Below are 56,498 nucleotides of genomic sequence, written 5' to 3'. Positions count from 1 at the left end.
CGACTGGCCAATTCCCTCGGTGATCGATGTCCCGCTCGGCGTGAGATCGCCCGATTTCACCCATCCGTGCAGCCCGCTGCCCTCCGGGTCTGCCAGCACGATCCGCACCTCCTTGCGTCGCGCCTTCAGTGCCATGCCAATGCCGGCCAGCGTTCCGCCGGTGCCGCAGGCGCAGGTAAACGCGTCGACGCGGCCGCCGGTTTGCGCCCAGATTTCGGCGCCGGTGGTCAGACGATGGCCTTCCCGGTTCGCGATGTTGTCAAACTGGTTGGCCCAAAATCCGCCGATTTCCTCGGCGATCCGCCGCGAGACATGCACGTAATTGCCCGAATCGCGGTAGGGTTTCGCTGGCACCAGCCTGAGATCGGCACCGATCATCCGCAGGAAGTCGATCTTTTCCTGGCTCTGGGTCTCCGGCATCACGACGATCGACCGGTAGCCGCGCGCATTGGCGACGAGAGTCAGTCCGATTCCGGTGTTGCCGGCGGTCCCCTCGACGATGGTGCCGCCCGGCTGCAGCGCGCCCGTCCGCTCCGCGTCCTCGATGATGGCGATGGCTGCACGGTCCTTTACCGAGCCGCCGGGATTCATGAATTCCGCCTTGCCGAGAATGTCGCAGCCGGTCGCGGCGGAGGCCCGCTTCAGCCGGATCAGCGGCGTGTTGCCGATCGCGCCGACCAGCCCGTCGGCGATCATGGTCTCGTTCATTGTGTGCACTGCGTTCCTCTTGTTTGGTTGGCGCATTTTGTATCGCCGGATTTGCCAGTTCTAATCTGCGGGACGCTCGTGGACGATACAGGAATATGACATGTTCGAGGATGCGGCACCGAAACAAGTGTGAGAAGCGCTGATGACCACCCAGACGCGGTGCTCTGCGATTGGACAGACCCGTCAACCTTCTCATGGCTGAGCAGTCACCGGCTCCACTTCGTATCCTTTCTCGACGATGGCCGCCACGAACTTGTTCAGCGGGATACGATCCCGGTTTGAAATAGTCACTGTGTCGGTTTTCAGATTTGCAGTGACTGCGGTGCCCGGAACCGCATTTTGCACCGCATTCGTAACAGAACGAACGCAGTGGTTGCATGTCGTTCCAGAACCTTCAATTGCAGCATGATGCTCTCCGTACCGAGTTCAGGGGGGAACCGACGTTTCAAATGCCGACCACGTCTGAACGTGTGGGGCTTCCAACGGAGGAAGGGTCAAGACCTGTTCTTTCCGCCCGATAAACCCGAGATTTCACATAGAGCCCAGAGGATGAGTTTTTAGGCTTGACCTTCCTATTGTGGGAATCTGTAACCATGGATTTGATGCCGGTGACCAGATCCGGTGTCGGATTCAGTTGAAAGATTCTCGCGATGCTTGAAACGGCTCTGTCTAGCCGCCATCCCAGCCTTCCCCAAACGGATGTCCTTGATCTCGGCATCGAGGGCATGACCTGCGCCTCCTGCGTGGGGCGAGTCGAAAAGGCGATCCGCAGACTGCCGGGCGTTGCCGACGTGGCGGTCAATCTCGGCACCGAACGGGCTCGGATAACGGGTGCGGACATCGACGTGTCGATATTGATCGCTGCGATCGAAAAGGCGGGCTATGATGCACACGCGATCCCGGAAGGTGGCGAAGCGGACGCCGAAGCCGCGAAGCGGCAAGAGATACAGCGCGATCTGATGCATGTCGGCATTGCCGCCGCGTTGACGGCGCCGCTGCTCGTTGCAATGATCTTCCACGTTGCAGGGATAAGAATGGCACTTCCAGGCTGGGCCGAGCTTGCACTTGCTACTCCGGTGCAGTTCTGGCTCGGCGCACGGTTCTACCGCGCAGGCTGGACGGCAGTGCGGGCTCATACCGGCAACATGGACCTGCTGGTCGCGCTTGGCACTTCGGCGGCTTATCTTCTCAGCCTCTACACGCTCCTGAAATCCTGGAGTTATGGCGGCACGCCGACGCTCTATTTCGATTCGTCCGCGATCGTCATAACGCTTATCCTCTTCGGCAAGTGGTTGGAGGCGCGCGCGAAGCGGCAGACTGGAGCAGCTCTGCGGGCCTTGTCGGCCCTACGGCCAGAGCGCGCGCGACTGCGTGCCACCGACGGTTCAGAGCGGGAGGTGCCGATTGACAGGGTCGCCGTGGGAAATCTTGTAGTGGTATGGCCCGGTGAGCGGATTCCCGTCGATGGCCTAATTCGTGAGGGTGAGAGTTCGGCCGACGAATCGATGCTGACGGGAGAGAGCCTGCCGGTGACCAAGAGTGTGGGTCACAAGGTCACTGGCGGCGCAATCAACGGCGACGGGCTCTTACTCATCGAAACCACGGCGGTAGGCGCCGAATCAATGCTCGCGCGCATCGTCCGATTGGTGGAGAATGCGCAGGCGGCCAAGGCGCCGATCCAAAAGCAGGTCGATCGGGTTGCGGCGGTTTTCGTACCGGTCGTGCTCGTTATCGCCTGGATCGCTTTTGTGGGGTGGTGGCTCGTCACCGGCGATATCGAGCAGGCTATCTTGAGCGCAGTTGCTGTCCTCGTAATTGCTTGTCCGTGTTCACTTGGCCTCGCTACACCGACCGCGGTCATGGCGGGAACCGGGGTTGCGGCCCGATACGGAATCTTGATCAGGGACGCCGAGACGCTGGAAGAGGCACACGGCATTGACACCGTGGCCTTCGATAAGACCGGCACCTTGACCGAAGGCAACCCTTCTATAGTCGCCATCGAACCCGCAGAGGGTATTGACTGTCCCGAATTGCTGCGTCTCGCCGCGGCCGTACAGCATGGCAGCGAACATCCTCTCGCCAAGGCTGTGCGTATAAGGGCCGAAGCCGAAGGTGTACGGGCGCCTGCGGCCACCGCTGTTAAAGCGCTGCCGGGACGCGGCATTACCGCCATGGTCGAGAGCCGCAACCTCGTGCTCGGAAGCGGGCGGTTGCTGTCCGAGCACGGCATAGATGCCGACGTACTTACCGGGCGTGCCGACGCCCTCCAACGTGAAGGCCGCACCGTGTCCTGGTTGCTTGATGTCGGCGGGGCCCCCGCGCGTCCTCGGCCTGATCGGCTTCGGCGACGCGCTGAAACCGACGGCGCATGACGCCGTCGCCTCTCTGCGTGCCATGGGCTTGCGTGTCATAATGCTGACCGGGGACAACCAGGGCAGCGCCGACGCCGCGGCCCAAATTCTCGGTATCGACGAGGCGATTGCCGAGATCCTGCCCGAGCATAAAGCGGATGTCGTGAATGAGTTCCGGCGTGGTGGCCGCAAGGTTGCGATGGTCGGAGATGGCGTCAACGATGCACCGGCGCTTGCCTCCGCCCACGTCGGTATCGCCATGTCAACCGGCTCCGACGTTGCTATCCACACGGCTGGGATCACGCTGATGCGCGGCGATCCGGCCTTGGTCGCGGCAGCGCTTGATATATCCCGCGCGACCTTCAACAAGATTCGCCAGGGACTGTTCTGGGCGTTCATCTACAATGTCGTTGGCATTCCGCTTGCGGCGCTCGGTTATCTCAGCCCGGTTGTTGCTGGCGCGGCCATGGCGTTTTCCAGCGTCAGCGTCGTATCAAATGCGCTCCTGCTGCGCCGCTGGCGCCCAAAAGGCAGCACGGTTTCGCGAATCACCGGTGCCTCGGCACTAGCGCGAGGCCGTATGATCGAGAGGGCAGCTGAATGACCTCTATGACGATCGGCGACGCCGCGAAGGCCTCCGGCGTTCCTGCCAAAATGATCCGTTACTACGAAAGCATCGGTCTCATCCCGAAAGCCGTTCGAAACGACAGTGGCTATCGCTACTACGCAATTACCGATATCCACACGCTCCGCTTCATTCGCCGTGGCCGCGATCTCGGATTTTCGATCGACGCTATCATGCGGCTACTGGCCCTTTGGCGGGACCACCACCGTGCGAGTGCCGACGTCAAGCGGATTGCTCTCGATCACGCCGCCGCGCTGCGAAGCAAAATCGCGGATCTCCAGGCCATGCTCGGTCCGATCGAATACCTTGCCGATCATTGCCAGGGCGATCAACGGCCAGATTGTCCGATCATGGATGACCTCGCGGATCATGCCGCGCGCTCCGAGCAGGATGCACGAGAAACGCGTCCCCGCCACACCAAAACCACCCAACGGCGCGGCGTTTCCACATGACGCTTCAAGGATCAGCGTGGCTCTCCTCTTTTCCCGCCGCTTATCGGAGCGGGTGCTCGATAGGGTGCGTCAATAGAACTTTAATGACAAAGCACAACTTTCACGAATCGGTGGTGACTGGCGCGACGATGGGAGCCTGCCCAATGAAGAACCTGAAACGTTTAATCATCCTTGGGAGATTACCATGATCAACCCGTTATCCCATCGGACCCTGCCGACCGGTTCGGCAACGATCTGAGGCGGTTTCATGGCGACATCGCAAATCTCCCGCCGATTGATGCTCGGTATTCCACTCGCCACCGTGGCGGTGGGCGGGATCGGGTTCTACGCGCTCTTGGAGCGGATGCGCACCGGCACCTACAACCCGCAGGCGTTCAACAATCCGCTGGTTGGCCACAAGGTGCCAGATTTCACCCTGCCGGGGGTCGATGGCAACCAGGGCTTCGACCAGGCGGCACTGATCGCCCAGAAGCGCCCGGTCCTGGTCAATTTCTTTGCCTCCTGGTGTGTCGCCTGCAAGGCAGAGGCGCCGTATCTCGACGGCATCGCGAAATCGGGGCTGGATGTCTGGGGCATCGCCTACCAGGACAAACCGAAACCGCTCGCGCTGTATCTCGCCGAATATGGCAATCCATATCGGCGGATTGCGTCCGATCTGAACGGGCGGGTCGCGATCAACTGGGGGGTCTATGGCGTGCCGGAAAGTTTTCTGGTCGCCCCTGGCGGCATGGTGCGCTGGCATACGGCCGGGCCGCTGTTCCCCGAGATCATTGAAAATCAGCTTAAACCCGCTTTGCGCTTCCTGTCGTGAGTGCGGACCGATGAAGCGCATGTTCATTCTTTGTATGCTTGGCCTCACCGTCGCATTTGGCGTCGCGATGGCAAAGACGCCAACCACGATCACCTATGATGGAGTAATGCCGTGAAACAACCTGCTCATCCATGAAGCCGGTCTCGCGACGATCGCTATTCGGTTGGGTAGGTATGCCGGCTGTAGGCTGGTTGACGCCGAGTACGCGGGCCGCTCAGCCATTGCGCGCAAGCCGAAAGGGCATGATTTCGTGATCGACCGTGAGCATAATCGGCCGGCCCTGGCGCGGCATATGAGCGTGATGGGTGGGTAATCGAGGCATAACCAATGGACCCCCAACGAACAATGTCGATGAATCGAGTGCATAGAATGGGCCTGGCGGCAGGTCTTGGCGTTCTAGTGCTGATTGTCGCTTGTCATGGTGCCGACGCCGCGAGTTTTCCGAAGAACAGCGCCGGCTTCGCGATCCATGGGCCGCGCCCTTGGGAATGGTGGTTCCAGCCGCCTTCCAGTCCGAACGCGAAGGCGATCGACTGGATGATGCAGTTCGTGCTGTGGATCATGTTCGGCGTGGTCGCGCTGGTCGGCGTGCTGCTCGGCATCGTGATGGTGCGGTTCCACGCCTCCCGGCACCCGGTGCCGACCACCACCACGCACAATACGGTGATCGAGGTGCTGTGGACGGTGGTGCCGGCGCTGCTGCTGATCGTGATTTTCGTACCCTCGCTCAACCTGATCTATCAGCAGTCCAACAACAAGAACGCCTACATGACCATCCGAGTGATCGGCCATCAATGGTACTGGGAATATGACTATCTCGGCGCCAAGGGAGTCGATTTCACCTCCTACGTGATTCCGCCGAACCAGTTGAAGCCGGGCGAGATCCGCCAGCTTTCCGTCAATCATCCGCTGGTGCTGCCGGCCGGCAAGAAAGTGGTGTTCCAGATCACCAGCAAGGACGTGATACACAGCTTCTTCGTCCCCTCGCTTGGCGTGCAGCGCTACGCGATCCCCGGCCAGTACTGGCGTCAATGGACCAGCATCGATGCGCCGGGTGTTTATTACGGCGAGTGCAACCAGATTTGCGGCTTGAACCACGACAATATGCCGATCGAGATCGTCGCGCTGCCGATGGCGCAGTTCCAGGCCTGGCTCGCCGAGGCCAAGAAGGATGCGGCGCAAGGCAACGTGCCGAAGGTGCACAAATATGAAGTGCTGGCGGAGCAGGCGGCAAAGGCGAAGGCCGCCGCGCTGCCGGGGGTGACGCTCGCGAGCGCTGCCGCGCCGCCGGCCACCGCTCATTGATCGCCGTGCCGATCATCAGGAGATCATGACCATGTCCACGACTGCCCTGCACGATCACGACCCCCACGCCGCCCATGCCCATGGCGCGCATCATCCGGGGTTCGTCCGCCGCTGGCTGATGAGCACGAACCACAAGGATATCGGCACGCTCTATATCACGTGGGCGGTCATCGCCGGGATCGAGGGCGGTGTGCTGTCGATGATCATGCGGATGCAGCTGATGCATCCGAACAACACGCTGATCACCTCGGGCCAGACCTGGAACGCGATCGTCACCGCGCACGGGCTGCTGATGATCTTTTTCATGGTGATGCCGGCGCTGATCGGCGGATTCGGCAACTGGATGGTGCCGATGATGATCGGTGCGCCGGACATGGCGTTTCCGCGCCTGAACAACATGAGCTTCTGGTTCCTGTTCATGGGGTTCATTTTCGTCAATCTCGGCCTGATGGTGGGCGCGGGATCGGGGGTGGGCTGGACGCTGTATCCGCCGCTGAGCGACATCACCTATCAGCCGGGGCCGGCGGTGGATTTCACTCTGTTCTCGCTGCATCTGGCCGGTATTTCCTCGCTGCTCGGCGCGATCAACTTCATCGCGACGATTCTGAACATGCGCGCGCCGGGCATGACGATGCACAAGATGCCGCTGTTCGTCTGGTCGATTTTGGTCACCGCGTTTTTGCTCCTGCTGGCGATTCCGGTACTGGCGGGCGCCATCACCATGCTCATCATGGACCGTAATTTCGGCACCTCGTTTTTCGAGCCTGGTGGCGGCGGCGATCCGGTGCTGTTTCAGCATCTGTTCTGGTTCTTCGGCCATCCCGAGGTCTACATCATGATTTTGCCGGCCTTCGGCATTATCAGCCACGTGGTGTCGACCTTCTCGAAGAAGCCGATTTTTGGCTATCTCGGCATGGTCTATGCGATGGTGGCGATCGGCTTCGTCGGCTTCGTCGTGTGGGCGCACCACATGTTCGTGTCCGGGATTTCGGTGGATTCGAAAGTGTATTTCGAGGCGGCGACACTGGTGATCGCGGTGCCGACCGGGGTAAAAGTGTTTTCGTGGATCGCGACGATGTGGGGCGGGTCGATCGAGTTGAAGACGCCGATGCTCTGGGCGATCGGGTTCATTTTCATGTTCGTGGTGGGCGGGGCGACCGGTGTGGTGCTGGCCAATGCCGGGCTCGATACCGAGCTGCACAACACGTATTTCGTGATCGCGCATTTCCACTATGTGCTGTCGATGGGGTCGGTGTTCGCGATCTTTGCCGGGTTCTACTACTGGATCGGCAAGATGTATGGTCAGCAATACCCCGAATGGGCGGGCAAGCTGCATTTCTGGCTGTTCTTCATCGGCGTGAACCTCACCTTTTTCCCGCAGCATTTTCTTGGCCTGGCCGGAATGCCGCGCCGTTATCCCGATTATCCGGCGGCGTTCGCCGGGTGGAACTATGTCTCGTCGGTGGGCGCGCTGATTTCCGGTATCAGCACTGTGGTGTTTTTCTACGTGCTGTTCCGCATTTTCACCGGCAAGCAGGCTCTGGCCGACAATTACTGGGGCGAGGGGGCGACGACGCTGGAATGGACCGTGCCGTCTCCCGCGCCGCACCACACCTTCGAGGATGTGCCGGTGATCCGTTGATCGGCCGATGAGCGCACCCACATGAGCGATATCGCCACGAAAATCGTGCCCCCGCCGGCAAGGATCGAACCGAGACTGCCCGAGGCGGTGCTGCTGCTGGCGCCGGGCGGGATCAATCCGGTGCTCGGCTTCGCAGTCGCATTTGGCGTTGCGGTGGCCGACACGCCAACCACGATCACCTATGATGGAGTAATGCCGTGAAACAACCTGCTCATCCATGAAGCCGGTCTCGCGACGATCGCTATTCGGTTGGGTAGGTATGCCGGCTGTAGGCTGGATGACCCAGAATGCGCAGGCTGCTCAGAGGCGACCACCTCCAGCGTTCTACAGCTATGATGGTCAGTACACTCAAATTGTCCCAGAACGGCAGGTGCCGACCAAGCCAATAGTGACCGCTGGCGGCAGTACCATCGACTTTCAGCGCCTGCGCGGCAGGGTCGTTCTCATTAATTTCTGGGCAACCTGGTGTGTGCCCTGCGTCTACGAGATGCCGTTGCTGGATCGGCTGCAAGCGAAACTGAAGGGGACGAAGGCCACTATACTGCCGATTGCGGTCGATGATGGTGGCAAGTCCAATGTGGAAGCCTTCTATAAGCAGCACGATCTGACCCATTTGGCGGTGATCGTGGATCCTGACCAACAGGTTGGCTACTTCGATGCCAATAATCCGGGAGGCGGGATTTTTCCGCTCTATGCTCTGCCCATCACTTATGCAATCGATCCAAACGGTTTGATTGTCGGATATATACCGGGTGCGGCGCCGTGGGATTCCCCAAGCGCAATGACTCTGATTTCTTACCTGAAGTCGCACTAACAAGCTTCGGCAGAATGCCGAATTTGGCTTGAATTTGAAGCATTGTGTTGCCGGTATCGCGTGACTTGTCCGGTTCGACGCTGCTTTGGTCTGCCTGGTTGGGTCGGTGCAGGGATTTTGCGCGGGTTCGTGACGGAGTCATCCTGTCGCCAGCAGTTCGGGCCGCCGGACAAAGCTGTAGACCCAAGGATTTATTTGCCGTGTTCGGGCCCAAGGAGAAGCCACAGCCCCGCCAGGAAGCCCACAACGTAAGCGCTCACGCCCGCAATGCCCAAATTCCACCGGGGCGCCAAAATCACTATATCCATCGAGATGGCCATCAGAACCAAACCAGATCCGGCGCGACGGCCACGCGCAAGTGGGATGATACCGATTAGTCCCCCGAGGCCAAGCGCAAGGACGAGTAAGTGGGTCAGAAGACCGGCCAGTTGGAATGAGTTCAACATCTATTGACAAGCTCGTTTGATGGCAACTCGCCTCGACTGGAGGAGTAATAGAGCCGAAAACCAGCCCCTGCTGGATACGGCGGTTGGCTTGCCGTCGCCGAGTGAACCCGCAGCTGGCGTTGGCAATAGGCGATCAATGGCCGAGATCACGGTCTATCAAACTGCGGTGACTTGGAAGCCGATCTGACCTCGTGAGCGCGCGGCCCATCGAGCTTCCTTGCTCTCACCTGAATAAAAGCCGCGGTATCGACTTGGGGGTTTGTCATGTGATCATAAACCACAGCAGCGATCATTGTGCCGATCAACATGAAACCGACAAATCCGACCAGTCCGAGCGCGAGGTTGAGATTATCCCGCCGTTTCCCAACGTGGTATTGGCTGTTGCGCACTGGCGGGGCGCCGACAAGAGCGATCCGGCGACCGGCGACACGGTCTTCGTGGCTGGCAATACGATAGAGCGCGATCAGGGCGCCGAGTGCGATCATCATCGAACCGGGGATCCACATGGTGAGTCCGCCGAAGCGCTCGTCGTTCAGCGCGGAAATATGCCAGAAAGGTGCCATACGCCCATAGGCATCGTAGAGAACAACAGATTTGAAGCTCAGATAAAAGCCAAACAGGATCGTGTTCATCTCGGCTAACCAGCACATGAGTACGCGGGCGAGCAGCGGCGCGCCGAGGGGGGCCGGGCGCGGATCGAGAAGACGGAAGAAGAAGATCAGGCCGCTTGCGAAGAGCGTGATGTGCCAGAGATCATGGATCAACGGGATGCGCAGCGACGCATCGTGGATCCGCGGGATCATCCAGAAGTCGCTGGTCCCGATGAACAAAAGGCTTGCAGGAATCGGCTGGCTGATTGTGGCGAAGGTGCGATGGAGCGCGCCGTTACCCATGATGCTCGGCACGAGTCTATGGCGCAGCCACCCCGGCATACCGCGCAACAAGGGCGCCTGCGGGGCTGCCAGCATCAGAAGCAGGGGGGCGATCATATCGAGCGTCATGTGCTCGATTTGATGGACCGTAAGGAATTGGTCGGAAAAACCCTCGATCGGCGATTGCAGAACCAGGAACAGCAACAGTATCGCCGCTGCGAAGAATGCGTCCCGCGCCCCGGCTGCCTGCCCGCCCCGGCGCCGACCGCGCACGTACCAGACCACGACATAGATCATCGGAATGATAATGATCGGGGTGAACTGCCAGACGAGCCATGGCGCCGCAGCAAGCGCTGCCGCTCCATCCGGCAGGTGGGCGTCGAGGACGTCCAATGTCGCCCAGCCGAGGAGGGTGACGGCTAGCCAGATGAAGGTTACCGATCGTGGGCGATTCAATGTCACGGCTAACCCGTCATATTCATTTCGCCATGTCCATCGCCGGTGGAAGTTCCATCAGAATGCCCGCGAGCACAACCACGGCAAGGCCGATCGCTGTTTCGATCGCGATGGATTTGTATAGAACGTGCTTCGCGTGCTGACCACGCGGCGTCATGAGGCGGGACGTCTGCCATCGGTTTGTCGCGGCGATGGCGAGCAGGACCACAAACAGCGCGAGCTTTCCGAGCGCGACCAACCCATAGGCCGTGCCGGTCAGTGCGGCGATGCTGCCGATCAGATACCAGGCCTGAATCGCGGCCGTCACGGCGATGGTGATGACGCAGGCGACGCCCAGGCGGGAAAACCGCGTCGCCGCCCGAAAAGCAGCCTCCGGCGTTACGGCTTTGATGATGATGAAAAGAGAAACCAGGCCGCCGAGCCATAGTCCGGCGGCAAGCAGGTGCAGGATCAGGGTTGCAAACAGCAGATGCCCTTCGGCCCCGCCCATCGCGGCACCGTGCCCCAGCCCGGCCTGCAACGCAACGGCGATTGCCGCGAGACCAGCGGCGGGCAGCACGCGTCGGTTACTCTGTCCGCGGCCGAACAGCACCACGGCGCCGGCCATCAGGATCATCCGGATGATGAGAAGATGGCCGAAATTCGTGTCGCGCAGCACCGGCAGAATGGCATCGAAACCAGAAGTGATCCGGTGCGATCCTGTGGCATAGATGGCTTCGCAGAGGAGCCAGATCAAACCCGCGATAACAGCCACGACTAAACTTGCACGTAGAAACTTGACAATTGCGTTCTGGGCGTTGCGTGCGGCCAATGACTCGTCATGCTGCAAGCCGGCTAGAGCGAAGAGGCGATAACCTGCCGTGGTGCCGAGAATGGCGAGCGAAGCCGCGACATGAATGCCGCGGGCGACGCCTCGGACGAGCAGATCGGTGGAGACGCTCACGGCGTAACTTGAAAACTGTAGCGTCCATGCGTTCGATGCCCGTCGGATGCGAGCGCATGCCAAACAACGGTGTAGCGCCCGGCTCGATTTGATCGACGCAGATGGATGATCAGTGTCTTGGGGTTGTTGCGTGCCAACCTATTTATGCCATGGCTGACGGTCTTTCCGTTCGGCCCTTGGACCACGATGCCGCTGAAATGCCGGTTGATGGTTTCGGTGAAGGTGATTGAAACCTCGCCGGGAAGCTGTTTCAGCACAGCACCCGACGGTGGCGTTTCGTGAGCGGGATAGGCATGGGCCATTGCCGATACCGGTACCGCAAGAAGAGCCGCGATGACGGAAGCTGACTTCAGGGATTTTCTCATCTTGTCTCGCTTTGCGTGATGCCTGGACTTCCTGGCACCGCATCTTCGATGGATTATGTGGAGAAGTATGCGACCCCGCGGCAAGCTTTGTTCGCGCGGGGCCGGTTTGGCGTCATGTCGACGCGATCACTGCCGATGTGGCAGTTGGGGTTGTGCAACCATGCGAAGATAGGGCCGCAGGGTTCTCCAGCCCTCCGGGAAGCGTGTCTTTGCGTCATCGTCGGAGAGGCTTGGGAGGATGATGACCTCTTCGCCATCGTTCCAGTTCACCGGCGTTGCAACCTTGTGCGCGTCGGTGAGTTGCAGACTGTCGATGACCCGGATGATTTCGTCGAAGTTTCGGCCGGTGCTCGGCGGATAGGTGATGATGAGCCGAACCTTCTTGTTTGGATCGATGATGAACACGCTCCGAACCGTGACCGTGGGGTCAGCTTCCGGGTGGATCATTCCGTAGAGATGGGAGACCTTACGATCCGCATCGGCCAGAAGCGGAAAATTGAGCAACTGGCCTTGGGTTTCCCTGATGTCGTCTTCCCAGCCCTTATGGCTGTCGGCAGGGTCGACCGACAGACCGATCGGCTTGGCGTTCCGTTTGTCCCATTCGGGCTTCAGCCGTGCCACTTCGGCGAGTTCGGTGGTGCAGACCGGGGTATAATCCTTCGGGTGGCTGAACAGCACGCCCCAGGAATTGCCGAGCCATTCGTGGAATTTGATCGTGCCTTGCGTGCTGACCTGTTCGAAGTCGGGCGCGATCTGTCCGAGTTGGATACTCATGCGTGGATTCCTTTCGTTTTGATTCGGGTGAGCAAAGCTGATTTCAGGTGACATTCTGACTTTGACGGTGAGCGATCGACGGGACAGCGGACGACGGCATCGAGTCCCCCCGGCGGACTGTGCCGTCACCATTCTGGATCGCCGCGTCGATGGCTGGTGCGGCGTTCGATTTCGATTTGTTCATGCCCATCATGCAGAGCCCAAGCCCGCACATGACGAGACAGGGAAGCAGCGACAGGATGATCGGCGCCAACCCGGCAGCGACCAGCCAGCCCCAGCCGCCAACGGCAAGACCGCCGCCGGCGATGACCACAAGGCCGACGACGATTGCAATCCGTCCGGTCAAGAAGCGCCGCCAGCCGGATCGGCGCGTGGTGCCGGTGTTATCGCAACATGTATTCATGGTTGAAAACTCCTTGGTTCAGGTGGGTGATTTCGACGACATCACATGGGTCAGGAACCTGACCATGCGCGGGCTGTCCCAGACGGTGGCGCCGGACTTGAGCCCGATCGCCTTGCCATCCGGGTTGATCAGAAATGTCACGGGAATTGTCTGGAGATTGAGGATCCGCATCGCACTTCCGTCAGGATCGAGGTAGATGCCAAGATGCCGGATCTTGAATCGGTCGTAGAATTCGCGGACGGGGGTCAAGCCTCCAGAATCGATCGACACCGCAACGATCTGGAAGTGCGGACCGCCGAGTCTGGCCTGCAGCCGATCCAGCGTGGCCATCTCCCTTTGGCAGGGGATGTACCAGGTCGCCCAGATGGTGAGCAGCACGAACTTGCCATGAAAGGACGCGAGCGAGATGTGCCGGCCGGCTTCATTCAGAAATCGGAGTGCCGGAAATGTCTTTGGCGCAAAAATCTGGAGCGGCGGGTGGGTGGGGATCGCCGCGGATGCCGAGCTTGACGCCATGATCGCGTTGCCGGCTGCGAACAGGGATAGTCCGAGCAATTCACGTCGCGAGGCGGGTGATCGAGACCTGATTTCCCCGTCTTGCCGATATGCCGCCATCAAACGCCACCTTTGGTTAGTCATCGGCACGCCCTGATATCTGGCGCGTCAGGAACCTGATCACCGAAGGACTGTCCCAGACGACGGCGCCAGTCTCCCGCCCGATCTGTCTGCCGTTCGGGTCGATCAAAAAACTTGTCGGAATTCCCTCAAGGTTGAGCACCTGCATCGCGTTGCCGCTTGGATCGAGAAAGATACCGAGATGCTCGATCTTGATCTCGGCATAGAATTTCCTGACCGCTTCCAGTCCACCGGAATCGATCGAGACCGGCACCACTTCGAAATGCGGGCCGCCAAGTCGGGCTTGGAGCCGATCCAAAGTCGGCATTTCCTTGCGGCAAGGGATGCACCAGGTCGCCCAGATGTTCAGGAGCACAAATTTGCCGTGGAAATCGGCGAGCGTGAGGGGATGACCGGATGCGTCGGAGAAGTTGAAGGCCGGCAACGGCTTTGGTGTGGTGATATAAAGCGGCGAGGCGTTCGGGATGGCGGCTGCCCCGGATCGCGGCAGGCCAAGCGCCGCGCCGGAAGCTGCGAGGGTAAGAAAACCACGCCGTGAGGATGGCGACAGGGTCATTGCGCAATCGCCTTTTTCATGACGTGGACGAGTTGCGGCACCGTGATGGACACCGGGAACAGATTCTCGAACTTTCCGTTCGGTGTCATCAAATAAATGAAGGTTGAATGACTGATCAGGCTCCGGCCGGAGGCTTCGTGGTCGGTCGTGTTGAAATAGGCGTCGTATTCGCGGGCGACCTTGGCGATCTCCGGCACCGGACCGGTCAGGCCGATGATCCTGTCGCTGAACTTGGGCAGATATGTCTTCAGCACTGCCGGTGTGTCGTGGGTTGGATCGACGGTGATGAAGACAGGGTCGACATGTTTGGCGAGCTTCCCGAGCGCGTTCATCATGATCGCCATTTTTTCCAACGTCAGCGGGCACTCGTCCGGGCAGCGCGTGTAACCGAAATAGACCAGCATCCAGCGCCCGCGAAAACTTGCCGGTGTCATCGTCTGGCCGAACTGGTTGGTCAGGGCGAACGGACCGCCGATCGGCGCACCGGGAGGGATCGCAGAGTCGGTGGTCGTCGCCAGTTGGCCATGCGGCTTACTCCAGCCGAGCAGGTGCGCCAGAGTATCGAGCGTATTGTGTTCCGTCACCCCGATAATGCCGGGATCGATCGCGACGACCGTTATCGCCGCCCCGAGGCCGACGGCCCCGCCGATCGCGACGCGCCGCCCGATCCGGTGACCACGCCGGGGCTGATAACCTGAATGTTCGCTCCGGTCGGTCATGCGGGATGGGCCTTGCCTTCATAGAGATAATTATGCGTGCGCGGACCCGGCATCCGGTCATGCGCCAGATGCTCGATGCGAAACCCGGCCTCCATGATCAGCGCGTCGATCTGCCGGTTGATATGGCATCCGCCGGCGATCATCCCCCATGGGCGATCGAGCCGGTCCTGCCAGCGCGCGACGCTGGGTTCCGGCGCGCGGCCATGCTCGATGAACAGCAGCGTTCCGTCCGGTTTCAGGACCCGGCGTGCCTCGCGCAGCGCCCGCACCGCATCGGGAATGGTGCACAGCGTCCAGGTGGAGACGATCGTGTCGATGCTCGCGGATTCGACCGGCAACATCTCCGCCGAAGCCTCGATCAGTTCGACCGGCACAATGGCACTGGCGGCACGATCCCGCGCCATGCGCAAAAGGGCGGGCGAAGGCTCGATGCCGATCACCGAGGTGACGGAAGTGCCGTAGAATGGCAGGTTGAGGCCGGAGCCGACACCGAATTCCAGCGCGCGCCCCTGTGCCGCGCCGATGACGCGCGTGCGAAACGGCACCAGCGCCTCCTGCCGCATCACGAAATTCAACACATGGGGAAGAATCTTGCGGTCATAGAAGTTCATCGTGCCGCCTCCGTGCCTTGGAGTGGTCCGGCCGCGCGCCGGAATGCCTGCATGACGACGCCCGGCGTCAGCAGAGAGGGCAGCATGATCCCGGCGGGCGCGCCGGGGCCATAGACCACGTCGAGCGGCACGCCGTAGCGGCCGAAACTGCGCAGATAGGCGGTGACCGGCGCGCTCGGGCGGGTCCAGTCGGCGCGCATCGCGACCACGCCAGGTGCGCGCAACTGCCGCGCCACCGGATTACGATCGAGCACGGTGAGCGCGTTGACCTTGCAGATCAGGCACCACGCGGCGGTGACATCGACGAAGACAAGCTTCTTTCTGCTGACCAGCTTGACGATACGCGCGGGGCCAAAAGGCTGCCAGATCGTGTTGTCGGCACGTTGTTTGGTGGGTGCCAGACTGGCCGGGATAACCGCTGGTTCGATAATGGCAAGGGCGACGGCAGCAATCACCGCGAAGGCTCCGATGCGGCGCAATCGGCCCTGGCTATTCCCGAGACGATGACGCCAGAACAGCAGCGCAAGTATGACGAGAATTGTAGCGCCGATGACCAGTGCTGCTGTGGGGGAGACGACGGCCGCGATGATCCAGACCAGCCAGATCGCCGTGCCCACCAGGGCAAAACCGAGAAGGACGCGGAGCACAACCATCCAGCGTCCGGGCTTTGGCATCCAGCGCACCAGGCCAGGGACAGCCGCGACCAGCAGGTAGGGCAGCGCCATGCCGATCCCGAGGGCTGCAAAAATGCCCAAAATGACCAGTGGTGCGCGAGCGAGCGCGAATCCGACCGCCACGCCGATAAAAGGTGCGGTGCAGGAGGTAGCGAGAAGCGTCGCAAAGACGCCGGTCAGAAACGCTGCGGTTCTGGCACTGGCTTCGGTGCCCACCGTCGCGGTCCGCGCCGCAAGCCCAGGGAGCGGGATCGGCAGCCACTCCCACAGGCTGGCGGCGAACAGCGTGGTGATCGCCGCCATCGCGCCGAGAAACCAGGGTTGTTGGAACTGAATGCCCCAGCCGATTGTGGCGCCCACCGCCTTCAACATGATGACAACGAGGGCGAGCGCCCCATAAGAAACAATGATTCCGAGCGCGGTTGCCAAAAGCGTGATCCGTAGATCGCGCCGAGCGCCACCCGATGCCCCGGCGAAGCTCATGAGCTTGAGTGACAGGACCGGGAGCGTGCAAGGCATCACGTTCAGGATCAGACCGCCGAGCAGCGCGATCGCGAGGATCAGCATGATGCTCACACCGGCGCCGTGCGGCGGGACCGGGCCGAACACCGGAGTTGCCGAAAACGCCGCCGCAGCCAATCCGTTTTCCAGCGTGAATCGCAGTTTTCTTCCGGCGATGGCGGCTGTTTTTTCACCCTTGAGGGTAACGCTCAGCACGACGCGCCGATGCCCGGTATCGAGCCAGATTTTTGGCGCGCCCGGTGTCGCGGTCGAGAAATGGTTCTGGATGAACAGATCGGGATGCGCCAGGCGCGCACCGTGCGCATCGACGACGAGGGACAGTATCGCCGTATTCTTGTGTCCGGGCGATTTGGACACCACGACCCGCGACAGGCTCAGACCTGCTTGGGCCAGCGTGCCCGGCACACGCGTCCATGCCTGGGCGATCAGGGGCGCTTGCCGGCCGGGGCTCGCCAGGCCGGCAGGGAGGCGAAGCACAAGCTTGGCGGTGTAAGGGATGCAGATCGTCTTGCACGCCGAATAATGCACGAGCGCATGCAAAACCACCGGCGCGCCGGGATGTTTCGGCGCGATCGATAGAGGAAAGACGACACCGTGCTCGTAGCCCTGGGTCACCAGACCGTAGAGCAGATAGCGATGCGGCGCCGGCCAGTACATTCCGGCCGATTTGACGTTGGTCGATCCCGTCCAGTCGATCGAGGGCGGAATGCCCGCCGCACCCGGATTACGCCAGTAGGCATGCCAGCCGCGCTCAAGCCGTATCTGTAAACCGGCGTCGATCTGCGGTGCGTTGCCAGTTGCCTCCGTCGCCGTGATCAGCCGCGCCGCCGCGTGCCGGTTGCCGACCCATGGCGTGCTCGCGGCCAATGCCGGCATCAGTGAACCGAGCCATAACGCGAGTGCGAGTGCCAGGGTGAGTATGAATAGCGCCGCAATGCGTGGCTGCAACCGGACCATCACCAGCGCCTCAGCGGTCGAGATTTGTGGGCGATACGCGAACAACAGCGCCACCCCTGGCACGATGAACCATTGCAGCAAGGGTGACAGCCCGGTGCCGAGGATCGGGAGAACCGGCATCGTGGACCGATAGACCCAGGCGCCGCGCACCACGACGTTGAGCCACTCGCTGAACATCGTGTAGGCAACACCGCTCGCCAGCGTGACGAGAACAGCGCGCCGGACATTTGCAAATGGCCATTGCCGTCCTGCCGCAATGATCCCGAACAGCATCGTGACAGAGCCGATCAGCAGATCGCCGATCCAGCAATGCAGTACGGCAAAAACAAGGTAGGCGGGGCGTGCGGTTCGCCAGATCGTATAAAGCGGCAGTTGCAGCACTTCCCAGACCAGATTGCCGATCGCCATCCCGACGAAATAGTGGCGCAGCACGCCGCCTCCGGCCGCGGTTATCAACCGTACTGGCAACCATGAGGGCGCGTGTTGGCGATCGGTCAGCATGATTTGATCCCGCTCCCGGCATACCGATGGCGTGCGGGAGCGCGCCACCGGAACGCCGATGCTTTACGACTTCTTCGGTGCCGCTTTGCCCATCATGGAACCGGGATGAGCGCCCATCGTGCCGTGACCCATATTGTCGGCCATCTTGTTCATCACGCGTGTGCAGGCATTCATCATCGCCATCATGCTCATCATACCGGCCATGCCGCCGCCCGCCATGCCGGCACCGGTCTTGACCTTACCGGTCATCTTGCCGCCCGACATCATGCCGCCGCTGTTCGTGGTTTTCGCCTGTGGCGCGGGTGTGGTCGCGGCATTGGCGAGTATCGGCGCGGTCAGGACCGCGACGGACATTGTTGCCGCGAAAAACAAAGTCTTGATTTTCAACATGTCTGATTTCCTTGTGTGACGGACGAGCAACTTGCTCAGTTGACGGTTGCGAAAACGACCGGTTTCGGGGTGCCGACGAGATAGACCGCGATCGGTTCGGCTTTCATGCCTGCCATCGCCGGCATTCCCGGTAGACCGACCGGCATTCCCGGAATCGCCAGCCCCTTGGCGGAGGACGGTTCGGCCAGGAATTTCTTGATGAGCGGGGCCGGAATATGGCCTTCGAAGACATGGCCGGCGAGCTTGGTCAAATGACAACCGACCAGCGACTTAGGAATGCCGGCTGCCAAGGTGACCTGCTCGAGATTGGGTGTTGGAATCACCGTCACCTTGAAGCCGTTCTTGTCGAGATATTTCGCATAGGCTTCGCAGCACGAGCAGGACGGGTCCTTGTAGAGCGTTGCCTTGATCGGCGCGGCGGCAAGCGCCGAGATTGGGGCCAGAGCCGCCAGGGCAGCGCCGGCATTGAGCAAAGTGCGTCGGTTCATGGTTCGGTTTTCCTTGTTCAATGCTGGATCAGGTGACACGGATCACCGTCATCAGGCCGTTCGCCTGGTGCTCGATGACATGGCAATGGAACATCCAATTGCCGGGATTATCGGCGGCGAAGGCGATCTCGACCGTGTCCTTCGGGCGCAGGATCACCGTATCGCGCAGATGCGGGTAAGGCTCCTTCACGCCATTCCGCGACAAAACCGTGTAGCTGTAGCCGTGCAGATGCATCGGGTGCCAGAACGCAGTGTGGTTCACCAGCGTCAGCAGCGCGGTGCGGCCAAGCGGGATAGTGAAGATCGGCGCCATGCCGTCACTGATCCGGCTGCCGTCCTTGATTCCCCAGATAGGAGCGGGCTTGCCATCGGCCGTCATGCCCATGCCGCCCATCATGCCCCCAACGATATCCAGATGGTGGCGGACCGGGTTACTGAGATCGGGCTTGGGCACTGGATTTGGCGGCAGGATGATCGGCTGTGCCGGCAAGGAGCGCCGGCGTGGTTGCTGCTTCGTGTAAGCCAGCGTCACCAGCCGATAGGTCGCATGCCGGCCGTAGAAATCGTCGATCACCGGGTAATTGTGGCCGGGTTCGCCGATCGTATCGAGTTGCAGGTCAACGCGCTGGGCCGGGGCGATGATGACCTGGCCGTTGGCGGGCTGGAAAGGATGACAAGGCTGGCCGTCGAGCGCGATCACCGTCACAGGATGCCCGGCGAAGCGCGGCGCCATGAAGCGGGCGAGGCAGGCATTGACCATTCGGATGCGGAGCCGTTCCCCGGCACGCAGCTTGATCGGTCCGGGGACGACACCGTTGATGGTGACGACACTGCCGATCCGCCCGCTCATCGCCGCTTCCATCGGCGTGTCGAAACCCGGCACGAACTGATCGTTCGGCTCGAACGCCCAGTCCTGGAGCACCCATAGAAGGTCACGATCGAACGGCGGCGGTTCCGGCTCTTTGACGATCAGCGCGCCGGCCATGCCGCGGCCCATCTGGTGCGCCGTGTGTTCGTGCGGGTGATACCAGAAGGTGCCGGCATCGGGTGGCGTAAACGCATAGTGGAAATCGGCACCCGGCCGGATCGGCGGCTGGGTCAGGAACGGCACGCCGTCCATATCGTTCGGCAGCCTTATGCCGTGCCAGTGGACCGTGGTGCCCTGGTCGAGGCCGTTGGTCACTGTGGATTGGAATGGGACGGCCTGGTGCATGGTCACCGCCGGGCCGGACACCGTTCCGTTATAGGCGAGAACGTCGGTTTTCGGGCGCCCCGCGCCCAGGATCGCGGCCTTGGCCGGGGCCGGTCGCAAATCGGCGGTGATGGCACGGCTGGTTGCCGCCTGGGCAGGTGTCACCCGGGGTAGTATAGTTGCCGACGCGACACCGGCGCCGCCCAGCTTCAGGAGACTCCGTCGCCGCAAGGCGGACGGACATTTGATCGTCATAAAATCTGATCCCTCGCAGGCCGTGAATGGCGCCCCGAAAGGCACGAATCACGATCAGGTTGGGCGCGTCGGCACCCGGACAAAGCGGTCTTACCGCCTGCCCGGGAAAACCGGGCGGCGGTCAGCTCAGCGCGAGGGATCGAGGTGGCGGTGCGTCCGGTATCGGACGCAGGCCGAGATGGAATGACGCGACCGGCGGATGATATGTCATCGCGGCGTCGATGAACTCGACAGCGCTTGCCCCGGTCATCGGCAATGCCACCGCACTGGTGCAGGCCGGGGCGGTGCAACGCGCACCCATGGAGCGGTGTTGCGCAGGGCCTGGACTGTGATGACCCGAACAATCATGACCAATGCAAACAGCTGCCGTCGCGGCCGCGTATGTCATCGGCATCACGCGCGCGAACGCCGGCACGCTCGTGGCGAGCACGAGAACAAGGGCGATCAGGAAGCGTGTCATGGCTCGAAACACGGATTATGCATAAGTCTCGCGCGGCCCTCTGACAAGGGGCACGATTTTGCGGGGCGGCCGGCAGGTCTTACCGTCGAGCCCCAGGATCACAGGAAATCGGTCAAACTTGCGTGTTCGACCATCAGGGTGCCGGCAAGCAGGACCGCGCCGAGCGTCAGGATCAGCGGTGTAACGGCATAGATCATGAATGGACTGCGCGCCGGGTCGTGCGTGGCGAGCCGCCGCATCTCGCGCCCCCAGGCGACTGCCCCAAGACCGAGCATCGCGATCGATCCCCACAACCAAACGCGCTCGTAGGGACCGACGAGCAATTGCAGGTGCAGCGTCCACGCGCCGGCCAGACCGGTGCCGGCCAGCATGATCGGCAGCGCGCAGCACGCCGCACAGCCGAACGACGAGACCAGACCCGTGAGGCTCAGCGTCGGGGACCATCGGCGCGTCATTCGGAAAACCCGTAATTGCAATGGAGAATGTACCTCGGTTTGGTTTGAGTTCGGATGACCGTTGGGTGCCCTTTCACGGATTATACCAGATCGAGAGAAATGTTTCAGATTTTGGTGGCTGCCGGGATTTGTACTTGCAATGTGGCGATCGACGCCTTCGCTTCCGCCGGATCGGGAAGGCCGGCGCGCGCGGCAATAATTAAAATCGCGACACTGAACAGCACCAGCACCACCGACAGGGCAGCATCCGACAACGCGCCGGTTCCTGCGGTTAGGTTCTTCGGCCCCAAATTAGCCAGCGCTCATAGCCCCGCGAAATATGGCGCGATCCACCACGCGCCCGCGATTTCCAGATGCCCGAACCCGCCATACATCACGCGCTGGGTAATCGCGTAAAGCGCCGCGACGATCAGCACATACAGCATGATCACGTTGGCGGTGCGCACCGGTCCACACGATGATGAAATTGGCCACGATGAAAGCGAGTCCAGCGACCGGTATCCCGAACGGCAGTTGGAACGAGCGCGGATGGCGCTCGACCGGCATGGTCCAGCGCAGCGTGATCAGCGAGACCGAGGCCATGCCGTAGGACAGAAGGGCTGCTGCCGACACCACCTTGATGAGCGCCCGCCAGGACGGCAAAGGCCGCAGAAAAATCACCCCGATCGCGAAGGCCGCAAGCACACCGATGATCGGCACACCGGCGCCCGAAAGCCGGGCGAATGGTCCGCGAACCAGGCCCTCGCGGCCGGCGGCGTAGAACAAGCGCGGTGTCGAGGTATAAGCGATGATGCCGGTGCCGGCCGGTGACACGGCGGAGTCAATATACAGCAGAACTGCTAGCCAGCTCATGCCCATCAGGGTCGCGAGGCCCGCGAACGGGCCGGACAGGCCGGTGAAATGCAGTTTGCCCCAGCCCTGCGCCAGCGCGTGCGGTGACAAGGCGCCGATGAAGGCGGTCTGCAACGCCGCGTAGAGCAGAAAGCCGATCACGACCGAGCCGATGATCGCGATCGGCAGATCGCGCTTCGGATGGCGGGATTCGCCCGCGAGCTCGACCGCCTGACGAAACCCAGTATAGGCGTAGATCACGCCAGAGGTGGCGACGGCCCAAAAAATGCCCGCGACCCCGTGCGGGCAAAACCGTGTGCGGTGAAATTGCTGGGGTGAAAGCGTGCGAGCAGAAGGGCGATGGCGGTCAGCGCCGGAATTGCCAGTTTCCAGATCGTGACGATCCCGTTAATCCGCAGAACCAGCCTTATCGCCAGCGTGTTGATCAGGGCGAACATCGCCAGCAGAGCGACTGCGGCCAGAAAACCCGACTGGCTCAGCACGCCGCCCGGCGACACCAAGCCGTGATAATAATTGTTCGCATAGGTGACCACGGCCGTGGCTTCGGCCGGCGCCGAGGTCAGGTAGCCCAACAGCACCACCCAGCTCATCACGGTGGCGAGCAGCTTGCCGTGGCTGAGTTTGGGCAGAGCGATCACCGCTCCCGCGCGCGGAAACGCGGTGGTGAGTTCGGCATAAACGAACGCGAGCAGCAGGATGGCGAACCCGCCGGTCGCCCAGGCGATCAGGGAAGCCGGTCCGGCCGATTTCGCGGCATTCAACGGGCCGAACAACCAGCCTGAGCCCACGACGCCGCCCAGACTGGCGAGGATCAGACCAAGCACACCCGCGTCACGCTTCAAACCATTGCCCATGCGCCAGCGTGGGCCACGGTTTTCGTTGCCATGTCAAGGTCGAGCATCGGTCCGAGTCGCCACATCGGCGGGTCAATTTTTCGGGCGGCAATCGCAATGGAGCACGCGTTTGGCATTGCCCTGCAGCCCCCAGGCCATCAGCAAGATGGCGGCGGCATAAAATTCGAGCTCATGCGTGGCAATGAAGCCTTGCAACGGCGTGGCGGCAGCGCCGACCGCCGGCAGGCTTGCCGCGATCGCGGCGATCGTGATCGGCAGAATCGGCGAGCAGCACAGCAACGGCGCAATCAGGGCGACGATCGAGCCGGACGCACTGCCGACGACACCGCCGCCTGAGCCCATGCGCCAGCCATAGACGCCGAGCGGTAGGGTCAGCGCCAGCAGGCCAGCCATCACGATCGCCAGGAACACGTCCTGCGCGGTCAGAAACGGCAGCGCAACCAGACCGACGGCGCCCCCGGTTTCGCTTGCCGGCAGCAGCATGAGGTAGAAAGTGAGCAGGACGATAAAACTGATCGCCGCCCACATGCGATAGCCGGGGTGCCCAAACACCAGCCGCAACGCCTGGGGTATGACCATCGATCGGGCGCGGATAACCGCAGTCGCACTCATTTTGAATCCGACGCAATGAAATGCTTGATCTTTCCGAATGTCACCGAAGGTGCCGAGGACGTGGCGACGATCTGGTTCTGGGCGTCGATCAGCTGATAGATGTCCACGTAATGGTGTGGATCATACGCGGCTGCCAGTTCTTTTGTCGCATCGCCGAACACGAAATGCGGGTCTTTGAGCAACGTGGGCGCGACCTGTGCGGCAAATTTTTCGATCGTGATCCCCGGATAACCGCCGTTCTTGTAGTCGCGCAGAACAATGATCTTCAGGTTCGACCGGTCGATCAGTGCTAGATGATGCGCGAATGCTTTCAGCCCCGCCTTGCAACTGCCGCACCAGGTCGCGACTTCCCAAATGATCAGCTTCTGACCGTGATAGGTCGCCAGTCTCACCAGATGCCCCCGCGACCGGAACGACGCGTCCGGGGCTGTCTTGGCCGATGTGACCGGCGGATTCTCAGGTGCCATCATCGGGGAAGGCGCCGCATGTGCGTAGGCCGGAACCAGAGCGGCGGCGGCAAACGCCAGGGCAAAAATTGTAGATTTCGGGGTGAGATGACGTAAGCGTTTCATGGCGTTGGTTGCCTTCGGGTTGATGGTGGTCATCCGGCGCAGCAGGAGAGTTTGGCGACATCCTTCTGAAAGCCGAGCGATGCGAGTTTCAGCCCCTCGACCGTCGTCAGATAGGGAAACAGCGTTTCCGCGAGATCGGTAACAGTGAGATTGTGCTTGATCGCGAGCACGGCGGTCTGGATGCTGTCGGCGCTCTCGGGTGCCAGAATATGCGCGCCGAGCAGCCGCAGGCTGCCCGCTTCTGCCACCAGCTTGATCAGTCCGCGGGTATCGCGGGCTGCAAGCGCGCGCGGTAACGCTGCGAGGTCGAGCCGGACAGTGCGAACTTCATGGCTGTCACGTCGGGCTTCGGCCTCTGTCAGGCCGACGCTGGCATATTGCGGATCGGTGAACACTACTGTGGGCATGGCACGGGAATCGTAGCGTCTGGCATTGCCGTTGAGTACGTTTTCCGCCGCCAATTTGGCACCGTAGGCCGCCATATAGACATACTGGTCCCGCCCGGTGACATCGCCCGCCGCATAGGTGCCTGGTCGCCGGGTGGCGAGATGCTCGTCGGTCATGATCGACCCGTTGCGGTCGAGCGCAATTCCTGCCGCCTCAAACCCCATATCGCTTGTGTTGGCGGTGCGCCCTGTAGCGTTCAGGACGCGCTCCGCTTCAATGGTTTCGGCGCGATCCTCGATCATGACATCGAGTGCAATGCCGGTCTCGCTGCGCCGTATGCGTTCATACTGCGCGCCATCCCGAATCGTGATGCCTTCATCGCGCATATAGCCCGCAAGGGATTCGCTGATCTCCGGCTCGCCCGCCGGCAACAGCCGGGTGCGGCAGACGATGGTGACGGCAACCCCGAACCGCGCGAACATCTGGCCAAGTTCGCACCCGATCACGCCGCCGCCGATGATCAGGAGGGATTTGGGCAAACGGTCCAGCGCGAGCGCTGTGGTGCTGGTGAGATAGGGAACCTCGTCCATTCCGGGAATCGCGGGCACGGCGGCCGAGGCGCCGGTGGCGATCACGACCCGATCGGCCGGAAAAATTGCACCGCCCGCCTCAATCCCCGCGTCGGTAAACCGCGCGCGGCCCTGAACATAGCGGATGGTCTCGTATTCCGGGAGCAGCGCCTGGTATTTGGCACCGCGCAGATCGGCGACGAGCTGGTCCTTCTGTGCGATCAGGGCCGACCAATCATTGATCCGCGCAGCACCCGCGATGCCGGCGAAGCGGCTGGAAGATTTGGCATGATGAAACGCCTCGGCTGCGCGGATCAGGGTTTTCGACGGCACGCAACCGATATTCACGCAGGTGCCACCGATCGTGCCATGACCGATCAAGGCGACGTTCGCGCCGAGTTCGCTCGCCCGGATCGCGGCGGAAAACCCCGCCGATCCAGCACCGATCACCACCAGATCGGGGGTCGCGGTGCGGGAGGATGCGCAGCAATCGCAGCAATCATGTGTCGTCACAGCGTCCATGCCGTTGGTCCTTGTGGTGAGAGCCGGATCGGCCTACGCGACGAGGTATGGGATCTGTAGTAAGTTCAGGTGCAAGCGAAAAAAATGCCCGCGCACTCACAAAGGCGCGAGACGCGTTGGGACCGATGATCCTGATCGGCGCGCTAGCCACGCAAACGCGGTGCAATATCGAGACGATCCGATTCTACGAGAAGATTGGCGTGTTGCCAAAACCGGCGCGCACTGAGGGCGGCCATCGAATGTATGGCCCCGCCCATGTCGAGCGTCTCAGCTTCATCCGCCGCGCGCGTGAACTCGGCTTCACGCTCGACGAGGTGCGCGCTTTGCTGCGCCTGGCAGACGAGCGCGATCGCCCCTGCGGCGAGGTAAAATTGGTCGCCGAGGCTCATCTCGCGGAAGTGCGGATCAAAATCACCGATCTGCGCGCCATGCAAAAGGCGTTGACCACTTTGGTCACGCAGTGCGACACCGGCGACGGAACCGATTGTGCGTTACTCGAAGCCCTATCACGTCAGCGAACCTGATGGCGCAAAGCCGGTCACGCTTTCCATGTATAGATGCAACCGAGCCCTGATATTGATCGAATTGGCTGATCTACACTGATCTACCCGACCGCATGCTGGGCACCTTGACTATGAGCCAGATGACCCAGGCTGGGCAGCTTCGGATCGGAGCGGACCGATCGCCATCAAAGGCCCAATCCACAGTCCCGACCGAGCTGCCAGGAAATCCCGCCATCTGTGACGAGTCCAACAACCTCCCGACCAAGACTGCGCTCGATGACCGGTCGCCAAGGCACAAGCGTGAACTCCTGGGCGTTTTCGATCAGCGCGTAGCGGCCCGAAGCAAGCTGCACCGTCTCGCGATAGGTGCCGCGGATCGTCTCGCCTCGCGTCGCCAAGCGGAACGGCTGGTCCCGCGTTGTGGCAATCTCCGCGCCAACTCGCGCCAACTCTCGGCCTTCGAGCCTTGCCAACAAATCTCGCCGGTAGAACACTCTCCCCTTCCCGTCCCGGCGCGCATCGCCGTGCGCAATGTGATGCCGGCGGCGTTGATCCAACGCAACTTCGATCTCCGCGCCAAAGCCGGCCATGGTAACCGGCAGGCGGTCCCTGCCGATGAGTTGGCGATCCAGCCAGGCGGCACCGTCGCTGGCGATCTGCCTCTCCAGGTCGAGCGTCGATAACACGCGCAAACTGACGGCTGGCGAGCGCCCGGCATCATGGAGAGCGGCATGTTGTTCGAACCCGGTTGGAATGCGCCAATGATCGGCATCCACCCGCTCGACAAGTCCCGCGCGCCGCAGGGCTTCCAGCCGGCGGATATGCGCCTCGATATAGGCGTCTGGATCGGCGATGCCGGGATCAGCGCGCGCGTCTGCAAAGTGATCCGCGGGCCGATAAATACCGCTATGTTCCTTTGCCAGTCGGGCAATATTTTGATCGGCCGCGCGCGGTTCACGACCTGCGGCGCCAACCTCGAGGATGGCGCCGATCGGTGCGGAATCGACGCCGGCCACGCCGGTCGGAAGCTCGATATAATGGGTGCGGCCATCGATACCGTCGATGACCAGATGAACGCGATCGCCCAATTCGTCGGCACTGAGCCCACGGCCGAGCAGCCGGCCGATGATCGGAGCTGCTATCGCCTCATCCTTGCCATGAATGACGATCTGTTCCGCACCGCGCTCAACCTTTTGGCTCGCCATCGCGCGATGCATGGTTTTGATAATGTCGCCCTGCTCGCCGAGATGGCTGAGGGTCTGCTCCATCTGAGGCTTCAGCAACCAGCGGCCAGTATCGATCTCCTGGGCAAGACCAAGCCGTTGCAGCACTTGCAATCGCCCTATCCGGAGATGTCGATCAAAATCGGCGTGGCGCTCATTTCCGGTGGCTCGCGTGTCTACGACACCATCGGTCGTTTCTCCGGCCTCCCGTAGCAGGGCACGGTCGATCCGGGTCAGTTTTTCCTGATCGATTTCAAGCTGGAGCTTTTGCTGCTGCTCGAGCATGGTTTCCGGACCAAGTTCGATTGTCGCAAGTTCCGACGCGCGTTCGCGGATGCCATGGGCGAGATAGGCGCCGGCGATCACCAGGTTCTCGCCCAGTTCATCGACACCGCGGATCACGATGTGCGTATGCGGATGACCGGTGTTGAAGTGATCGACGGCAAGCCAGTCCAGCTTTGTCGCCAGATCCTGCTCGACCTGCCTCATCAGGTCGCGCGTGAAGGATCGGAGATCCGATAGCTGCGGTCCATCCTCGGGCGCCACAATCAGCCTGAACTGGCGCGGATCGCCCTCTGCCCGATCCAGAAAGGCAGAACCATCGGCGCGGTCGGAAGTCGCCGAGTAGAGTTGACCCGGTGCACCATCTCGGGTCACGCCATCGCGCTGGAGGTAGCGAAGATGCACCGCGGCGGCGCGGCTGCCGCCGCGCATGGGGGTATAGCGCGCCTTGATCACCACCCTGCGGGCGCCTGGCTTGGCGTTCGACCAACCGCGAGGTGATGCTGCCCGGCCGCGCGCAAACGTGGCGCCACGGCCGCGCTTGGCGGGAAGACTGGCAAAATGGCGAACGGTGTCTGTTGGTGGAGCTGCTGATGATCGGCTGAGTGCTCCCGCACGGGAGATGGCGCGCTTGATTTGCGTCGATGCCAGAGCCCGGCGGTCATCTCGGCTGTGCTTACGTCCAAGCCGGGGACGAAGGGGCAGATCATCTTCGTTGTGAGTCATCGCCTGATCATGCCGATGATCGCGAAAATCGAGAAGGTGCTTTGGTGGCACTGCGAAATTTGAAGCGAAGACACAGGTCCTGGCAGGATGGACGTGCCCCTCGGCAAGCTCTTGGCACGGTGCATGATCTCGCTAACCCAATGTGCAGACACGGAAAATCACGGCGGTCAGGGCCGTGTGGTGCCGCGCACCTTTATCTTGCCCTCCCTAAACGGCAAAATTTCCAGGGACTTTCGGCGATCTTTGTCAGTTGCACATTATCACAGAATGACACCTTTGCTGCGCTCGATCACGATTTCGCTCGCCAGAACGCGATATATGGCTGATCCCGCGTCCTCAAATGGTCGGTGCGTAAAGTCGATGCAAAGAACACGCAGCCTGCCGGCGCAAATGCGGGTAATCTTGGCGTTTTCATGGTGTGCGATCGAACGGTCCTTGCCGTCTGATCAGCTCGACTTTTGCCATGAACAGACCCCTATTGGTGCTTGATGCCGAGCGCGGGATCGTCTGCAAATCAGTCGCGGATTGGTAGCTGAATGTGGATTGGTAGCTGAATATCGAAACCGGCGAACGACTTTCGCTCATCAACGGTATCGCCATCGATGCGTTGATCTTCGGCGCAACCGCCGCAAGGTAGCGCTGCGTTTGCGCCGGTAATGCGCGACCGGTGAGCAGCGTCTGCTCAAGCCGAGCCGGACCGGCATTATAGGCGGCCAGGAACCACGGCGCGCCAAATCGATCGAACATCTCGCGCAGATACGCAGCACCGGCCATGATGTTGTTGCGCGGTGCATACGGATTGGCCCCGAGATCGTAGCGGGCGCGCAGTGCGGCGTAGGTCTGTGGCATCACCTGCATCAGGCCCATCGCACCGGTAGATGATCGGATTGGCTGGCCGTTCAACATCAAATGGCCGCCACTTTCGGCGCGCATCACAGCTGCGATCCAGCGTGCAGGCACACCGAATCGACGCGACGCCGCCCTGATATCGGGCTGCCAGACGACGATGCGGGAATTCCTGTGGTTGTGCACGATCTTCGCCGGGCTATAGCAACGAGGCGATCCATGAAGTGGCACGAACAGCGCTGCTTTGGCCGCAAGACCGCACGTCGTGACCAAGGTTACGAGTCCCATGGTTCGCTTCTCCTGGTGACGGACGATGCTCGATGAAGCGGCAACGAAAAGCGCTGTCAGCGTGCTCGCTGCGGTCAAGGGTAAGGCACGCCAAAGCGCGCCGGCTGCGCTGCCCTTGACATTCGCTGCGCGCACCGGCCGTGCGGTAATCGGCAGGGACGGCAGGATGGCCGTCCCTGGACCAAACAACAGGATGGTCCGGGAAGGATGCTTGCCGGTCATGGCACATGGCTTCCGGGCGTCCAGAGCGGGGCCATCCGGCCGATGATGCTGCTGATCGGTGTCGGCCCAAAATACCGCCCGTCGAGCGATGTCGGTACGTTGGGGATCAGCACGAAGATGGAACCGGGACGGAGCGGTCCGCAGCCGGTCCAGGCAACAAGTCTGCGTCCACGCCCGTCGCGTTTGAGCGCATCAGCGACATGGTGACCGTCGATCGAGACCCGACCATCGCGCTCGCAAACGGTCTGACCGGCGACGGCGGCGACGCGCTTGAGCAGCGGTACGCCAAGCGGCAGATAATCGCGATTCGCGAACAGAAGCGCGCTGCGCCGGTCCGGCCAGAACAGCACATAATCGCCGACCCGCAGGTGATCGCGGCTCGATCTGGGCAGGACGCGCCAGAAGCCGATCGGTGTGCTGGCGGTGGCGTTCCAGACGATCAGCGGTCGCGCATGCAGCGCGGATGCCACCATCAAGACCAGGCCGGCGATAACGCCGAACAGGAGTTCGCGCACCGGGTGATGGCGAAGCGTCACGATATGCCCATCCAACAACAGCGCAGCCAGGCTCGATGTTGGTCGTCCTGATACGGTCGCGGTGCCTCGCCGCAGCTCAGCCGGTTGTGGACATGGCGCCAATAATGCGGCGCGATGTCCGCCGGATCGAAGCCGGCGCTTTCGATCATGTCGATGGCCGCGAGTACACGCTGAACGCGCGACCAGCCCGACTGGCGGAGCAAAATCTCGCCGCCGGGGCCCATGCCAGGCACGGTCGAGCATGCCTCGGCACGGGCGCAGGCGCGGAGGATATCGACGCGCGACACGACCGTGCCGAAGTCATCTGTCCGCCAGCGGATGAACGCAAAGATCGCGCCGGGCGCGAACCAGATCAGACGTCTACGTTGATCAAGAATTTGTTCGCCAACATCATGACCGAAACGCAGCCATTGCTCGACGCGATGACGGATGAAGACCAGCATCACGCTGGTCAGAGGGTCGTGCTGGCTCATCGCCGTTGCCTCCCGCCAGACCGGCCGCAGGCCGCTTCTGAAGTCGCCCATGAACGTGGCACAGACGCCGGCGAGGATGCACTGCAATCCCCGCAGCCCGCCCCTCAATGCCACTTGCTTCAAGCGCGTTCGCCAGCGCGATGTTCGGGCTGAGCAATGCCGGCCATTTGAGGCGATTCGCGCGCCGATTTTTGGCCCTCGGCCGCCACCTATAACAAGGTAAGACTCAGTACTAGAATTAGTAAGAAAGTAGGGGCGCCAAATTCGCCCACAACTGATTGAATTACTTGTGAAAAATTTGCCGGCGTCCGTTTGATAGGCCGCGCATTTACGGGTGATCGGCCGCGGACCGTCGGGTGATAGGCCGTGATCGTTCACAGTCGGTCCCCCCGGTTTGGGGACAAAAACCCCGGGTTATCCCCAGGCACCAAGGCGGCACTGTGGATGGGCACGGCATATCGGCCGATCCGCACCCCCTCCTTGCCACGGTGCCACACAGGATCGAGCCGATACGTCAGCAGCCGCCCGGAACGCGCCAATCTGCGCAAAGCTGCGACAAAGTCGCAGTGCCGTGCGACGCTTCCGGAACGGGCGTGCAACAGGTCGAATGAAACCACCCAGCCTGTGGATTGTTGGGCGGCGTGCTTGCGCGCGAGCAGCCAGAGCCATCGCCGGATGCCTCCCGTCAAACCGAAATAGTCCGGATCGATGGACAGCACCCGGCGCTGCCGCACCGCCATGAGCAACCATTCCGGCAGGGTCAGCAGGACGCCAGCCGGCGTCATTTCCCAGGCCTCGATCCAGCGGAACCGGATCGGCGCGTTGTCCGTGGTGCCGAGCGTGGTCTCCACCACGGTGGCCGCCAGACGGTCGATGGCAGCGGTGAGCCTGGCATACTGGCTGCTGCCGGTACCGCGGCCAAGGAAGCCCAGAATGCGGCTTGCCGGGGCGATCAGCCGGGTCGAGATGTGCAGCCGCTCATCCTGCGCCTGAACCAGCTGTGCGATGGCCCAGATCAGGATATCGGCATCCCAGATCGTCGCGATCGCTGTGGCACCTGCCATCGGCGCCACGTAAACAGAATGCTTCTTCCCCTGATACAGGATTGGTGCGGTACGCGGTGTCTTGGCCAGGCTGAACCAGGGCCAGTTCATCAGATCGACCGGCGTGCGCGGACGGGCGTACTCGAGCATCGCCGGCACGGGGTGATCGCCGCTCATTGCGAAACAGGCCGAGCCGGACGTCCTGGTCCGCGGGCAACGCTGGTGCCGGGATCAGAGGTAGATTGCCGAGCACCGGCTTCGGCCCAGGCCTGGAGGTCGGCCAGCCGATAGACAACGCGACCGCCGATCTTACGATAGGCGGGGCCACTGCCGAAGCTGCGATGCTTCTCCAGCGTTCGGCCCGACAGTCCAAGAAATCGTGCGGCTTCCGGTGTCCGCAGATAGCGTGTTGGCAGATTGGGTAGCATGTCCTGTTGCATGGCGGCGATCTCCATCGGGCGGCCGGCAATCGGCGCGCATCGCCACGCAGGATCGGCGCTCGGCTATGCAATGCTCAGGGCCGTTTTCAGGGGGAGGCAAAAATTGGCCAGGGTGGGGATAGCGTGATCGGCCAGCGTCGAGGACCAAACACGCGACATTGACATCGTCGGAAGTGGCGGGTTCACTCCGCGCCATGACGTATCGTCAGCTCAACGCAGTGCAGCTTCGCGTCACGATTGCAGATATTGAACCGCCAATCTGGCGGCAGCTGGTCGTGCCACTGGCGTGGGATCTCGGGATGCTCCATCTGGTCATCCAGGCAGCGTTCAACTGGTGGAACAGCCATCTGCATGAGTTCCAGATTGGCGGTCTGTCCTACGGCGATCCGGAAGTGATCAATGAATTTGGCGATGAGGAACACAGGGCTTTCGATGAAACCGAGGTCAGGCTTCGCGATTTCCGTCGCGAGCCGGGGTTGATGTTCATCTACAACTATGATTTCGGCGACGATTGGAACCACTTGGTAGAGATCGAGGATTTTCTGGCGCTCGACCCGGTTCCGCGATTTGCGACCTGCATCGCCGGAGCGCGCGCGCGTCCACCTGAGGATGTCGGCGGGGTGTCGGGTTATGAAAATTTTCTCGAGGTGATGGCCGATCCGACCCATGAGGATCATCGATCCACCAAGACTTGGGCCGGTGGCTATTTCGATCCAGAATGGTTTGATCTCGCGTTGGTCAATAAAAATGTAAAGAACGCGCTCAAGCCGAATGTTCGCAGGCGCCTTCACCAACCAAAACCGAAACGGTTGTCGCGATGACGCGACTCGTCGAGCGTAGCGAAAAATAATACGATCGACCTCTCTGGATTTTCAGCAGATACCGATTTCCAAACTGGCATTCAGGTAACAATGAACCTGCCTATCGAGTGAATTGAACGCTCACTACCGGAAATGTCGGTTGAAAGTGACAGCGTCGGCTTGACAGGCGAACTCATCTGTCGGTGACTTGATGTATTGGGCTTTGATCGGGCGGGGAACTGACCATGGCAGAGCGTTGGGCAGCGGGATCTATTGTGGCGAAGCGCGGCGTGGGGTGGGGACGCAAACCACGGTTGCATCATTTGACCGAGGCGGCACAAGGTAAGTTTCATTACACGATCGGGCCATATTCCGAACCGGTGCTGAGCATCGCACCAGGTGATCGGGTGCGGGTCGAAACGCGCGATGCGTTCGAGGGCGCGATCCGCACCGAGCGCGACAAGCCGAGCAAGCGGCTGCGCATGCCCTTCGTCAACCCGCAGAATGGCCCGATCATGATCGAAGGCGCCGAACCGGGCGACGCGCTCGCGGTGCATATCGAGACGATGAAGCCACGCGGCGAGAATCCGCGCGGCACCTGCTGCATGATCCCGCATTTCGGCGCGCTCACCGGGACGGCGCTGACCGCGACGCTGGCGCCGCCGCTGCCGGAAATCACCCGCAAGGTGCATGTGGATGAGAAAGAAGTGCGCTGGAGTGCCAGGGTGGTTCTGCCCTACAGCCCGCATATCGGCACGCTCAGCACCTCGCCCGAGATCGACAGTATCAACTCGCTGACCCCCGGCGCGCATGGCGGCAACATGGATCTGCCGGATATGGGGCCGGGCAGCATTACCTATCTGCCGGTGCGCGCGCCGGGGGCGCGGCTGTTCATCGGGGATGCCCATGCCTGCCAGGGCGACGGCGAGGTGTGCGGCACGGCGGTGGAATATCCCTCGCTCACCACCATTCGCGTCGATCTGATCAAGGGCTGGGCGCTGGACTGGCCGCGCCTGGAGCGCGAGGATTTCATCATGACCATCGGCAGTGCGCGGCCGCTGGAGGACGCGGCGCGCATCGCCTATCGCGAACTGGTGCTCTGGATGGATGCGGAATACGGGTTCGACCGCTGGGACGCCTATATGATGCTCAGCCAGTGCGGCCGGGTGCGGCTCGGCAATTTCGTCGATCCGAACTACACCGTCGGGACGGCGATTTCGAAAAAATATCTGATCGGGCAGGAAGGGTAGGGCGATGGATCTCGGATTGCGGGGCAGGCGGGCGCTGGTCACCGGGGGCACCAGGGGAATTGGCCGGTCGGTCGCCGAGCATTTCGCGGCGGAAGGTGCTGATGTCGCGATTTGCGCGCGCAACACCGATGAGGTCGCGGAGGCCGTCGCCGCGCTGACGGCGAAGGGCGTGCGCGCCACCGGCCGCGCGCTCGACGTCGCGGACGGCCCGGCATTGTCGCAATGGATCCGCGATGTCGCCGCCGAATTCGGCGGTCTCGATATCGTGGTGTCCAACGTTTCGGCGCTTGCGATCGGCCAGGACGAAACATCGTGGCGCGCGGAGTTCGAGACCGACATGATGGGCACGGTGCGCGCGGTGGATGCGGCGATGCCGTTTCTCGAAGCCTCCGACGCCGCCTCGGTCGTGGTGATCGCCTCGGTGTCGGGCCGCGAGGTCGATTTCGCCGCCGGACCCTATGGCGTGTTCAAGGCGGCACTGATCCACTACGCCAAGGGGCTGTCGTTCCAGCTCGCGGGCAAGGGCATCAGGGTCAACGCGCTCTCGCCGGGCAACACGTATTTCCCAGGCGGCGTGTGGGAGAAAATCGAGCACGGCAATCCCGATCTGTTCCGGCAGGCGATGGCGCTGAACCCGACCGGGCGAATGGGCAAACCCGAGGAGATGGCGCGCGCGGTGGTGTTTCTCGCCAGCCCCGCCGCGAGTTTCATCACCGGCACCAATCTGGTGGTCGATGGTGCGCTGACGCGCGGCGTCCAGTTCTGACATTGTTGAAGGGAAATTTACCACCAACGACGCGATCTCGTGACCTTGGCATCGTTCGGCGTTTTTGGCGGGGATGTCAGATTGGGCGCGGCGGTTTCAGCAGCCTGAACGCGGCGCCATCGCGCCAGCGCCGAGCGGTCGCAACCAGGGTGCGAACCCGGCTGCGGGCGCCGCTGTCTTCCCAGGCGGACGGCGGCTCGCCGAGCACAGCCCGGTGGATGTCCCGCTCACTGGCCCCCGATGCGGCAAGGTCGAGCGCCCAAGCCATGTAGGCGATCTTCAGCCCGCGCGGATGCCGTTTCGGGCGTGGAATGCCGGGGCGGGCTGAGGCGCGCGGCCGCGACGCAAATTGCCAGAATGACCGCGCCGCTTCCAGGCGTTCTGCATGCCAAGCATCCCAGGAGATGATCGGCGTTAGTGGTGCGCTCGGTGGCGGTGGATCGAAACCAGGGAAAATCAGATGATGTCGAATTCCGACAGTCGGCGCGACAATCAGATGATAGCCATCCGGTGTCGCCCGACTAATGTGACGCGCACCCCAACGGTCCGGCTCGAACCGGACTAGGGTTAGGTTAGTCGCTTCATCGTCACCAACGGTGACATAAATAATGCGGGCAGTAGCCTCTGCACGCCAGAACAGCATTGCATGGTCACCAATGGTGTCTGGATTTTCGAGGAAATCGTAACCTCCATCGTTTGCAGAGCGACGGTGATGCTTCCGGTTGCGGATGGCGTTCGAGCGTTACTGCTGCGACGTAATCGTCTCGGTATGCTGCGCTGCGTCGAACCAACTCCCAGACCAGACCGTCCGGTGATAAGGTCTCGATATAGCCATACCGCGCGGCGAGGCGCTCTCGCGTGAAGGGCCGCATCTCGCTCCTCCGATGCGACAGCACTTCTGCCGCGTCTTCAGAGATGGAATCGGGTTAAGCCAGAGACTTGGCAACTCCGTCGCGGCAGTTTTGCCGTTCAACTTTTTGTGTTCGGACAGGCACGTCGCCGCGCGATGCGAAAACATTTGTGGTTAAGCGCCACCCTCGACGTATTTGGCCTGGAGCAATTGCCGCCAGCCGGAATTCGTCATCCATCTGGCCCGTGCCAGGTGGGTCTCGTAAGCGCGGCGCGCGCGCGCTGGCTCCTTGGCCGGATCGATCAGCAGCGCCTCACGGGCGACATCTTCCCAAGGCACATTGTCGTGCTCAGCATCCAACAATATCAGATAATGAATGGCGTGGATTTCATCGTATGGCGTCAGCTGATCAGAGATGGGTGCTTCGTCCGCAATCGGCGCATCGAAATAAGGTCTACGCATGACAAAAATCTCCCCGATATCAGCGGGTAGCCGCGTCCGGATCGAGTAAATCCATCGGGCTGACTCCCAATGCAGAAGCCAACTGATCGATCGTGTCCACCGTGGCTGCATGCTCTTCACGCTCAATCATGCCAACATAGTTCCTGTTCAATTTTGCGCGGTGCGCAAGTTCTTCCTGGCTGATGCCTCGTTCAGCGCGCACGCGGCGCATATTACGGGCCAATATCTCCCTGAGTGACATGCTCAGGAAGCGGCCCGACCACGCCGCCGCGCGCCACCCAATATATTAGGTATTCGGGACCGGGAACGCTAGTTCGTTGCGCCGGCTTGGTAGCGATTTCCACCGGGAAGGTTTTATGTCACCCGATCTCTGAACACGCGAAACGCCCCGCCCGAGCCGGGCGGGGCGCCGTGGCGGCTGGCCTCAGCGGGACCAGATCAGGCTGTAGCTGCCCTCCGTCTCGGCCTCGACTAGGCTCGCGTAGATCGGCTGCGGAAAGCTCGGGTCGTCGAGCTTGATCGAGAGGTATTCGCGCCCGGTCTCCTTGGCCTTGCGGCTCCAGGCAGCACCCAGTTCAACATTGCCGGCCGCGAAAACCCTGAAATCGGGAGCCTTGTCGGTGCCGTTTTCGGCGGGAACCAGCCGCGCCTTGGCATTGATGCTGAGGGTCCGGACGGTGCCAGTGTAGCCGTTCGCATCCTTGGTGAAGTTGCCGATGATCGCCATGGTAGATCTCCTTCGCTTGGGTTGTCGGGGCCACCCTGTGCGGCCTCGATGGCGGTCCTGAAGCCGAAAGGCGATCGACCCGCACCACTTGCGGCCGTAGCGCAGCGGAGGATGGTGCTGCGAGAGTTTCTTGCCTCGCGAGGAATGCCGCACTTGGGCGGCAGGGGAAGAAAGTCGCAGCAGCGCCGTTGCGGGCAGGCGATCGCCTTTCGGCTAGATCCGCCCATTACGAGGCCGAACGGGTGGCAACGCGCCAAGCCTCAAGGAGATGGTGGCGAATCCGGTCGGCAACAATCAAGGTGCCACGATGGCACGGCACTGCCGGATCATTTTGCGCCATGACAGGCAGACTATTCCACCCGAAAGCGGAGGCAACGCGGTTGGAGGAGGTTTGCGGATCGGCAGGATCGATGCTTTGCTTGGCCGCGAGGCCAACTATTCGAGGTGCAAGAGATCAATTGCGTGATCCTGATAGGAGATGCAGGCGGTTACGTGCGCGCGTCGCTATGGCCGAGCGGGGCTTTGCGCTCGGAACGGGTTGGTTACGCGCAGCCGGCCATCGATCACGAGCCTGTCCTGGATGTCGTCTGGCGAGAGCATATCGCAATTGACGTGGTACAGCGACCCATGAAGACGGAACCCAGCGGGGTGACATCTTCATCGATCGTGGCCGGAAGCAGATGAATATTATTCCTTTACACGAACGTATTGGTCGGCCGGAAGCTCGTGGTCGCGACAATGCTCGGCATGCCACCAGCCAGTTTTCGAATGCCGACGCGAGTTCCCTTGTACCACGGATTGGTGCTCATTGGATCGGTATAGGGTGAGGTCAGGCTGTTGGACGTACCGAGCCAGTGATACATCAGTGCAAACACCATGCCCGGCGGCACCGCGTCGGTCTCATAGACTGCAAAAGTCTCGTTGCCTTGGTCGTTGTAGATCATGACAATATCGCCATCGCTCACACCGAGCTTCTTCGCGTCCGCCGGGTTGACCTGCACAAAGGGTAGCGGTGTCCCCTCGGTTTTCTGCGCCAGCAGACGCATATGGTAGCTGGTTTGCCAGAGCGGCTGGCTGCGGCCCATGGTGAACCAGAACGGATATTTGCTCCGGTCCGATTTCAGATAGCCGGCGACAATCTTGGCCTCTGCGTAATCGTCCCAGGGCCTCGCTCCGTACCAACTGAATTTGCCGTCCTTGGTCATGAAGTTCCAGGTCGGATACAGCCGCTTGGTGCCGACGAGTTCGCCGGTGTTCGGGTCCATGCGCACCGGGGTCTGGATACCTTTCTGGCCAATTTTGCGCAGATAGACATAGTCAACACCCTTGAAGCTCTCGGGATCGAGCTTGCTCGCCTCCGATGCCGGCACTTTCGTGTTCATGCCGACATAGAGATCCTCCTGGATCGATTTGACGACATCTGCGCCATGCTTCCAGTCCATGCCGGAAAAGCGCTTTGCGATGTCGGCTTTACCGTCGGCCTTGTAAAGCGCTTCGAGTTTCTGGCCTACCAGTCCGTGAATTTCCCAGTCGGGTTTTGCGTCACCGGGGGGGTCCATGAACCGATCGTCGAGGCGCATCAGGCGATCGCCGCAATTGAGCGAGATGTTTTCCGCTTCGCCCCATTGCGCCGCAGGGAGGATCAGATGCGCGTCGCGCGTGCTTTCGACCATGTAGATATTCTGCACGGTCAGGAACAAGCCACCGGTTTTTTCGAGCCCGTCTAAGATACGATCGGCAAGCGCCTGAATCGAGGCGGGTTCGCCGTCGCCCTGCTTCTGTGCTGACAGAAAATCGGTCAGCGCCTGCGCGCGTTCACCGATCCGCTTGCGGAACCAGGCGTTGTTCTGGGCGGCCAGATAGGGATTGCAACCGATCAGCCAGAACGTCTTGCCCTTGCCCTCCTGGACGTATTTGTCAACATCCGGTGGCGGCCTCAGTCCCGGATAGGGCGGTCGCGCATAACCCTCCTGATGGCCGCCCTGGCGTCCGGTTCCCGTGCCCGGCCGGCCGATGTTGAAGGTCAGTGCGCCGAGCTGGGCGATGGCGGCGACCGCGTCATATTGCCGATAATTCCAGATCACGCCCTTCTCGTAGAGGATCAGGCTGCGCCGCCAATGGCCGCCTGGCTTGGGTTGGGCGATCCACGCGGCAGCCTGCTCGATCTGCGCCACCGGAACGCCGGTTATTTTCTGGGCGCGCGCCATGAAGTCTTTATAGGGCATCTGGAGTTCGAGGGATTTCTTCTTGTAGTCCTCGAACGTGGCCATATCCGTATGCCGGTTCAGGAAGTCCTTGTTGTAGTATTTCTTTTCCCACACTGCCCGAGCGACAGCGTTCATCAACATGTAGTCGGCACCGAGATTGGGCCGCAGATGCAGCACTTTCGCGCCGGTTTTACGCGCCGCGCTGACAGTCGATGAAATGCGCGGATCGACGATCACCATGCGTGCGGCTGCTACCGGCTCGCCCTTGGCGTAATGCTTCTTCTTTTCATCGATCGTGGTGCCCTGCAGATTGGGCATCATATGAGCGACGAAGAACACCGTCGCGGTATCGTAGGTGTTCGCTCCCCACAACATGATTGTGTCAGCGAGCCGGGCATCCTCGTAGCAATAGTTCAATTCGAACAACCCGCGATCGCGTGTTCCATAGGTTTCAGCACTATAAGCTGGACGATTATGGATGCCAGTGTGCTTCATCTGCAGGCCGGTGAACAGCAACCGGCCGGTGCCGTAAGTGTTCTCCATGCCGCCACCTCCACCACCGTGGTCATAGATCTTGGCGCAAAGATCATCGGCCCCGTATTTGTCCATCACTCCTTTCAGAACACGTGCCTGCAATTCGATCGCGGCGTCCCACGGGATGACGTTGAACATGTCGCCAACACGCAATAGCGGATAATGCAGGCGTGCCTGGGTGGGGCGGCTATCCGACCATGTCGTTTTCGCATTGATCGCGCCGCGGCTGGAATGATTGCCCTGCAAATTGATCGGCGAATCGTGGGCCGGCACGATCGCGACGTGATAGGTGCCACCGTCACGTCGCTGGATCGTCGAGTGCATCGATTCGGTATATGAGAATCCGGCGATCGGTGGCTGCGGACTGGTGAAATCAACATCGAACGCATTGTCGCCGGCCTTCAGCCCACCGGCGAGCCCGTCCGGCCAGACATAGACCTTATAGCCGCAGCCGACGGTGCAGTACTGGCAGACCGTATTGTAGGCTTCGGCATTCTTCGGTGGCAGCGGGACGGATTCTTCGCGGCGATATAGAGCCATGGTCATCTCCCCCGGATTTGATCGATATTTCTGGATTGTTAGGCCGCGTCGTTCTGGCGTCCCCAGATCAGGCCGGACACGCCGTCGGCATGGATGTCGCCGCTGGTAGCGTCGATCCGCAGCTTGATCTGTGGCAGATAATCCGATGCCAGGCCCTGATAGGGCACACCGTTTTTGGCCGGATCGAACATGGAGTAGTGGCATGGGCAGATAAACCGACCGCCTTTGAAGGCGACCGGGCAGCCCATATGCGTACAGATGCCGGAGAAGGCGACGATGCTACGGTCCGGCCCAATACCTTCGTAGGCAGGCGCTTTGAGCTTCAGCAGCCATGCGGGGGAGCCGGCATCGGGATAGTTGAAAGAAATCGGCTTGCCGGCGCTCAGTTGATTAGCATTGCCGACCTTGATGGAAGGCCACGGCTTGCCATCGGGCATCATCGAACTGGCGTGAGCCAGGATAGGGCGGGCAACGGCGCCAGTTGCGGCGGAGACCTGGACGAACCCTCGACGCGATAATTTCATCGGCGTTTCCCCTTACGTTTTGATATTACGAGTCTTGTAGAACTGTAGTCCATAAACCGTCAAGATAATTTCACAATGGTGCGACCTGCCGGGGTTGACTGCCGCATGATTGGCTCCTTAATGACACCATCATACGATAAATATGGAAATATATGATGAGCAGCCCAAGGAAACCCGACTCCACCTGGACGATTGTTGCCCTGGCCGCACTCGCCCATGAGCATCGCCTCGCTGCCTATCGCCTGCTGGTCGAGGCCGGTCCCGCGGGATTGCCGGCCGGGGAAATCGCCGAACGTATCGGCCTGGTGCCATCCTCACTGACGTTTCACATCCAGGCGCTGCTGCGCGCCGGGCTGATCAGCCAGCGGCGGGCCAGCCGGCATGTGATCTATGCCGCCGATTTCGGTGCGATGAACAGCTTGGTCGGATTTCTGGTGCAGAATTGCTGTGGCCAGGAGATGCCGGTCTGCGCCCCCAGCTGCAATCCCGCTCGACCATCGGCGAAGCAAAAGGCGCTTCTGGCCAAAGGAAAATCGGCGTGACCGAGCAGACGCTCAACGTGCTGTTCCTTTGCACCGGCAATTCCGCGCGCAGCATCATGGCCGAACGGCTGGTCGAGCGCTGGGGGGATGGCAAATTTCGGGGGTTTTCCGCCGGAAGTCATCCCAAAGGTGCCGTCCATCTAATGGCGATCCGAATGCTTGAGGAAGCCGGGTTGCCAACCGCGGGCTTGCGCTCGAAATCCTGGGACGAATTCGCGCAACCAAGCGCACCGGCAATGGATTTCGTGTTCACGGTCTGCGACGACGCCGCAGGCGAGGTCTGCCCCATCTGGCCCGGTCAACCCATGACCGCACATTGGGGTGTTCCCGACCCTACCGCGGCTTGTGGCAGTGAACTTGATCAACTGACCGCTTTTCGCGATGCATTCCGGATGCTGGAGACACGGATAAAACTGTTCGTGAGCCTGCCTTTCGGCAAGCTGGAACGCGCCTCCCTCGCCCGCCGTACGCAGGAGATCGGTCGGATGGGGGTGATTACCGAAGAAGGTTCGGCGGCATGACCGTCACGATCTACCACAACCCCGACTGCGGCACGTCTCGCAACGTACTCGCCCTGATCCGCAACGCCGGCATCGAACCCACGATCATCGAATATTTGAAGACCCCACCGTCGCGCGAAACCCTGATCGATCTGATCGCCAGGATGGGCGTGCCGGTGCGCACCGTGCTGCGTGAAAAAGATACACCCTATGCCGAACTCGGTCTTGCTGACCCGATCCTGCCCGACGCCGTGTTGCTCGATGCGATGATGGCGCACCCGATTCTGATCAATCGCCCGATCGTGGTGACGCCGCTGGGCGTTAAACTCTGCCGACCGTCGGAGACGGTGCTCGACATCCTGCCGGCACCGCAACGCGCTGCCTTTGCCAAGGAAGACGGTGAGGCCGTGGTCGATTCCGCCGGTCAGCGCATCCGCTAAATCTTTTCGATCAGAGGCCGTCCATGCTCGCCCTTGCGGTGTTCATCGCAACCCTTGTGTTCGTCATCTGGCAGCCGCGCGGTCTCGGCATCGGCTGGAGTGCCATGGCCGGTGCGATCGTCGATCTCGCGCTCGGGGTGATCCACTGGCGCAACATCCCGACGGTCTGGCACATCGTCTGGAACGCGACCTTCACGTTCGTGGCACTGATCATCATTTCGCTGCTGCTCGACGAAGCCGGGCTGTTCCGCTGGGCCGCCCTGCATGTCGCACGTTGGGGCCGTGGCCGCGGCCGGATCCTGCTGCCGCTGATCGTGCTGCTGGGGGCTGCCATTGCCGCCGTATTTGCCAATGACGGCGCGGCCCTGCTGCTCACCCCGATCGTGATGGCAATCCTGGTCAGCCTCGAATTTCCGCCCACCGTCGCCCTCGCTTTCGTCATCGCAACCGGCTTTGTCGCCGATACCACCAGTCTGCCTTTGGTGATCTCCAATCTGGTCAACATCGTCAGCGCCAATTACTTCAAGATCAGCTTCGATCGCTACGCGGTGGTCATGGTGCCGATCGATATCGTCGCACTGCTCGCGACTCTCGCCGTTCTCGGTGTGATGTATGGCTGCACCGCCAACCGGAGCTACGCCGTCGCAGCACTCGACGCCCCCGCATCCGCGATCCGCGACAAGCTGGTGTTCCGCGCCGCCTGGCCGGTTCTGCTGCTGTTGCTGATCGCCTATTTCATCACCGCCCCGCTCGGCGTGCCGGTGTCGTTCGTCACGATCATCGGTGCCGTCGTGCTGCTCGCACTGGCCGGCCGCGCCATCGGAAGCGGCGCCCCGATCATTGAGGTTCGCCGCGTGCTGCGCTCGGCACCCTGGCAGGTGGTGGTGTTCAGCCTCGGGATGTATCTGGTCGTCTATGGCCTGCGCAACGCCGGCCTGACCGACTACATCGCCGACGCCCTCAGGCTCTTCGCCGCGCACGGCATCTGGGCCGCCTCGCTCGGCACCGGCATTCTGGCGGCCGTGCTCTCCTCGATCATGAACAACATGCCGAGCGTGCTGGTCGGCGCATTGGCGATCGGTCAGCTCGGCCACGTGGCCCCCGGCATCCATGACGCCATGGTCTACGCCAACATCATCGGCTGCGATCTCGGCCCGAAATTCACCCCGATCGGCAGCCTTGCCACCCTGCTCTGGCTGCACGTGCTGGCGCAGAAGGGCACACGGATCACCTGGGGCCAATATATGCGCATCGGCCTGGTCATCACACCGCCCGTGCTGCTCGCCTCGCTTGCCGCTCTTGCACTTTGGCTGCCCGTCGTGGGAACGCTGGGCCATGGATGATCCAACCAAATTTCCTGCGTTGTGCCCAGACCTCCTGGCACCGCCCGACCTTTCTCAACTCGAACCGACGTCGCGCGCCACCCATAAATCTCGCGTCCTGCTGCTCTATGGCTCGTTGTGCGGGCGCTCCTATTCGCGATTCTTGACCCTGGAAGCCGCCCGGTTGCTCGATCTGATGGGGGCCGAAACCCGCATCTACGATCCGCGCGACCTGCCCGTCACCAACACGGTGCCGGCCGATCATCCCAAAGTGGCCGAACTACGCGCGCTCTCGATCTGGTCGGAAGCGCAGGTCTGGTGCAGCCCCGAGCAGCACGGCGCGGTCACCGGCGTCATGAAGAATCAGATCGACTGGATCCCGCTGGAAGTCGGCGCGGTCCGGCCCACCCAGGGCCGGGTGCTCGCGGTGATGCAGGTCTCCGGCGGGTCGCAGAGCTTCAACGCGGTGAACACGCTGCGTTTGCTCGGCCGCTGGATGCGCATGGTAGTGATTCCGAACCAGTCCAGCGTCGCCCGCGCCTATGAACAGTTCGACGAAGCCGGCCGCATGCTGCCTTCGGCCTATTACGACCGGGTGGTAGACGTGATGGAGGAATTGCTGCGGTTAACGCTTCTGCTGCGCGACCGCGCCGATTACTTGGTGGATCGCTACAGCGAGCGCAAAGCCGCCGCACCGCACCCGGTCGATCGGCTATAAATTCGAAGGTTCAGCAACTTCGTCCTGCGATGACGGTCAAACTCCTGTCGGCGGCGATCCCAGGACTTGCTTCTTATTGAGAGAGTGCGGCTCTTCACCTACTTCGCAGACGGAACCTCAGCCGCCTCCACCCTCGCCGAAGCGCCACACCGGGATGCCGAGGACGCGCGCCTTGTCGGCGAGGTTCTCGCAGATGCCGGAACCGGGGAAGACGATCACCCCGATCGGCATCACCTCCAGCATCCGGTCGTTGCGCTTGAATGGTGCGGCCTTGTTATGCCGGGCCCACTCGGGCTTGAAGGCGATCTGAGTGACCTTGCGGTGATCGGCCCAGCAGGCGGCGATGCGTTCTGCACCGCGCGGGCTGCCCCCGTGCAACAGCACCATGTCGGCGTGCTTGCGATGTACCCGGTCGAGGGTGGCCCAGATGCGGTCGTGGTCGTTGCAGTCGACCCCGCCGGTAAAGGCGATGCGGGGTCCGGCCGGGAGAAGAATTTCGGTCTCGGCGCGGCGCTTGGCGGCGATAAAATCGCGGCTGTCGATCATCGCCGCGGTGAGGGTGCGATGGTTGACCATCGATCCAGCGCGTGGGCGCCAGGTTGAACCGGTGTGGTGCTCGAAGAGGTCGGCGGCGGCATCACGGAGGAGTTCGAAGGCGTTGCGGCGCTCGATCAGCGTCAGCCCTTCGGTGATCAGTCGTTCCAGTTCGACCGATCGGATTTCCGAGCCGTCCTGATCCCGCTGACTGCGGCGCTGGTGGTCCTCATTGGTGTCGAGCGCGCGCTGCACCCGGTCGGCGGTGCGGTGGAACAGATTGACCTGTGACCAGAGCAGATCGGCGAGATCGGGTTCGAGACGCGTGTCGGTAAAACTGGTGACCAACACATCGAAAATATCGGCGAGGGCGCCCTCAAGATGGGTGGCTTCGGGTAATGGGCGCGGGTCGGGTTCGTCCTGGAAGGGGCGATGGCCGAAGAGTTGCAATTCTTCGAGGACCCGGGCGGTCGGAGATGCAGCGTGGACGGGCTCAAAATCGTGGTGCTGAGGGAGCGGGTTGGTCGCCATGATCGGTGTCCTTGTTCGGGTGGCCGCGCCCATCGCGGCCTTCACGGCGATGCTTTGGCCGGGGCCGGGCCGGGGCTGCACCGCCTGCGGCCGGAGCGCAGCGGAGGACGGCGGGCGGCGGCTATTTTGCCTCGCGATGCAAAGCGGCCGGTGTGAAACGTTGCGGCTCGTGTGGGCTGATGCCCGGCCGCGGCGGAAAATAGTCGCCGCCCGCCGTTGCGGCTCCGGCCCGGCTCTGGCCCGATCGCCGCTCTCAGAAGGCCGAGGGCACGGCCCGCTCCCGAACGCAGGACAGGCGGTACCGGCGGCCAATTTCTCGCACCCACGCCGATTGATCAGCCCATTCACGCTGTAATCCCTTTGCCAGGGTCAGTTGATGCAAAACGCGCGGCATCCTCCGGGGTGAGTTGGACGCGCAATCGTGCCCGCACGGCATCCGCACCGAACCGGCGCAGATCGGCATTAAAATCGTTGGTCACCGGCCGGAGAATCCGCACCTCGATCCCGGCCGATCTGACCCGCTTGCGCAGTCGCATCGCCGCCTGACGGCCAGCCTTGTCATTGTCGCGCGCGATATAGAGGCGGCAAATCGCGGGCGGCAGAACCAGGGCGGCAAGATGATTGGCCGATAGGCACGCGACCATCGGCAGTTTGGGCAGAACGCATCGGAGCGACACCATCGTCTCGATGCCCTCGCCGGCCGCCATCACGTGGTTCGCCATACCGAAGCGGACGCCGTGACCAAGAAGATGGCCCATCGCACGCCGTGGGGTCGCGACAGGCGCCTTGCCAAAGCCGGTGGGGTCGAGCCAAGTGCGGTGCGCACCGGTGATCCTGCCGTCGAGATCGGTGACGGCGGCGATCAACGCAGGCCAAATCTCGGTTGGTGCTTCGGCGTATGGCCGATAGTAGCAGCGCGGATGGAATCGAAGGGCAGCGCTTCCGTGGAACGCCGTGATGCCGCGCCAGCGCAGATATGTGTCGGCGATGGTGCCCGCAATCGGCTGCGCCATTGCGAACAGACGGCGTGCCGCTTCGGGCGATCCCCGCGTTGCTCGGGATGGCACGTGCCCGAAAGGTCGATCAGCGGGATTATCGCGCGGCAGGCTCAGGAATACTTGCGCCTCGTCGAGCACGTCGCGGAACCGATCGAGGCCACGGTTCAGGGCGATGAGGTCAAGCAGATCGCCATGCTGAAACGTGGCTCCGTCGGTCCAATTGCCGGCGGCACCCTTGCCGCTTTCAGGTCCGGTCAAGCGGACGAACAGGCTGCGGCCGGGCGTGTTGGCGACGTCGCCCACCAGCCAATAGCGACCCTCGCGATGGCCATTGGAGAGATAGTAGCGGCAGACTGCCTCGGCATCGCGCGCAAGGCGGCGTGCCAGTTCGGACGCTGACATCGACATGGCACCGGCATTCAAAAAGAAAGGGACCCGTCACGATCGACAGGTCCCTATGGCTGTATGGGCAGGCCGCTTGGGCTTATTCGGCAGCGACTGCGTGATCGTCCGTCGGGGACATCGTGGTGTCAGATTCTGTCGGGTCAATAGGGGCTTCGTCGCCGTGAGCCGCCGAATGTTCAACTGCCATAGTGGTGGCAGCCACCTCCGCGGTTTCGGTATTTTGGTCCACGATCGTGGCGGGCATCTGCCAGCCCGGCGTGCGCAGCGGCTCCGGCAACCAGCCCGAGCCGGCAAGAAGTTCCTCGGCCCGAACCGCCATCTCACCCTTCTTCAAGTGGTCGATGGATTGAGCCTGGGCATCGCCCCTCGCCTCCCGCACGGCGTCCAGGATGCGCGCCTTGGTCACCCGGCCAAGGAAGTTATCGACGGTCGGTGACCACCCGGCGGCGACCATGTCGAGCGAGGCGGCGTCCGCCAGGCGGTCGGCGTGTGCGATCGCCTTGGGCCGGCGGCTCCAGGCCTCATGAACCGCGTTGACGGTCAGCGACACGCAATGGGCGAACAGCGCTTCGCGGCTGTCGGTGTCAAAGCCCAGCAGCGCATCCCACAGCGTACCCGGCTCTTCGGGAAGCTGCACGGCCCAGCCGCGATGCCGCGCATCGACCCGCGCCGCTACGGACGTGTCGGCCAGCCCCGGCGCCTGATTGCCGAACATCACGCTCTTCGGCTCGATCTCCAGACAGGAATCCGAGCCGTAGCGATAGAACAGCTTGAGGCAGAGAACATGCAGCACGGCGAGGAACGCCGTTGCCGGGTCTTTACCGAGCGCTTCGCGCAGTGCTAGCGTGCGATACGCGGTGAGCTCGGTCAGCAGTTTGTCGGGGAGCGGCCGGATACCCTCGTCTTCCTCCGGGGGTTCCGGTTGTGGCGGGGCACCGTAGCCCGTTGGCGCCGCACTCGCCACATCGGAATGCGAACCGGATTGAGAGCCCGCCAGTTCGTCGTCGTCGGCCTCTTGCCGGGTGTCACCATATGATCCGCTGTCACCGTCTGGATCGGACATCTCCGGCTCGGCGGCCCGCGGCTCGTCCTCGGCACGCACATAACCGCGCTCGACACGCAGCCGCCCGGAACCGTCGATGCTGACAAAGGCGCCAGCCCGCGCGATATCGACGGTGTCGTAGATCACCGGCCGGCTCTCGATCGCGGTCAACGTGGTCTCGATTTCGCCCAGGCGCTGCTCGACCGCGTCCGGCAGTTCATCTTGATCCGCATGGGCTTCCTCGAGCTGTTCGGCCTCGGCCCGCAACGTTTCGATGATTGCGCTCTCCGCCTCGGTCAAAGGCGGCTGTTCGCCGACGATCAGCCGCAGGCCATAGGTATGGCCATAGGGGAAATCGATCGCCACTTCGACCCATTTCCAGCCTTCGGCACGGATCATTGCCGCGTCACGTTCCAGCGTCTCGCAGACGACGCGCTGGAGCAAACCGGCATCCTGCAGCCAGCCGCCATCGTCCGGCTGGAACAGATCACGCATGACGGCGCCGCCCGCAGCTGCGTAGGCGGCACCGGCATACTGCGCCCGCTTGTCGGAACTGCGCACAGCCCCTTCGGTCAGCAGCCGGCGGATCTGATACGGCTCCTTGTTGTAGGAGCGCTGGATCGCCTCCCAGACCTGCTCCTGGCGCTCATGATCAGAGCTGACCGTGAAGGCCATCAACTGGTCGAGCGTCATGCCGTCCTCGGCATAGACGTCGAGCAGCTTCGGCGAGACTGCGGCAATCCGAAGTCGCTGCTTCACCACAGTAACGGCGACGAAGAACGCCGCGGCAATTTCCTCCTCGCTCAGCCCCTTCTCCCGCAGGGTAAGGAAGGCGCGGAACTGATCGAGCGGGTGCAGCGGTGCGCGCTGGACGTTCTCCGCGAGGCTGTCCTCTTCGGGAATGCCCTCGGTGCGCACCACGCACGGAATGGGCGCGGTGCGGCCCAGCCGCTTCTGCTTGACCAGCAATTCCAGCGCCCGAAAGCGGCGCCCGCCAGCGGGGATTTCGAACAGGCCGGTCTCGGCACCATCGGCGTCGAGCACCGGCCGCACGGTCAGGCTCTGCAGCAGGCTGCGCCGGGCGATATCCAAAGCCAGCTCCTCGATCGAGACACCGGCCTTGATCCGCCGGACGTTGGCCTGGCTGAGCACCAGTTGGTTGAAGGGGATATCGCGCGAGGCGCTGAGGGTGATCTTCTGAACGGTCTTAGTCATGTCGGGAACTCCGCGACGGGCGGCTGGAAGCCACTCTCCCAACCTATCGCACCGTCACGAATCTTCGGTCCGCCCTCTCGCTCTCGATGACGGCCTCAAGCCCCGCCGTCGCCGCCGAGATCCTCTGCCGGTCCATTCGGAAGATTGAACACTTCGGCACCGGCGGCGCGATAGGCGGCGGCAACCACGGCCAAAGGCGCGTAGCTGAACGCGTCGTGCGGCAACGGATCAGGCGGCATGCCGACAGCGATCATCGGTCCCTGCAGCGCCAGCCGCACCACGGCGGCAAAATCGAGGCGCCGACTATCGATCACAGGCAGCCCCGCTTCGATACAGGCGGCCTTGATCGGCTCGGCATCATAGCCGGAGAGCCGGGCGTCATCGTCGTACCAGAGGATAAACCCGCCCCGGCCGATCGAAAGATGACCACCCTCGGTCGCCAGTGCCCGAACAATCAGGTCGTCGTAGCGGTGATCGTCAGATTTGTTTGCTGCGGCTTGCATGATCTGTCTCCATGACGGAACAGCCGGGAGCCACTCTCCCTGATCTATCGACCCGTCACGGAACGCCGGCGGCACTCTGGCTCTCCCGAGAGCCGGGGGGGGGGGGAGAACCCGGCTGACCACTTTCTTGATCGCGCCGGGCTCGCCGACTTCCTCCCGTCCTGTCTCTTTGTGGCTACGCTCGAGCTGATCCGATCGTTGCGTCCAGGCTCGGAATATGCCAGACTATCCTGTAAGGAGAATCTGCCATGTCGCGCACAGTTGTTGGAAAATGGGGAAAAAACCTTGCCATTCGCGTACCCATGGACGTCGCGCGCATGGCGGGTCTGACCGACGGCGAAAAGGTGGAGATTGAAACACAGGACGGCGATATCGTCGTCCGCCGGCGGGCGGCGCATGCTCAGGCGCGCCAGGACGCGGAGAGCGCGGCCGAGGAAATCATCGCCGAGAGCCGCAGTCATTCCCTCGGTGGCATTTCCATCCGGGACCTGCTCGACGATGGACGGCGGGGATGAGCCTGGTGCTCGATGCGTCCATGACCATCGCCTGGCTGTTCGACGATGAGCGGACGCCTGCCGCTCACGCCGTGATGCGCCGTGTGGTCGCCGAGGGCGCGATCGTGCCCTCGCTGTGGCGGATCGAGGTTGCCAACGTGTTGCGCAATGCGGTCAGGCGCGGCCGCTGCGACGAAGCCTATGCCGACCGGTCCCTGACGCGGCTTGGACGCCTCGCGATCAAGAGCGACGAGGAAACCGACAGCCATGCCTGGGGTGCGACGCGAACCCTGTCGCGGGAGGAAAATCTGACGCTTTACGACGCCGCTTATCTCGAACTGGCCGTCCGCAAAAGCGCGCTACTGGCGTCCTGCGATGCCGCACTGCTGGCGGCGGCGGCACGCCGGAAGGTCAACGTGCTCACCGCCTGATGCTTGCGGCGTCCGCGTTCGGCTATCGTCTACGTACCGCCCGAATGTTCGCCGTTGTTGACGGAAATGTTGTGCGTTTCATCCGCAGTGCCGGTCTCGATCTCGGCAAGGCAATCTTCGAGGAAGTCGTTCGTCGATTGACCTTTGATGCCATCGGCGGTGATAAATGTCGCCATGCCGCCCCATCCATCCGGCCGCATCCGGCTACAGGTGAAGGCCGAGACCGCCGTGATATAACGAAGCGTGGGCGAGCGCTTCACGATGCTTTTGAACAGAAACTCCCACGATGTCATGCTGAGATCCAGCTCGATCTCGTCCTCGTCCGTGGATGCTTCTGAAAGTTGCTCCGCGATGTAGGCATTTGCGTCGCTGTCGGCCGCTTTGGACGCGGCCAGAGCGGTTTTGAGTTCAGAACGGTTTATCCAGATCATGTTGGCCGGACATTCATCGGCATAGAAATACAATCCGTCGCCATCGGGTTCGGCACTGAAGATATGGGAGAGCAGAAGACGTTCCAGCGGCGTCATGTCCACGTCCGGAATCGTTGGCTGAATGACGGTAGGCGTGTGATAGTTGGCCATGTTCTTATCTCCAGAAATGCAAAAAGCCCAGCACGCGCCGGGCTTTTGAATGGGGGTGGATGGGAACTGGAAACGGGTGCGGGGCGGCCGAAGCGGCCCCGCGAGGCGAGGATCCTTCCGTCACAGTGACTCCGGGTCGAATCATCCTGGTAAATCAACGATGCCTCGACGCCATCGTCTGCGGCCAGAAGGCGCGGGCCGCGAGAATGAAGTCAGAAAGTCAAGAAAATGCCCAAATCAGAAAGTCGTGGAATCAGGATGCGCTTCTCGGCTTCACGGCAATCAAGCGGCACGCTCCAGCAGAATCTTGGCCTTGCCCTCAAGCTCCAGCCTGGTGTCCTGATGCGGCTTGGAGCGGGCGAGCGCGGTGATGCCCTGCACGAAATCAAACACGCTCTCGGGAGGTCGGCCTTCTTCGTCGAGAACCGTGGCGATGACCTTCGCCGTCTCCGTCTTGCTGAAGCCGTACTTGCGGAGGAAGGCGTCTCGATCCTCATCTTTTCGGGCAACGATCGCTTCGCGTGCGGCCCGAATGCCGGCGATGAAAGGCGCCGGCGAGGAGGTGGCGAAGCGTTCCAGCGCGGGTGCAGCTTGGTGGGCGAAGCGATGCGCGGCGAACTTGCTGTGCCGGATGCTGATCTCCTCGAAGCCCTCCACGCCCCACAAATTGCGGTTCATGCACACCGCGCGGAGATAGAACGAGGCGATGCCGAGCGTCTTCGAACCGACCTCGCTGTTCCAGCAATAGAAGCCGCGAAAGTAGCGATCAGGATCGCCATTCGGCAGGCACCCCGCCTCGATCGGGTTTGTATCGTCCACCAGGAACAGAAAGACATCGCGGTCGCTGGCATAAAGCGTGGTCGTGTCCTTGGTCACTTCGACGTAGGGGTTATGGGTCATGCTCGACCAATCGAGCAGACCTGGCACTTTCCAGCGCGTGTCGCCGGTACCATCGCCGGCGATACGCATCACAGCAGCGACCAACTCATGGTCCCAGATGCGGCCGTAGTCAGGGCCGGTCACCGCTCGCAGTTCGATTCGGCCGTCTTCGGCCTCCAGCGTCTTCACCAGCTCGGCCCGGTGCGACAGCAGGCCATGCTGCATGTTGATGCCGGCCAGCGGCGCCGGCAGCTGGCGCAGATATCCAGCGGGCGCACCCACCAGGCTGCACATCTGGCCGAACGACCAATGGGTTGGTGCGACCGGCTCGTCGCGGCCGGGCACGATCAAGGACATCCGCTCGGCGTCGTCGCGGCTCGCCTCGACACGCAGGTTTCGGGTCTCGACGGTGCGCGCGGTGGCGCGGTCCGCCCGCGCGCGAACAGCGCCATAGAGGGCGCTCAGCGAAAGGTAACGCTCATCATCCGGCCGCGAGAACCACTCCGATGACACCCGGCCGATGCGCTCGCCACGCGAGATATCGACCTTGTAGGCGCCCGAGACGGTTGGTGTGGCGATGATCTCGCCAGGCATGTCGGTACGGCTCGAGGGAACAACACTTTGGTTCATGGGACTTCTCCGCGACAGGCCGGCCAAGAGCCTCTCTCTCAGCCGACAGACCCGCCATGGAAAGCCGCTCGCCACTCTCCCTCTCCAAAACCGGAACGTGCCGCCATCCCGCGCGGGGTCACGTCGCGGATGATGTTGAAATTGCTTTGGCGGCGTCTCCGGTTGGGCGAACATGGCGGCGTAGCCTGCCGTCACGGCTGAAAGCCACGTGGGTATTGCAGGTGCTTGCGAGTCAGGTCAATTCTCCTGACAAACTTGACAAACCGGATGAGACTGACAAAATTGAGTGCATCAGGAGGCGCTCATGGCGGTCAGCAAGTCGATCAAGATCGGTGATAGTTCGAAAGATCGGGAAGGACGGATCCGGGTCCGCAGCGAGGCAGCGTCAGCGATTGCGGCAAGCCGGTCGGCAAGCGAGGTAACCGAGGTGACGGTCGCCAAGGCATCCTTTCTCATGCTCCGCGAGCATAAGGGTTCGATGCGCAAATTGTTGACGAGCTACGCCGCGGCCGCGTCCAAAGCCGAGCGACTGGGACACCCTGTCGACATGATCATCACGGTGAAGCCCAAGGCGGAGCCCGCGATCGTCGCCCGGGCTGCCAGAGGCGATGCTCTGGATCAAGCTCTGGCTGCGGGGCGCGCGCGGGGCACGATCCGGGTGGCGGATATCCTGAAATCTTCTGACATGGTGACAGCGCGAGAATTCGCGACGCTGATCGGCGCGTCGCACGAGACGGTCAACCAGAAGCGGAAGACGGGCGAGGTTCTGGCGCTGGCAGGCGCCACCCGTGGGCTGCGATATCCGAAGTGGCAAGTCACGCCTGATGGCCGCCCTCTACCCGGCCTCGCCGATCTTTTCCGGGCGTTGGGCGGGCATCCTTGGACCGTCTACAGATTCCTGCTTCAACGTCATGCGGAACTAGGCGGCGGGACAGCGCTCGACGCGCTGAAACGGAACCGCGTCGAGCAGGCGCTGGCGGCGGCGCGCAACCTGTCGGAAGGCACCTTCGCCTAAATGTCGAGCGGTACCCATCCGCCCGCGAAGTTTGCGGGCCGGTCCCTCGTCATCAAGCTCGAAGCCGCCGGCAACGTCTGGCGAAGGCTTTACGCGTCCAGTCATTCCGACCCGTTGGGTTATGGAACTGCGTTCAGCCGCTTCAGCGACCCTACGGGAAGGGCATTCGGGGTGATCTATCTCGGCTCGACGGTCAAGGTCGCGTTTGTTGAAACAATCCTGCGGGATCGAGGTGAGGGCCATGTCGATCCCGTCCCGATCCCCTATGCCGAACTGGCAGGATACACCTGTGCGGCGATCTCCATTATCAAGGAACTGCGACTGGTTGACCTGTGTGGCGATGCCGGATTGAGGATGGGGATACCTACCGATGTCGTCGGAGCGAAGGATCAGAAATTGTCGCGGGTCTGGTCAAAAGCCTTCCATGACCATCCCGATAACGTGGACGGCATTGTGTATCCGTCCCGCCTGAACGAGGAGCGGAATATCGCGCTCTATGCACGCGCGTTGCCGAAGCTGAAACCTATCGAGACACCCGCACTGATCGACTGCAGGAACGATCTTGCGGGCATTATCAGGGATCTCGATCTCGCGATCGTCTGATCATGATCCAAGGCGGGCGACGCCACACTATTTGAGGTCCGCCACAAATTTCGCATCCGATCGATCTATTGCGCAAGGCGCAACTCGGCGCCGCGAGTCACGGACCTCACGGGTCACCATTTCCCTCGAACATCCTCATCCGCCCGCTCCGCATACGTGTGCGCAAGTATTTGCCGCCAAACTTTCGATAAAAGCGCCGGTCGTCAGAAATCGCGCGGTCGAAAGTCTCAGCATCTCCCCAGCGTCGCAGGGCCACCCTACTGAATGGAATGTTGATTTCGCGTAGCAGTGCGGTTTGACAGCAATGGAACCCAAGATCGTTCCCCTACCAATACCTGACGGGTCGCCACACGACGGGCTGCGCTTTACGCCAGATGGCACGGGGCTGGACCCACGGCTGGTCGCGATGGTGCGATTACTCGCTAGACAGGCGGCCGATGCGTATTATGATAAGATCGCGGCGCCGACAGAGGATCAACCGCCACAGCGCTGAGAAGGAGGCTCATGCCGAAGGTCGCCTTGTATGCCCGCTATTCGTCGGAGAACCAGCGCGATGCCTCGATCGAGGACCAGTTGCGGCTGTGCCGGTTGCATGCCGAAAAGCAGGGCTGGACGATCGTCGATAGCTACACGGACCGGGCGATCTCCGGCGCATCATTGCTCCGACCCGGCATTCAGGAGCTGATCCAGGACGCGACACGCGGCCGATTCGAGATCGTCTTTGCCGAGGCGATGGACCGACTTTCACGTGATCAGGAAGATATCGCCGGTCTGTTCAAGCGCATGCAGTTTAGCGGCGTGCGCATCGTCACCCTCTCGGAGGGTGATGTCACTCACCTGCATATCGGCCTGAAGGGCACGATGAACGCCCTGTTCCTCAAGGATCTGGCCGACAAGGTGCGGCGCGGCCTGCGTGGCCGGGTCGAGCACGGTAAGTCCGGTGGGGGCAATTCCTACGGCTACGACGTGGTCAAGAAGTTCGCTGCTGATGGCGATCCGGTACGGGGCGATCGGACGATCAACGAGGCTGAATCCTCGGTAATCCGCCGCATATTCGCAGATTATGCCGCCGGTAAATCGCCCAAGCGCATCGCGACGGAGTTGAACCGGGATCGGATCAAAGCGCCCAGTGGCGGCGACTGGGGTTTCAGCACGATCAACGGCAATGCCAAGCGCGGCAATGGCATTCTCAACAACGAGATGTATATCGGCCGGCTGGTCTGGAACCGGCAGCGCTTCATCAAGGATCCTGACAGCGGCAAGCGGGTCTCGCGGATGAACCCAAAATCGGAATGGATCACCCTGGACGTGCCCGAACTGCGCATTATCGACCAGGATTTATGGGGCCAAGCGAAGGCACGTCAGCGCTCGGTCAAGGCTGACCGGGAGACCGGCGATTCCAACCGTCTGCATGAACGCCAGCGTGGCAAATACCTGCTCACCGGCCTCACCAAATGCGGCAAGTGTGGCGGCGGCTATTCGATGGTATCGGCCGATCTCGTCGGCTGCTCGACGGCGCGCAACAAGGGCACCTGCGATAATCGGCTGAACATCCGGCGCAACCAGCTCGAAGCCCGGGTGTTGACGGCGCTGAAAGACCATCTGATGAACCCGGAGCTCTTCGCGGTGTTCTGCGAAGAGTTTACCCGCCGGATGAACGAAAGGCGTTTAGAGGCCAGTGCCAGTCTTGCGGTCGCCCGTGCTGAATTAAAGCGGGTCGAGCGAGAACTAGAGAGGATTTTGGATCTCTACCTCAAAGAGGCGATGTCGGTGGAGATGGTCAAAGAACGGAGCAACAAGCTCGAAGCACGGAAAGCCGAACTTGTGAAGATACTCGCTTCCTCTCAGGAACCCCCACCCGTTCTGCATCCGAGCATGGCGGTGATCTACCGCGAGCGGGTGGCGGCGCTGCACGACGCACTGCAGCAGGATGATACACGGGCTCAGGCAGCCGAAGTCATCCGCTCACTGGTCTCAGAGATTGTACTGACGCCGCAGGGTTCTGCCTTGCAGATTGACGTTCGCGGTGATCTCGCCGGTATTCTGACGATTGCGGCGGCTGGAAAACAGCAAAAGAGCCCGCCCCTTGCGGGAACGGGCTCTGGTGGATCGCAAGTCATGA

62 protein-coding genes and 1 pseudogene (1 of these 63 running past the window's edge) are annotated in these 56,498 nt (G+C 61.9%); 22 read left to right on the top strand and 41 right to left on the bottom strand.

Annotation, left to right across the window (positions count from 1 at the left end; all coding sequences use genetic code 11):
• A protein-coding gene (locus APM_RS16410; protein ID WP_039889029.1) for a cysteine synthase A crosses the window boundary here: on the bottom strand, positions 1-708 show its 5' portion. It extends 282 nt beyond the left edge of the window; only the first 708 of its 990 coding nucleotides appear in the window; its start codon is at positions 706-708; the stop codon falls past the left edge of the window.
• Positions 709-900: 192 nt separating this feature from the next.
• Complete coding sequence (locus tag APM_RS23170; protein WP_083818702.1) at positions 901-1,107, bottom strand: heavy-metal-associated domain-containing protein; 207 nt, start codon at positions 1,105-1,107, stop codon at positions 901-903.
• Between the two features lie 251 nt (positions 1,108-1,358).
• On the opposite strand from APM_RS23170, the gene APM_RS16405 reads away from it, so the two are divergent.
• From APM_RS16405 to APM_RS16375, 8 genes are all read left to right on the top strand, one after another.
• The gene (locus tag APM_RS16405; protein WP_007424504.1) at positions 1,359-3,080 is read left to right on the top strand and encodes a cation-translocating P-type ATPase; all 1,722 of its coding nucleotides are present in this window, start codon (positions 1,359-1,361) and stop codon (positions 3,078-3,080) included.
• Positions 3,010-3,663 carry an HAD-IC family P-type ATPase gene (locus APM_RS23165; protein ID WP_371259414.1) on the top strand — a complete coding sequence of 218 codons (654 nt, stop codon included), beginning with the start codon at positions 3,010-3,012 and terminating at the stop codon, positions 3,661-3,663. Before APM_RS16405 ends, APM_RS23165 begins: the two co-directional genes overlap by 71 nt.
• Before the next feature lie 5 nt (positions 3,664-3,668).
• Positions 3,669-4,136, top strand: coding sequence for a Cu(I)-responsive transcriptional regulator (gene cueR, locus APM_RS16400; RefSeq protein WP_007424502.1), 468 nt, complete (start codon positions 3,669-3,671; stop codon positions 4,134-4,136).
• Positions 4,137-4,383: 247 nt separating this feature from the next.
• On the top strand, positions 4,384-4,947 hold the full coding sequence (locus APM_RS16395; protein WP_007424501.1) for a DsbE family thiol:disulfide interchange protein: 564 nt from the start codon (positions 4,384-4,386) through the stop codon (positions 4,945-4,947).
• A gap of 369 nt (positions 4,948-5,316) precedes the next feature.
• Positions 5,317-6,252 (top strand): cytochrome c oxidase subunit II, encoded by a 936-nt coding sequence (gene coxB / locus APM_RS16390; RefSeq protein WP_007424500.1) that lies wholly within the window; start codon positions 5,317-5,319, stop codon positions 6,250-6,252.
• Positions 6,253-6,283: 31 nt separating this feature from the next.
• Positions 6,284-7,894, top strand: a complete 1,611-nt coding sequence (ctaD, locus tag APM_RS16385; RefSeq protein WP_039889055.1) for a cytochrome c oxidase subunit I — start codon at positions 6,284-6,286, stop codon at positions 7,892-7,894.
• 21 nt (positions 7,895-7,915) lie between these two features.
• Positions 7,916-8,095, top strand: coding sequence for a hypothetical protein (locus APM_RS16380; protein WP_039889028.1), 180 nt, complete (start codon positions 7,916-7,918; stop codon positions 8,093-8,095).
• A gap of 76 nt (positions 8,096-8,171) precedes the next feature.
• On the top strand, positions 8,172-8,708 hold the full coding sequence (locus APM_RS16375; RefSeq protein WP_158005006.1) for a TlpA disulfide reductase family protein: 537 nt from the start codon (positions 8,172-8,174) through the stop codon (positions 8,706-8,708).
• A gap of 592 nt (positions 8,709-9,300) precedes the next feature.
• On the opposite strand, the gene APM_RS16365 is transcribed toward APM_RS16375, so the two are convergent.
• From APM_RS16365 to merA, 20 genes and pseudogenes are all read right to left on the bottom strand, one after another.
• A complete protein-coding gene (locus APM_RS16365; RefSeq protein ID WP_241763189.1) occupies positions 9,301-10,419 on the bottom strand; it encodes a cytochrome c oxidase assembly protein in 1,119 nt (372 codons plus the stop codon).
• Positions 10,420-10,504: 85 nt separating this feature from the next.
• Complete coding sequence (locus APM_RS16360) at positions 10,505-11,425, bottom strand: CopD family protein (protein ID WP_007424496.1); 921 nt, start codon at positions 11,423-11,425, stop codon at positions 10,505-10,507.
• Positions 11,422-11,790 carry a copper resistance protein CopC gene (locus APM_RS20700; protein ID WP_007424495.1) on the bottom strand — a complete coding sequence of 123 codons (369 nt, stop codon included), beginning with the start codon at positions 11,788-11,790 and terminating at the stop codon, positions 11,422-11,424. The genes APM_RS16360 and APM_RS20700 overlap by 4 nt, the downstream gene beginning before the upstream one ends.
• A 126-nt stretch (positions 11,791-11,916) precedes the next feature.
• Positions 11,917-12,564 carry a peroxiredoxin gene (locus APM_RS16355; protein WP_007424494.1) on the bottom strand — a complete coding sequence of 216 codons (648 nt, stop codon included), beginning with the start codon at positions 12,562-12,564 and terminating at the stop codon, positions 11,917-11,919.
• A 43-nt stretch (positions 12,565-12,607) separates the two neighbouring features.
• Entirely contained in the window at positions 12,608-12,910 is a 303-nt protein-coding gene (locus tag APM_RS16350; RefSeq protein ID WP_231844414.1) for a hypothetical protein, read from the bottom strand.
• A gap of 75 nt (positions 12,911-12,985) precedes the next feature.
• On the bottom strand, positions 12,986-13,483 hold the full coding sequence (locus tag APM_RS16345; protein WP_241763188.1) for a TlpA disulfide reductase family protein: 498 nt from the start codon (positions 13,481-13,483) through the stop codon (positions 12,986-12,988).
• A gap of 115 nt (positions 13,484-13,598) precedes the next feature.
• A complete protein-coding gene (locus tag APM_RS16340) occupies positions 13,599-14,159 on the bottom strand; it encodes a TlpA disulfide reductase family protein (RefSeq protein ID WP_007424491.1) in 561 nt (186 codons plus the stop codon).
• Positions 14,156-14,878, bottom strand: coding sequence for an SCO family protein (locus APM_RS16335; RefSeq protein WP_007424490.1), 723 nt, complete (start codon positions 14,876-14,878; stop codon positions 14,156-14,158). Before APM_RS16335 ends, APM_RS16340 begins: the two co-directional genes overlap by 4 nt.
• Positions 14,875-15,489 carry a class I SAM-dependent methyltransferase gene (locus tag APM_RS16330; protein WP_007424489.1) on the bottom strand — a complete coding sequence of 205 codons (615 nt, stop codon included), beginning with the start codon at positions 15,487-15,489 and terminating at the stop codon, positions 14,875-14,877. Before APM_RS16330 ends, APM_RS16335 begins: the two co-directional genes overlap by 4 nt.
• Positions 15,486-18,143, bottom strand: coding sequence for a protein-disulfide reductase DsbD (locus APM_RS16325; RefSeq protein ID WP_241763187.1), 2,658 nt, complete (start codon positions 18,141-18,143; stop codon positions 15,486-15,488). The genes APM_RS16330 and APM_RS16325 overlap by 4 nt, the downstream gene beginning before the upstream one ends.
• A 63-nt stretch (positions 18,144-18,206) precedes the next feature.
• Positions 18,207-18,533: a hypothetical protein gene (locus APM_RS16320; protein ID WP_007424487.1), complete on the bottom strand. Its 327-nt coding sequence runs from the start codon at positions 18,531-18,533 to the stop codon at positions 18,207-18,209.
• Between the two features lie 35 nt (positions 18,534-18,568).
• Entirely contained in the window at positions 18,569-19,042 is a 474-nt protein-coding gene (locus tag APM_RS16315) for a DUF411 domain-containing protein (RefSeq protein ID WP_241763186.1), read from the bottom strand.
• A gap of 7 nt (positions 19,043-19,049) precedes the next feature.
• Positions 19,050-20,378: a multicopper oxidase family protein gene (locus tag APM_RS16310; RefSeq protein ID WP_241763185.1), complete on the bottom strand. Its 1,329-nt coding sequence runs from the start codon at positions 20,376-20,378 to the stop codon at positions 19,050-19,052.
• A 211-nt stretch (positions 20,379-20,589) separates the two neighbouring features.
• Positions 20,590-20,928 (bottom strand): hypothetical protein, encoded by a 339-nt coding sequence (locus APM_RS21720; RefSeq protein ID WP_138919236.1) that lies wholly within the window; start codon positions 20,926-20,928, stop codon positions 20,590-20,592.
• 98 nt (positions 20,929-21,026) lie between these two features.
• Entirely contained in the window at positions 21,027-21,383 is a 357-nt protein-coding gene (locus APM_RS16305) for a hypothetical protein (RefSeq protein WP_039889023.1), read from the bottom strand.
• 104 nt (positions 21,384-21,487) lie between these two features.
• The gene (locus tag APM_RS22765) at positions 21,488-21,637 is read right to left on the bottom strand and encodes a hypothetical protein (protein WP_241763184.1); all 150 of its coding nucleotides are present in this window, start codon (positions 21,635-21,637) and stop codon (positions 21,488-21,490) included.
• A 37-nt stretch (positions 21,638-21,674) separates the two neighbouring features.
• Positions 21,675-23,089: pseudogene (locus APM_RS16300) on the bottom strand (APC family permease).
• A 72-nt stretch (positions 23,090-23,161) separates the two neighbouring features.
• Positions 23,162-23,701: a hypothetical protein gene (locus tag APM_RS16295; protein WP_050807213.1), complete on the bottom strand. Its 540-nt coding sequence runs from the start codon at positions 23,699-23,701 to the stop codon at positions 23,162-23,164.
• Positions 23,698-24,306: a redoxin domain-containing protein gene (locus APM_RS16290; protein WP_007424481.1), complete on the bottom strand. Its 609-nt coding sequence runs from the start codon at positions 24,304-24,306 to the stop codon at positions 23,698-23,700. Before APM_RS16290 ends, APM_RS16295 begins: the two co-directional genes overlap by 4 nt.
• On the bottom strand, positions 24,303-25,751 hold the full coding sequence (gene merA, locus APM_RS16285) for a mercury(II) reductase (RefSeq protein ID WP_007424480.1): 1,449 nt from the start codon (positions 25,749-25,751) through the stop codon (positions 24,303-24,305). The genes APM_RS16290 and merA overlap by 4 nt, the downstream gene beginning before the upstream one ends.
• 125 nt (positions 25,752-25,876) lie before the next feature.
• Here merA and APM_RS16280 point away from each other — a divergent pair, with 125 nt between their 5' ends.
• Entirely contained in the window at positions 25,877-26,275 is a 399-nt protein-coding gene (locus APM_RS16280) for a helix-turn-helix domain-containing protein (protein WP_007424479.1), read from the top strand.
• A gap of 164 nt (positions 26,276-26,439) precedes the next feature.
• On the opposite strand, the gene APM_RS16275 is transcribed toward APM_RS16280, so the two are convergent.
• The 6 genes from APM_RS16275 to APM_RS20690 all read right to left on the bottom strand — a co-directional run bounded on the left by APM_RS16275 (position 26,440) and on the right by APM_RS20690 (position 32,348).
• Positions 26,440-28,218, bottom strand: coding sequence for a DUF3363 domain-containing protein (locus tag APM_RS16275; RefSeq protein WP_007424478.1), 1,779 nt, complete (start codon positions 28,216-28,218; stop codon positions 26,440-26,442).
• Positions 28,219-28,896: 678 nt separating this feature from the next.
• Entirely contained in the window at positions 28,897-29,841 is a 945-nt protein-coding gene (locus tag APM_RS20695) for a lytic transglycosylase domain-containing protein (protein ID WP_007424477.1), read from the bottom strand.
• The gene (locus APM_RS16265; RefSeq protein ID WP_007424476.1) at positions 29,838-30,377 is read right to left on the bottom strand and encodes a S26 family signal peptidase; all 540 of its coding nucleotides are present in this window, start codon (positions 30,375-30,377) and stop codon (positions 29,838-29,840) included. Before APM_RS16265 ends, APM_RS20695 begins: the two co-directional genes overlap by 4 nt.
• Positions 30,374-30,850, bottom strand: coding sequence for a DUF2840 domain-containing protein (locus APM_RS16260; RefSeq protein ID WP_007424475.1), 477 nt, complete (start codon positions 30,848-30,850; stop codon positions 30,374-30,376). The genes APM_RS16265 and APM_RS16260 overlap by 4 nt, the downstream gene beginning before the upstream one ends.
• A 374-nt stretch (positions 30,851-31,224) precedes the next feature.
• Positions 31,225-32,070 carry a replication initiator protein A gene (locus tag APM_RS16255; RefSeq protein ID WP_007424474.1) on the bottom strand — a complete coding sequence of 282 codons (846 nt, stop codon included), beginning with the start codon at positions 32,068-32,070 and terminating at the stop codon, positions 31,225-31,227.
• Positions 32,067-32,348, bottom strand: coding sequence for an AlpA family transcriptional regulator (locus APM_RS20690; RefSeq protein WP_007424473.1), 282 nt, complete (start codon positions 32,346-32,348; stop codon positions 32,067-32,069). Before APM_RS20690 ends, APM_RS16255 begins: the two co-directional genes overlap by 4 nt.
• A 179-nt stretch (positions 32,349-32,527) precedes the next feature.
• On the opposite strand from APM_RS20690, the gene APM_RS16250 reads away from it, so the two are divergent.
• From APM_RS16250 to APM_RS16240, 3 genes are all read left to right on the top strand, one after another.
• A complete protein-coding gene (locus APM_RS16250; RefSeq protein WP_007424472.1) occupies positions 32,528-33,154 on the top strand; it encodes a plasmid pRiA4b ORF-3 family protein in 627 nt (208 codons plus the stop codon).
• A gap of 224 nt (positions 33,155-33,378) precedes the next feature.
• Positions 33,379-34,383 carry an acetamidase/formamidase family protein gene (locus APM_RS16245; RefSeq protein ID WP_039889021.1) on the top strand — a complete coding sequence of 335 codons (1,005 nt, stop codon included), beginning with the start codon at positions 33,379-33,381 and terminating at the stop codon, positions 34,381-34,383.
• A 4-nt stretch (positions 34,384-34,387) separates the two neighbouring features.
• Positions 34,388-35,149, top strand: a complete 762-nt coding sequence (locus APM_RS16240; RefSeq protein ID WP_007424470.1) for an SDR family NAD(P)-dependent oxidoreductase — start codon at positions 34,388-34,390, stop codon at positions 35,147-35,149.
• A 76-nt stretch (positions 35,150-35,225) separates the two neighbouring features.
• Here the strand turns inward: APM_RS16240 and APM_RS20685 are convergent, their stop codons facing one another.
• The 7 genes from APM_RS20685 to APM_RS16215 form a co-directional block, all read right to left on the bottom strand.
• On the bottom strand, positions 35,226-35,792 hold the full coding sequence (locus APM_RS20685; protein WP_083818701.1) for a DNA -binding domain-containing protein: 567 nt from the start codon (positions 35,790-35,792) through the stop codon (positions 35,226-35,228).
• A 7-nt stretch (positions 35,793-35,799) separates the two neighbouring features.
• Positions 35,800-36,021 (bottom strand): transcriptional regulator domain-containing protein, encoded by a 222-nt coding sequence (locus APM_RS23160; RefSeq protein ID WP_371259413.1) that lies wholly within the window; start codon positions 36,019-36,021, stop codon positions 35,800-35,802.
• Positions 36,022-36,173: 152 nt separating this feature from the next.
• Positions 36,174-36,461, bottom strand: coding sequence for a DUF2285 domain-containing protein (locus APM_RS16230; protein ID WP_007424469.1), 288 nt, complete (start codon positions 36,459-36,461; stop codon positions 36,174-36,176).
• 19 nt (positions 36,462-36,480) lie between these two features.
• On the bottom strand, positions 36,481-36,672 hold the full coding sequence (locus APM_RS20680) for a helix-turn-helix transcriptional regulator (protein ID WP_231844419.1): 192 nt from the start codon (positions 36,670-36,672) through the stop codon (positions 36,481-36,483).
• 213 nt (positions 36,673-36,885) lie between these two features.
• A complete protein-coding gene (locus APM_RS16225; RefSeq protein WP_007424468.1) occupies positions 36,886-37,188 on the bottom strand; it encodes a DUF736 domain-containing protein in 303 nt (100 codons plus the stop codon).
• 695 nt (positions 37,189-37,883) lie between these two features.
• Positions 37,884-40,469 (bottom strand): arsenate reductase (azurin) large subunit, encoded by a 2,586-nt coding sequence (locus APM_RS16220; RefSeq protein WP_039889049.1) that lies wholly within the window; start codon positions 40,467-40,469, stop codon positions 37,884-37,886.
• Positions 40,470-40,507: 38 nt separating this feature from the next.
• The gene (locus APM_RS16215; protein ID WP_039889018.1) at positions 40,508-40,993 is read right to left on the bottom strand and encodes an arsenate reductase (azurin) small subunit; all 486 of its coding nucleotides are present in this window, start codon (positions 40,991-40,993) and stop codon (positions 40,508-40,510) included.
• A 152-nt stretch (positions 40,994-41,145) separates the two neighbouring features.
• Between APM_RS16215 and APM_RS16210 the strand changes: the two genes are divergently transcribed.
• Genes APM_RS16210 through arsH form a run of 5 tightly spaced genes read left to right on the top strand, consistent with a single transcriptional unit; the run spans position 41,146 to position 44,515 of the window.
• On the top strand, positions 41,146-41,535 hold the full coding sequence (locus APM_RS16210; RefSeq protein ID WP_007424465.1) for a helix-turn-helix transcriptional regulator: 390 nt from the start codon (positions 41,146-41,148) through the stop codon (positions 41,533-41,535).
• 56 nt (positions 41,536-41,591) lie between these two features.
• Positions 41,592-42,056, top strand: a complete 465-nt coding sequence (locus APM_RS16205; protein WP_241763190.1) for an arsenate reductase ArsC — start codon at positions 41,592-41,594, stop codon at positions 42,054-42,056.
• A complete protein-coding gene (arsC, locus tag APM_RS16200) occupies positions 42,053-42,475 on the top strand; it encodes an arsenate reductase (glutaredoxin) (protein WP_007424463.1) in 423 nt (140 codons plus the stop codon). Before APM_RS16205 ends, arsC begins: the two co-directional genes overlap by 4 nt.
• A gap of 23 nt (positions 42,476-42,498) precedes the next feature.
• Entirely contained in the window at positions 42,499-43,818 is a 1,320-nt protein-coding gene (locus tag APM_RS16195; protein WP_007424462.1) for an arsenic transporter, read from the top strand.
• Positions 43,811-44,515 (top strand): arsenical resistance protein ArsH, encoded by a 705-nt coding sequence (gene arsH / locus APM_RS16190; RefSeq protein ID WP_039889016.1) that lies wholly within the window; start codon positions 43,811-43,813, stop codon positions 44,513-44,515. Before APM_RS16195 ends, arsH begins: the two co-directional genes overlap by 8 nt.
• 117 nt (positions 44,516-44,632) lie before the next feature.
• Here the strand turns inward: arsH and APM_RS16185 are convergent, their stop codons facing one another.
• The 4 genes from APM_RS16185 to APM_RS16170 all read right to left on the bottom strand — a co-directional run bounded on the left by APM_RS16185 (position 44,633) and on the right by APM_RS16170 (position 49,818).
• Positions 44,633-45,580 (bottom strand): DUF2493 domain-containing protein, encoded by a 948-nt coding sequence (locus tag APM_RS16185; protein ID WP_050807211.1) that lies wholly within the window; start codon positions 45,578-45,580, stop codon positions 44,633-44,635.
• A gap of 344 nt (positions 45,581-45,924) precedes the next feature.
• Complete coding sequence (locus tag APM_RS16180) at positions 45,925-46,986, bottom strand: toprim domain-containing protein (protein WP_039889014.1); 1,062 nt, start codon at positions 46,984-46,986, stop codon at positions 45,925-45,927.
• Between the two features lie 76 nt (positions 46,987-47,062).
• The gene (locus APM_RS16175) at positions 47,063-49,240 is read right to left on the bottom strand and encodes a ParB/RepB/Spo0J family partition protein (protein WP_007424458.1); all 2,178 of its coding nucleotides are present in this window, start codon (positions 49,238-49,240) and stop codon (positions 47,063-47,065) included.
• Positions 49,241-49,335: 95 nt separating this feature from the next.
• Positions 49,336-49,818 carry a hypothetical protein gene (locus APM_RS16170; RefSeq protein WP_241763181.1) on the bottom strand — a complete coding sequence of 161 codons (483 nt, stop codon included), beginning with the start codon at positions 49,816-49,818 and terminating at the stop codon, positions 49,336-49,338.
• 173 nt (positions 49,819-49,991) lie between these two features.
• On the opposite strand from APM_RS16170, the gene APM_RS16165 reads away from it, so the two are divergent.
• Both APM_RS16165 and APM_RS16160 read left to right on the top strand, forming a co-directional pair.
• A complete protein-coding gene (locus APM_RS16165) occupies positions 49,992-50,258 on the top strand; it encodes an AbrB/MazE/SpoVT family DNA-binding domain-containing protein (RefSeq protein WP_083818700.1) in 267 nt (88 codons plus the stop codon).
• Positions 50,255-50,668, top strand: coding sequence for a type II toxin-antitoxin system VapC family toxin (locus APM_RS16160; protein ID WP_007424456.1), 414 nt, complete (start codon positions 50,255-50,257; stop codon positions 50,666-50,668). Before APM_RS16165 ends, APM_RS16160 begins: the two co-directional genes overlap by 4 nt.
• A gap of 29 nt (positions 50,669-50,697) precedes the next feature.
• Here APM_RS16160 and APM_RS16155 read toward each other — a convergent pair whose 3' ends face one another.
• Together APM_RS16155 and APM_RS16150 are read right to left on the bottom strand one after the other, a co-directional pair.
• A complete protein-coding gene (locus tag APM_RS16155) occupies positions 50,698-51,249 on the bottom strand; it encodes a hypothetical protein (RefSeq protein ID WP_007424455.1) in 552 nt (183 codons plus the stop codon).
• A gap of 282 nt (positions 51,250-51,531) precedes the next feature.
• Positions 51,532-52,722 (bottom strand): hypothetical protein, encoded by a 1,191-nt coding sequence (locus APM_RS16150; protein ID WP_039889011.1) that lies wholly within the window; start codon positions 52,720-52,722, stop codon positions 51,532-51,534.
• Between the two features lie 340 nt (positions 52,723-53,062).
• Between APM_RS16150 and APM_RS16145 the strand changes: the two genes are divergently transcribed.
• The 3 genes from APM_RS16145 to APM_RS16135 all read left to right on the top strand — a co-directional run.
• Positions 53,063-53,773: a hypothetical protein gene (locus APM_RS16145; RefSeq protein ID WP_007424453.1), complete on the top strand. Its 711-nt coding sequence runs from the start codon at positions 53,063-53,065 to the stop codon at positions 53,771-53,773.
• Positions 53,774-54,376: an RES family NAD+ phosphorylase gene (locus tag APM_RS16140; RefSeq protein ID WP_039889009.1), complete on the top strand. Its 603-nt coding sequence runs from the start codon at positions 53,774-53,776 to the stop codon at positions 54,374-54,376.
• 504 nt (positions 54,377-54,880) lie between these two features.
• Positions 54,881-56,498: recombinase family protein (locus APM_RS16135; protein ID WP_007424451.1), on the top strand; the 1,618-nt coding region annotated here is incomplete at its 3' end.

Source organism: Acidiphilium sp. PM (assembly GCF_000219295.1).
Taxonomy (GTDB): Bacteria; Pseudomonadota; Alphaproteobacteria; order Acetobacterales; family Acetobacteraceae; genus Acidiphilium; species Acidiphilium multivorum.
Note: the sequence above shows the minus strand (reverse complement) of the source record. Positions and strands in the feature narration are given on the sequence as shown.

Coding starts and splice junctions, on each gene's coding strand:
- APM_RS21720 (WP_138919236.1), bottom strand. CDS start 20,928: ATGACACGCTTCCTGATCGCCCTTGTTCTCGTGCTCGCCACGAGCGTG.
- APM_RS16180 (WP_039889014.1), bottom strand. CDS start 46,986: ATGTCGATGTCAGCGTCCGAACTGGCACGCCGCCTTGCGCGCGATGCC.
- APM_RS23165 (WP_371259414.1), top strand. CDS start 3,010: ATGTCGGCGGGGCCCCCGCGCGTCCTCGGCCTGATCGGCTTCGGCGAC.
- APM_RS16165 (WP_083818700.1), top strand. CDS start 49,992: ATGTCGCGCACAGTTGTTGGAAAATGGGGAAAAAACCTTGCCATTCGC.
- APM_RS16380 (WP_039889028.1), top strand. CDS start 7,916: ATGAGCGATATCGCCACGAAAATCGTGCCCCCGCCGGCAAGGATCGAA.
- APM_RS16240 (WP_007424470.1), top strand. CDS start 34,388: ATGGATCTCGGATTGCGGGGCAGGCGGGCGCTGGTCACCGGGGGCACC.
- APM_RS20685 (WP_083818701.1), bottom strand. CDS start 35,792: ATGCTGTTCTGGCGTGCAGAGGCTACTGCCCGCATTATTTATGTCACC.
- cueR (WP_007424502.1), top strand. CDS start 3,669: ATGACGATCGGCGACGCCGCGAAGGCCTCCGGCGTTCCTGCCAAAATG.
- APM_RS16145 (WP_007424453.1), top strand. CDS start 53,063: ATGGCGGTCAGCAAGTCGATCAAGATCGGTGATAGTTCGAAAGATCGG.
- APM_RS16155 (WP_007424455.1), bottom strand. CDS start 51,249: ATGGCCAACTATCACACGCCTACCGTCATTCAGCCAACGATTCCGGAC.
- APM_RS16305 (WP_039889023.1), bottom strand. CDS start 21,383: ATGACGCGCCGATGGTCCCCGACGCTGAGCCTCACGGGTCTGGTCTCG.
- APM_RS16335 (WP_007424490.1), bottom strand. CDS start 14,878: ATGACCGACCGGAGCGAACATTCAGGTTATCAGCCCCGGCGTGGTCAC.
- APM_RS16295 (WP_050807213.1), bottom strand. CDS start 23,701: ATGAGTGCGACTGCGGTTATCCGCGCCCGATCGATGGTCATACCCCAG.
- APM_RS16375 (WP_158005006.1), top strand. CDS start 8,172: ATGACCCAGAATGCGCAGGCTGCTCAGAGGCGACCACCTCCAGCGTTC.
- APM_RS16220 (WP_039889049.1), bottom strand. CDS start 40,469: ATGGCTCTATATCGCCGCGAAGAATCCGTCCCGCTGCCACCGAAGAAT.
- merA (WP_007424480.1), bottom strand. CDS start 25,751: ATGGACGCTGTGACGACACATGATTGCTGCGATTGCTGCGCATCCTCC.
- APM_RS20700 (WP_007424495.1), bottom strand. CDS start 11,790: ATGAGAAAATCCCTGAAGTCAGCTTCCGTCATCGCGGCTCTTCTTGCG.
- APM_RS16320 (WP_007424487.1), bottom strand. CDS start 18,533: ATGTTGAAAATCAAGACTTTGTTTTTCGCGGCAACAATGTCCGTCGCG.
- APM_RS16355 (WP_007424494.1), bottom strand. CDS start 12,564: ATGAGTATCCAACTCGGACAGATCGCGCCCGACTTCGAACAGGTCAGC.
- APM_RS16325 (WP_241763187.1), bottom strand. CDS start 18,143: ATGCTGACCGATCGCCAACACGCGCCCTCATGGTTGCCAGTACGGTTG.
- APM_RS16175 (WP_007424458.1), bottom strand. CDS start 49,240: ATGACTAAGACCGTTCAGAAGATCACCCTCAGCGCCTCGCGCGATATC.
- APM_RS16255 (WP_007424474.1), bottom strand. CDS start 32,070: ATGAGCGGCGATCACCCCGTGCCGGCGATGCTCGAGTACGCCCGTCCG.
- APM_RS16150 (WP_039889011.1), bottom strand. CDS start 52,722: ATGCCTGGCGAGATCATCGCCACACCAACCGTCTCGGGCGCCTACAAG.
- APM_RS16340 (WP_007424491.1), bottom strand. CDS start 14,159: ATGACCCTGTCGCCATCCTCACGGCGTGGTTTTCTTACCCTCGCAGCT.
- APM_RS16195 (WP_007424462.1), top strand. CDS start 42,499: ATGCTCGCCCTTGCGGTGTTCATCGCAACCCTTGTGTTCGTCATCTGG.
- APM_RS16205 (WP_241763190.1), top strand. CDS start 41,592: ATGGCCGAACGGCTGGTCGAGCGCTGGGGGGATGGCAAATTTCGGGGG.
- APM_RS16290 (WP_007424481.1), bottom strand. CDS start 24,306: ATGACCACCATCAACCCGAAGGCAACCAACGCCATGAAACGCTTACGT.
- APM_RS16215 (WP_039889018.1), bottom strand. CDS start 40,993: ATGAAATTATCGCGTCGAGGGTTCGTCCAGGTCTCCGCCGCAACTGGC.
- arsC (WP_007424463.1), top strand. CDS start 42,053: ATGACCGTCACGATCTACCACAACCCCGACTGCGGCACGTCTCGCAAC.
- APM_RS16185 (WP_050807211.1), bottom strand. CDS start 45,580: ATGGCGACCAACCCGCTCCCTCAGCACCACGATTTTGAGCCCGTCCAC.
- APM_RS16345 (WP_241763188.1), bottom strand. CDS start 13,483: ATGGCGTCAAGCTCGGCATCCGCGGCGATCCCCACCCACCCGCCGCTC.
- APM_RS20695 (WP_007424477.1), bottom strand. CDS start 29,841: ATGACCGGCAAGCATCCTTCCCGGACCATCCTGTTGTTTGGTCCAGGG.
- ctaD (WP_039889055.1), top strand. CDS start 6,284: ATGTCCACGACTGCCCTGCACGATCACGACCCCCACGCCGCCCATGCC.
- APM_RS16395 (WP_007424501.1), top strand. CDS start 4,384: ATGGCGACATCGCAAATCTCCCGCCGATTGATGCTCGGTATTCCACTC.
- APM_RS16405 (WP_007424504.1), top strand. CDS start 1,359: ATGCTTGAAACGGCTCTGTCTAGCCGCCATCCCAGCCTTCCCCAAACG.
- coxB (WP_007424500.1), top strand. CDS start 5,317: ATGGGCCTGGCGGCAGGTCTTGGCGTTCTAGTGCTGATTGTCGCTTGT.
- APM_RS16260 (WP_007424475.1), bottom strand. CDS start 30,850: ATGAGCCAGCACGACCCTCTGACCAGCGTGATGCTGGTCTTCATCCGT.
- APM_RS16330 (WP_007424489.1), bottom strand. CDS start 15,489: ATGAACTTCTATGACCGCAAGATTCTTCCCCATGTGTTGAATTTCGTG.
- APM_RS20680 (WP_231844419.1), bottom strand. CDS start 36,672: ATGCGCCGCGTGCGCGCTGAACGAGGCATCAGCCAGGAAGAACTTGCG.
- APM_RS16225 (WP_007424468.1), bottom strand. CDS start 37,188: ATGGCGATCATCGGCAACTTCACCAAGGATGCGAACGGCTACACTGGC.
- APM_RS16210 (WP_007424465.1), top strand. CDS start 41,146: ATGATGAGCAGCCCAAGGAAACCCGACTCCACCTGGACGATTGTTGCC.
- APM_RS16250 (WP_007424472.1), top strand. CDS start 32,528: ATGACGTATCGTCAGCTCAACGCAGTGCAGCTTCGCGTCACGATTGCA.
- APM_RS16280 (WP_007424479.1), top strand. CDS start 25,877: ATGATCCTGATCGGCGCGCTAGCCACGCAAACGCGGTGCAATATCGAG.
- APM_RS23160 (WP_371259413.1), bottom strand. CDS start 36,021: ATGCGGCCCTTCACGCGAGAGCGCCTCGCCGCGCGGTATGGCTATATC.
- APM_RS16230 (WP_007424469.1), bottom strand. CDS start 36,461: ATGCGTAGACCTTATTTCGATGCGCCGATTGCGGACGAAGCACCCATC.
- APM_RS16160 (WP_007424456.1), top strand. CDS start 50,255: ATGAGCCTGGTGCTCGATGCGTCCATGACCATCGCCTGGCTGTTCGAC.
- arsH (WP_039889016.1), top strand. CDS start 43,811: ATGGATGATCCAACCAAATTTCCTGCGTTGTGCCCAGACCTCCTGGCA.
- APM_RS16140 (WP_039889009.1), top strand. CDS start 53,774: ATGTCGAGCGGTACCCATCCGCCCGCGAAGTTTGCGGGCCGGTCCCTC.
- APM_RS16245 (WP_039889021.1), top strand. CDS start 33,379: ATGGCAGAGCGTTGGGCAGCGGGATCTATTGTGGCGAAGCGCGGCGTG.
- APM_RS20690 (WP_007424473.1), bottom strand. CDS start 32,348: ATGGAGATCGCCGCCATGCAACAGGACATGCTACCCAATCTGCCAACA.